The sequence below is a fragment of the Microbacterium sp. genome, assembly GCF_031179285.1.
Lineage (GTDB): Bacteria > Actinomycetota > Actinomycetes > Actinomycetales > Microbacteriaceae > Microbacterium.
In genome coordinates this window covers 56053-112554 of the sequence record NZ_JAPSHY010000010.1, presented here as the reverse complement: position 1 = coordinate 112554, position 56502 = coordinate 56053, and the positions used below count along the sequence as shown (strand labels likewise).

Sequence of the window (56502 nt, the reverse complement as noted above, 5' to 3'; positions counted from 1 at the left end):
GGCCTCGAACAACCCGCTGCTGACGACGCTGGTCGCCGCCGTGAGCGGCCAGCTCAACCCGGACGTGGACCTGGTCGACACCCTCAACGGTGACGAGTTCACCGTCTTCGCACCGGTCGATGACGCATTCGCGAAGATCGACCCGGCGACCATCGAGGCACTGAAGTCCGACAGCGCCATGCTGTCGTCCATCCTCACGTACCACGTCATCCCGGGCCAGATCGCCCCGGAGGACATCGCGGGGATGCACACCACCGTGCAGGGCGCCGACCTCGAGGTCACCGGAAGCGGAGACGAGTGGATGGTCAACGACTCCATGGTGATCTGCGGCGGGGTCCAGACGGCGAATGCCACCGTGTACCTCATCGACACGGTACTGATGCCGCCCGCACAGTAAGTGCGGGACCGCCGGGCGGGGGCCTCGGCAACACTCCCTGTGCGGGTCGGGGGACCCGCACAAGGAACCTCACGTGGTCGTCGGCGGAGCTGTGTCGCCGGCGGCCACGTCTGTGCGCCCTAGACTGTAACCACGGGCCTCTAGCTCAGTTGGCAGAGCATCGGACTTTTAATCCGCGGGTCGTGGGTTCGAGCCCCACGGGGCCCACACCGATCCGTACCCCGCGGATTCCCGTTCGAACGGGCATCGCGGGTTCGGACCCATTGAAATCAACGCTCGCCGGTGAAGCCGCGAAAGGCCCTAACCGGCGGTCGCCGCTCCTGGGTCCGGCGCATCTTCATCGCAGGGTTCCTCGCTGTCAGGTCCGGGGTCTTCGGGGTCGTGTTCGCGCGCCTCGCTTCGTGCGCACCCGACTATCCGCGTCCGGTTCTGTCGGGTCTCGGGCGAGGCGATTCTGGGACGCTGATCGCGTGGAATCCCGAACCGCGGAGGCCGAGATTGGGTGACGCGATGCGCATCTCGCGCCCGAATGCACAGTTCCAGCAGTGGGAGGCGCTGCTTCACAACCGGAGCAAGCGCCAGAGGGCGCGTGAGTTCCTCGTGCAGGGCGTGCGCCCGATCGACCTCGCCGTCCGGCACGGCTGGCGGTTTCATGCTCTGATCTACGACGCCGAGCGGTCGCTCTCGGATTGGGCGGCGGGGGTGCTGAGTCGCACGGGCGCTCAGGTCGTGGCGATGTCACCGGACCTCCTGTGCCGGTTGGGCGGGAAGGAGCAGGACGTGCCGGAGCTGGTGGCCGTGGTCGAGCTCCCCCCGGACGACCTGTCACGCATCGCTGTCACGCCCGCATTTTTGGGCATGGTCTTCGACCGTCCGTCAGTGCCCGGCAACATCGGCACGATGGCGCGCTCAGTGGATGCGTTCCGCGGCGCCGGACTGATCGTCAGTGGCCACGCCGCGGACCCGTACGACCCGAAGTCGGTGCGCGCATCGACGGGTTCCCTTCTCTCGGTTCCCGTTGTACGGGTCTCGTCGCATCGAGAGGTTCTCGCTTGGGTGCATGCCCACCGAGCCGAGGGGCTCCCGCTCTCCGTGGTCGGCACGGATGAAGACGCGGATGACGATATCGCTGACCTCGAGCTGACCGGCCCGACTCTCCTCGTCATCGGTAACGAGACATCCGGGCTGAGCTCCGCCTGGAGGCACGCATGTGACGCGATGGCACGCATCCCGATCGGGGGCTCGGCGAGTTCCCTCAACGCGGCCAGCGCCGCGACGGTCACCCTCTACGAGGCCGCTCGCCAGCGAGCCGGCCGCGCGCTGAGGTCCTGACGTGGCCTACCGCTTCGCGGTCACCCGCGAGAATCATGAGGACCTGTCGGCCGGCGGCGTGCTGTTCTCGGCACCAGGCTTTCCCGCGTTTCCCGTGCGCCTGGCCAGCGAGATGTTCCAGCGGGCCATGGCATCGCGGGCGAGCGGCGTGCCGGCGCTCGTGTGGGATCCGTGCTGTGGCAGTGCGTACCTGCTGACTGTTCTCGCGCTCCTGCACCGAGACGGGATGACCGGGGTGATGGGCACAGACCTGGACGACGCGGCACTGGAACTGGCCAGACAGAACCTGGATCTTCTCGGCCCGGGTGGCTTGTCGGCCAGGTCCGCACAGCTTCAGGAACGGGCGGCTCGGTTCGGGAAACCCTCGTATGCACGCGCCGCCGAGTCCGCGCTGCGTCTCGGCGATCGCCTGGCGGCGCTGGGCGGTCCTCTGCCTCGGGCGGTCGCTCATGCCGATGTCTTCGACCCGGAACGGCTGCGCAGGGCGCTCGATGGCCGGAGGCCTGACGTGGTGATCACCGACGTTCCGTACGGTGAACAGACGGCGTGGAGCGGCACCGACGCCGACGCCGGGCTGGCCGGCATGCTGTGTTCCGTCTCGTCGGTCCTGGACGACGACGCCGTGATCGTGATCGCGACCCGCGGCCGCAGAGTTCTCGTGGACGAAGCCCATCCCCGCATCGCGTCGTTCCGGGTCGGCACCAGAGCCGTCGCCCTGTTCCGTGCCTCGTCACGACGTGGATGAGGCTTGTCCCCCGTCTCGGAGCCTGTCGTTCAGGAACGCGATCTGGTCGGCGAGAACACGCCAGCGAACATCGGGGCGGTAGATCTCGAAGTGACTGATCGGATAGGTCAGCAGCGTGGCATCGGATGCCGCCTCGGCGATGCGCCGGGCTGAGACTTCCGGACTCTCCCGGTCGCGGGTGGCCAGGCAGGTCAGCAACGGCGCCGTCAGCCGAGCGGCGGCTCGATCCGGGTGGTACGCCATCATGTCGAACAACACCCGGGGCGCCACCTGGTTCCGCCAGGTCTCACTCTCGAGGGTCTCGATGGTGCGTGCGGCATCCGCCGACGCCATCACCGCGAGCGACCCGCTCGGACCGACGGCGGGAATGTACTTCGGCGACATCCTCAGCACACCTCGGGCTCGATCGACGAGCATCGCCCACAGCAGTCGCGCGGTGTCGCGCCCGCTGCGCCCCTCTACCCGGCGAGGAAAGCCGTTGAACGGCACCTGCGCCACGACAGCGGCGACGTCCGGAAGGTCAGCGGCGACCACGACGACGTGCCCTCCTCCCAACGACGTTCCCCACAGCGCGATCCGGTCGCGGTCGATCCTGTCGTCCGCCTGGAGGAACTCGAATGCGCCCCGGATGTCGGCGCGCTGCGCGCCCAGGTCGATGAGCTGACGGGGTTGCCCCTCGCTCACACCGAATCCGCGGTAGTCGAAGGTCAGCGCAGCGTACCCGGCCTGGGCGAACGAGGCGGCAGCCGCCCGGACCGCAGGCGTGTCCTGAGTGCCGGAGAAGCCCGCGCACAACACCACCGCAGGCGCCGACTGCGCCTCTGCGGGCACAGTGAGCGTACCGGCGCACGCACCCGAACCAGCGGCGAAACGCACGTGCTCTTCCCGTGGTGGCGGGGGTCGGTTCTGGTCGCCGTCGAACGAGTCCATACCATACAGTATGGCACGGTATGGCGCGTGAAGGGCCATGGCCTTAGAGGCGTGGCCGTACATGCGTGGCCGTACAGGCGTGGAGCGTACCCGATGGTATGGTCACCCCATGGGCGAAGCACGTGACCGTTGGCTGAATGAGGGCGTGCTCGTACTCGCCGAAGAAGGCGCCGTCGGCATCCGCATCGACCGCATTGCGGCCCGGCTGGGTCTGTCCAAGGGCTCGTTCCATCACCACTTCGACGGCGCCGGGGGATACAAGCGTGCGCTCCTGGCGCACGTCGAGCAGATCTCGACCGCCGCACTGAGCGAGGCGATCGCCGAGGCTGAGCGCGAGGACGATGCCCGAGTGATCCTCGAGCGACTGACGGAACTCGTCGGGTCGCGGGACAGCGGTCTCTACCGGCCGAAGCTCGATGTCGCCGTCCGCGCGTGGGCGAACTCGGACGCCGACGCACGCGCCGCCCAGGCGAGGATCGACGCGGCGCGGATCGGCGCGCTGCAGCGCGTGTGGCGCCCGCATGTCTCGACCGATGCGGAAGCGCGCCGTGCGGCCCTTCTCCCCTACCTCCTCGCCGTCGGCGCCTCCACGGTCACACCGCCGGTCAGCGCCGATGAACTCACCACGCTGTTCGAGATGCTTCTGCCGCTGGTGCCGTCGCAACCATAGGGAGCGACCCCGCCGGCGACAGTCCGCCGGTCACACGTCGACATTCTCCACGCGAAGAACATACCCTGCGGTATGGTACGGTGTTGTCATCCGAGATTCGAGAAAGGCCTGACGATGAGCTCCCTGCCTGATCCTGTCTGGCCGGTGGTGGTGCTGGCGTTCATCCAGATCGTCGACGGGCTGATGTGCATCAAGCCCGCGAAGTTCATCGCCGCCTGCTTCGAAGGGGTCAAATGGCCGCGGCGCTTCTGGTGGATGATGCCGCCGGTCAAGTTCGCGGCCGCAACCGGGTTGATCGCTGGCATCTGGATCCCGTACCTGGGCGCGCTCACCTGTGCCGCGCTGATCGCCTACTTCCTCGTCGCCATCTCGATGCACGTCGCTCATCGGGATTTCGGACGCAACCTGTATTTGAACGCCCTGGGCATGCTCGTGATCTGCACCGCCACCGGCGTCTTCTGCTTCCTGGTGTGATCGGGGTGCGACCAGTCGGCACAGGACATGGCGGTAAAAGCGGCTTTGGCCGCCGCGGCTTGCTGCGAGAGACCGCAGCCACGGTGCGTGAACCGTGAGCAGCGCGCGTCTTCGACTCACCGCCCTCCTCGCGGCAGCGTGGTCCGTGCCCTACATCGCCTCGAAGGTCCATCTCGCCATCATCGGGGAACTCGGGGTGTTCGGCGGTCCCGCCATCAGGGAGGCCGACGCTGCCCGCTTCGGCGGCGGGGACGTATCGATCGCTCAATGGCTGAACGCAGCGGCGGGAGTGCTGATCCTGCTCGTGTGCCTGCTCGCCCTGCTGCCGTCGTCCGAACACCGGAGCGGACGGTGGCGCATGATCGTGATCGTCATCGCGGGCTCCCTTCTGACCGTTGCCGCCCTCGGGTTCGCCTGGATGGCCGTCGGCGGGGCAGGCGGCGTCGTGTTCGCGTGTTATCTGATCGTCTGGGCCCTGTTTCTGTGGCTGCTCGCCGCACAGCTGAGACGTCGACGTGATTCTTCGGATGCCCCCTCGGCGTCCCCGGCACCCGGATCCGCACCGGGAAGAGCTTCGGATGCCGGACGCTGACCTGCGCGCGGGGCTCATCGGGATCGTGCGGGACGTGCAGAGCATCCCATACTCCTGGCCAGGCCCGCCCACCGCCGAAGCGGTCGAGCGGGACGGCAGCGGCACCTGTGCGGGAAAACACGCGCTTGCCCGCATCCGCATCCGCTCGCTCGGCCTGACCGCCAACCGTCTCATGGTGACCGGCCCGCTGGCGCCGAGAGTCTGGCCGGACCTTCACGACGCGGCGGGCGACCTCCTCGAGGTTCACGAGTGCCTGAGCGTCGAGACGCCCTGGGCCGGCCCATTGCTGGTGGACGTGACCTGGCCTCCCGCGGCCATACGCGCAGGGCTTCCGGGAACAACCGGATGGGACGGCGGCGGTGACATGGTGTGCGCGGTGGATCCCGTCGCTGCCTATGCCGTCGCCGACGAGGCGTTCCGCTCACAGAAGGAGCTGCTGCGCTCGCGGCTCTACACGGCGGACGACCGTCGACGTCGGGATCGGATCCTCGCCGAAATCGCGACACGAGCAGCGATGCTGTGACCCTCATGCGGACTCGGTGAGCCCGCAATATCATCCGATCCACCGTCCTACCACCCCCTGTCCCGACTGACCGCGCCTGCGAGAGCATCGAGTCGTCCGATTGACCTCGACGAAAGGAACAGGCGATGGCGAAGCTCACAGACAAGCGTGTGGCATTTCTTGCGACCGATGGCTACGAGGACAGCGAGCTCACGAGCCCGTGGGAGGCTCTCACCGGCGCCGGCGCGGCAGCGACCATGGTGTCACCGACGGCGGACGAGGTGACCGGCAAGAACGGTCACGTCCAGACCGTGGACCTTCCGGCGGCCGGAGCGTCGGCCGACGACTTCGACGCCCTCGTCCTCCCGGGAGGTGTCGTCAATGCCGATCATCTCCGGATGGACGAGGATGCGGTGCGGTTCGCGCGTTCGTTCTTCGAGCAGCACAAGCCCGTCGGCGTGATCTGTCACGGTGCATGGATCCTCATCGAGGCCGGCGTGGTCGAGGGACGTACGCTCACGAGCTACCCGAGTCTCGCGACAGACCTCCGCAACGCGGGGGCAGCGTGGGTCGACGAGGAGGTCGTCGTCGATCAGGGGCTGGTGTCGAGCAGGACACCCGATGACCTGCCGGCCTTCAACGCGAAGGTCATCGAGGAGGTCGCCGAAGGACGCCACGAAGGGCAGACCGCGTAGAGCGAGCGTGCGAGGGGCGGGGCGATCACGCTCCACCCCTCGCACGATGCCTCCGGACGGCGGCTCGATTGGAACAGCGCACCGAGCAATAGCGCTGGCGACCGTTGCGCGTCACGTCCACCACCACGTTCCCGCAGGGCTCCGCCGCACATCGAGCAAGCCTGCTCATCCCCCGCGTCGACAGGTGCAGGGCAGTCCCCACCGAGATCACGGCGCGCAGCACGATCGGCAGCTTCTGCACGTCGTCGCGATAGTGCAGGTGCCAGCCTTCGCCGTCATGATCGGTGAGCCGCGGGTATGCGGTGGCAGCCGCCATCTGGGCGTTCAACAGCGCCGCCCTGCGCTCGGCGACCGGTTCGTCGACGACGCGCAGCCATTCATCGATCACGACACGCGTGAGGGAGTGATCATCGGGTTCGTTCGGAAACTCCATCGTCATCCCGAAGCGCCTCGTGCGCGCTTCGATCCCGTCTCGGTCGGCGGGCCAGTCATCGGCGAGGGATGCCGCGAGCAGGACCGCGTACTCGCCGTAAGGGTTGAGATGCATAAGGCCATTACATCACGCTGGAGTCATGGCTGATCTCGACACGCGACCGGTACCGGTTCCGACCCCCCTCCGCGGACACGAGCACGCGTGGCTCACCGACTCCAGGCATCCCACCTCCGAGGGTGTCCTCGTCTATGTGCGCTGCGCCGGATGCGGCGTGCATCGCGTCGACCTGCAGGATCGGACGCAGTCTCCGCCACACGCCCTCAGCCGGGAACTGGGCGAGAAACGCGAGGATTAGGCCGTCAGCTCGGCGAGCCTGCGGGTCGTCCGAAGGTTGCGAGCGGTGCCGGCCACGCCCAGCGCGCGATCGAGGACCGCCTTGGTCAGCCTCGTGGAGTGCACACCCCCGTCGGCGTAATCGATCCACAGGTCATCCCCCACCAGGGCGATGTCCTCTCCCGGCACCAGGCGCCCACGGAGAAGATCGATCGCACCCGGGGCGGGTGACGCCTGCAGGAACATCGCGTGCAGCAGCTTCTCGACCCGGCCGGTGAACGGCTGCGCCTCGAGCGAGGCGACGAGGGCGTCGTGAGTGCGCAGGATCACCGGAGTGTCGACGCCGAACTCCTCGGCGATGAGCGCCCGCACGCGAGCGCACGCGTCCGCCGGATCGTCCGGATGCCCGCAGATGATGTTGCCGCTGGCGATATAGGTCGACACGTCGTCGACGATGGCCGCGGACGCCAGCGCCTCCCGCAACCGGGCCATCGGCACAGAATTCCTGCCGCTGACGTTGACCGCTCTGAGCAGGAGGACGCTCCGGCTCACGCCTCGGAGCTTTCGATCAGTTCCGCACCCGCATGGGTGAGCTCGGCGAGCGCCGCCTCACTCGATTCCGGGGCCACGCCGGCGACGAGGTCGGTGACGACGCGCACGTGCACCCCGTGCTCGATCGCGTGAAGTGCGGATGCCCGCACGCAGTGATCCGTGGCGATGCCGACGATGTCGGCGCTCACCACGCCGGCGGCGCTCAGCACCGCGGCCACCGTCGATCCGTCGTCGCAGACTCCCTCGAACATCGAGTACGCGGGCCTTCCCTGTCCTTTGCGTACATGGTGCGTGACGGGGTCGGTCGTCAGCAGCGGGTCATACTCCGCACCGTCTGTGCCTGCGACGCAGTGCACCGGCCAGGAATCGACGAAATCCGGCGTATCGGCGAAGTGACCGCCGTTGTCGCCGGTCTCATCGTGCCAGTCACGGGATGCGACGATCACCGTGTAGTCGTCGGCGTGTGCTGCCAGAAACACCGAGATCGCAGACGCGACGGCATCTCCACCGGAGACGGCGAGGGCACCACCCTCGGTGAAATCGTTCTGCACGTCGACGATCAGAAGTGCTCTGCTCATGCTTCGAGCGTACGCGGTGGCAACGGATGAGGCCCCGTGATGTTCGTCGCATCACGGGGCCTTCGGAGCCGCCCAAGGGAATCGAACCCTTGACCTTTTCATTACGAGTGAAATGCTCTGCCGACTGAGCTAGGGCGGCGTGCGCTGCGAGAGCGGCACGATCAACGATATTACCCTGTCGGAGCGCCAGTCGCGAACCGGCTGCGCGCGCCCCGGATGACCACTACTCGCAGCGCAGACCGTCTTCGGGAACGACGTCCTCGAGGAAGTACGCCTCGACCGCCTCATCCACGCAGATGTTGCCCTTGTTGTAGCCGGTGTGCCCCTCGCCGACCCGCGTGATCAGCACGCCCTCCTCGAGTTGGCCGGCGAGCGCCTCGGACCACTCATAGGGCGTCGCCGGGTCGTTCGTCGTGCCGACCACGACGATCGGGCCCGCGCCCGCCGCGACGATCTCGCCGCGTGTGCCGGTCGGGGGGTATGGCCACACCTCGCACGAGTCCGGGCCCTCCCAGTACGGCGCGATCGTCGGTGCGCCCTCACGGATCTCCGCCATCATCGACTCCTCGGCGGCAGGGTCGTCCTCCACCGGGTAGTCCATGCAGTTGTACGCGCGGAAGGCTTCGGTCGAGTTGTCGAGGTACGTGCCGTTCTCCCGCTGGTTGTAGAAGTCGGCGAGGGCGAAGGCAGTCGCCGGGTCTCCCTGCAGCGCCTCTGTCAGCGCCTGGGTGAGGGCGCCCCAGCTGTCCTGCGAGTAGAGCGCCGCGATGATCGCTGTCATCATCGAATCCGCACCCATCATGCGCCCGTCGCCGCCCTGCAGCGGGGTGCGATCAGCACTCTCCAGAAGGGCTCCGAGATCCGCCATCGCGTCATCCACCGAGCCGTTGAAGGGGCACTCACCCGAGTCCAGACAGTTTTTCATGTACGCCCGCAGGGCGGACTCGAAGCCGAGGGCCTGAGTGGCGCCCACCTCGAAGCCGGGGACGGAGGGATCAATCGCCCCATCGAGGACGAGGCGTCCGGCCTTGTGGGGGTACAGCTGCGCGTACGTCGCCCCGAGGAACGTGCCGTAGGAGTACCCGAGGTAGTTCAGCTGCTTGTCTCCGAGTACCGCGCGGATCAGATCCATATCGCGAGCGGCGTTGACGGTCGTGATGTACGGCAGGATCCCTCCGCTGTTCGCCTCGCAGGCATCGGCGAAGGCCTTGTGCGACTCGAGGAGCTCGATCTCCCATTCGGTGGTGCCGCGCGGAGCCTCGGGGATGCCGTACAGGTATTCGTCCATCTCGGCATCGTCGAAGCAGGTGACGGCCGTGGAGCGGCCGACGCCGCGCGGATCGAAGCCGATCACGTCGTAGTTCTCGATGAGCGCGGTGCCCACGGCATATTCGAGGCTGCCCTGGATCAGGTCGACCCCGCTCGATCCGGGTCCGCCGGGGTTCGTCAGGAGCGATCCGACCGGCGTGCCGCCTGCGCGATGGCGGACGACCGAGAGCGTGATCTCGGCATCGCCCGGGTTCTCCCAGTCCAGCGGCGCAGTGACATCCGTGCAGTCGAAGCCGGTGCCGCACGCGGTCCATTCCAGGGTCTGGCCGTAGTACGGCAGCAGGTCTTCGGAGACGCCCTCGATGTCGGGCTCGTTGACCGTGGACGGCCGTGGTGTCGCCTGCTCGGGGATCATGGCGTACAGGCAACCGGAGAGCGCGACGGAAACGACCGCGAGACCGGCGATGAGCGCGACGGCGCGGCGGATGCGGGAAGTCTTTCGTTCGGTCACGGTGTCCTCCCGCTCGTGACGGTCACGAGCAAGCTCTCGAGGGCGAGCAGCGGTGCGACGTTGCGCTCCAGCGACTGGCGCGTCTCAGCGATGTGGTCGAGTACGACAAGCGTACGGGTCTGTGGCCAGGCAGACGCGAGCGCGCCCAACTCGTCGCGCAGTTCCGCGTTGATGAGCTCGTCATCTCTGCCGAACTGCAACATCACGACATCGCGGAACAGCGACTGCAGGTCGGTCAGCACTCGGTCGATGCCGTCGCGGAGACTGCGAGTCGCCCGCTTCTTCTGGTCGTCTTCCAGCGCCGACAGCTGCGCGCGAAGGGCCGGAGGCACCGACTGGCCCTCGGCGATGCCCACCGTGCGCAGCAGCGAGGCGCGCTCGGCGGCATCGCGCTCGGCTGTCAGCGCCTTGGCATCCTCGGTGGCAGCCTGGATGATGCGCCCGGCGACCTCGACCGCGTCGCCCACGCCGCGGACCCCGAGGACCGAGCGGATCGTGTCGTCGCGTCGACGACGGGCGGCGTCATCCGTGGCGAGGCGCTGAGCCATGCCGATGTGACGCTGCGCGTGACGGGCCGCCTGCTCGGCGACCGACTCGTCGACGCCCGTGCGCAGCACGATGAGCCGGGCGACGTCCGCGACGTCGGGTTCGCGCAGGCGGAGCGAGCGGACCCGAGACCGGATCGTCGGGAGCAGGTCGGCTTCGCTGGGGGCGCAGAGGATCCACACCGTCTGCTCCGGCGGCTCTTCGAGCGCTTTGAGCAGGACGTTCGAGGTGCGCTCGACCATGCGGTCGGCGTCTTCGACCACGATCACCCGATACCGGCCGGCGGACGGCGCGAAGTAGGAGCGCTCGACCAGCGCGCGGGCCTCGGCGATGGTGATGATCACCTTGTCGGTGCGCAGCGCGGTCACATCCGGATGGGTGCCGGCGAGCACCTGACGCATCGCCGCCTCATCGCCGGGATCGTCGGCCACCAGCGCGGCAGCGAACGCGTACGCGAGCGTCGAGCGACCGGATCCGGGGGGGCCGGTGATCAGCCAGGCATGCGAGAGGGCCGAAGGATCGGATGCCGCGTCGCGCAGCGTCGCCACGGCAGCATCCTGCCCCCATACGTCCGCCCAGGGGAAGGGAGCGGCGATCGTCTGGGGCATGGACTCAGCCTAACCGGGAGGAGCGACAGAGCGGCCTCAGGGTGCGAGGCCGGCCTGCTCAACGATCGCCGGCGAGAAGGTCGGCGACGCGTCGCCGGATGCCGGTGGCGATGACATCGTGATCGCCGGCCGCGTCGATCACGAGGAACCGGTCGGGTTCTGCCGCAGCGAGGGCGAGGAAGGCTTCGCGCACCCTGCGGTGGAACTCGCCCTTCTCTGCCTCGAGGCGATCGAACGGCTTGTCTGCCGAGTCCAGCCGCGCCCGTGCCGTCTCGGGATCGAGATCCAGCAGGACGGTGAGGTCGGGAAGCGCGCCTTCCGCCGCCCAGAGCGACAGGTCGCGGATCTCGGTGGCGTCCAGCACTCGCCCAGCCCCCTGGTAGGCGACGGAGGAATCGAGGTACCGATCCTGCAGAACGACCTCACCTCGCTCGAGGGCCGGCCGGACGACGGTCGCGACGTGGTGCGCGCGGTCGGCTGCGTACAGCAGGGCCTCCGCCCTCGGGGCGATGTCGCCGCGATGGTGCAGCACGATGTCGCGGATCAGCCGGCCCACGTCGGACCCTCCCGGCTCCCTGGTGCGCAGCACGACGTGGCCCGCGTCGGTCAGCCAGGACTCGAGCAGGTCGGCCTGCGTGGTCTTCCCGGAGCCGTCGCCGCCCTCGAGGGTGATCCACGTTCCCCGCTGTGCACTCACGACTCGTTCTTCTCCGCCGCCGCCGCCGTGTTCGTCTTCGTCTTCGTCGCGACGGTCTTCTTCGCCGCCGTCTGCGAGGCGGATCGCTTGGCCGGAGCCTTCTTCGTCGCCGTGGTCTTCCCGGTCGAGGTCGTCTTCTTCGCGGACGCCGCCGCCGGAGCCTTCTTCGCGGGGGTCTTCTTCGCCGGAGCCTTCTTCGCCGCCGTCCGGGTGCCGCGTTTGGGAGCCGGTCCCTTCGCACGCTTCTCGGCGAGCATCTCCACCGCTCGTTCGAAGGTGATGTCCTCGGGCTTCTCGGCCCGCGGGATCGTGACGTTGGTCTCACCGTCGGTCACATATGGACCGAAGCGGCCGTCCCGGATGCGGATCGGCTTGCCGCTGACCGGATCAGCGTCGAACTCCACGAGTGCGCTCGAGGCGCGGCGCCCCGCGCCGTACTTCGGCTGCGCGTAGATCTCGAGCGCCTGCTCGAGCGTCACGTCGAAGATCTGCGACTCGCTCTCGAGCGAGCGGGAGTCGGTGCCCTTCTTCAGGTAAGGACCGAAACGTCCGTTCTGGGCGGTGATCGCGTCGCCCGTCTCCGGATCGGTTCCGACCACGCGCGGAAGGCTCAGCAGCTGCAGCGCGGTGTCGAGATCGATCGTCTCGACCGACATCGACCGGAACAGCGACGCGGTCCGTGGCTTGGGAGCGGCGTCCTTCTTGGCACCCCGCTTCGGCTTCGGCGCCTCCGCGACCTCGCCGGTCGCCTCATCGACGGCATCCGGATCGACCGGGTCGTTCTCCTGCACGTACGGCCCGAAACGTCCGTCCTTGACGACGACGATCTTGCCGTTGTCGGGGTTCTCACCGAGCACTCGGTCGCCGGCGACCGGCGCATCGATGAGCTCCTGAGCTTTCGCCGGGGTGAGCTCGTCGGGTGCGAGATCCTCCGGCACGTTCACGATCCGCGGCTTCGCCTCGGGGTTCGCGGGATCCACGACCTCGAGGTAGGGACCGTACTTGCCGAAGCGCAGGGTCGCCGTGTCGGTGATCGGGGTCGAGTTCAACGCTCGCGCGTCGATCTCGCCCAGGTTGTCGACGACCTGGCGGAGACCGACCTGTGAATCTGACCCGAAGTAGAAGGAGCGCAGCCACTCGACGCGCTTCTGCTCGCCGCGCGCGATCGCATCGAGGTCGTCTTCGAGAGCGGCGGTGAAGTCGTAGTCGATGAGGTCGGCGAAATGCTCTTCGAGCAGGCGGACGACGCTGAACGCGAGCCACGTGGGCACGAGCGCCTGACCGCGTTTGGTGGCGTACCCGCGGTCGATGACCGTGCCGATGATGCTCGCGAACGTCGACGGCCGGCCGATGCCGTGCTCCTCGAGTGCCTTGACCAGCGACGCCTCGGTGTAACGCGGCTTCGGGGTGGTGCGGTGCCCCTTCGCCTCGGCATCCGACATCGTCAGCTGGTCGCCCACGGCCACGGCAGGCAGGGACTGGTTCTCAGCGGCATCGGTGTCGCCGCGCTTCTCGTCTCGTCCTTCCTCGTACGCCTCGAGGAACCCCTTGAAGGTGTAGACGGTGCCGGATGCGGTGAACTCGGCGACGGTGCCTGCGGCATCGACGGCGAGAGTGACGGTGGTCGTCTCGTACTTGGCGTCGGCCATTTGACTGGCGACGGTGCGCTTCCAGATCAGGTCATACAGGCGCTGCTCTTCGCGGTCGAGCTCGGACGACAGCGATGCCGGGGTGCGGAAGGTCTCGCCGGAGGGGCGAATCGCCTCGTGCGCCTCCTGCGCGTTGCGGCTCTTCGACTTGTAGACGCGCGGCTTCAGCGGCACGGCGCTGTCACCGTACAGTGAGACCGCCTGGCTCCTGGCCGCCTGCACGGCCTGCGTGCTCAGCGCCACGGAGTCGGTACGCATATAGGTGATGTAGCCCTTCTCGTAGAGACGCTGGGCGACACTCATCGCCTGCTTCGCACTCATCGAGAGCTTGCGGCCGGCTTCCTGCTGCATCGTCGAGGTCGTGAAAGGGGCATAGGGGCTACGGGTTCCCGGCTTCGCCTCGACCTTAGTGACGGTGCCGGCGCCGGCGGCGTCGACGGCCTGGGCGAGGGCTGCGGCCGCCTTCTCGTCGAGCACGACGACGGCTTTCTTGAGTTTGCCGTCGTCGTCGAAGTCGGTACCGCGGGCGAGCTGCCCGCCGTCCACCCGGACCAGCCGGACTTTGAATCCCGTCCCGGATGCCGCGGCCATCGCGTCGACGTCCCAGTACTCCGCCGAGACGAAGGCGATCCGTTCACGTTCGCGGTCGACGATCATGCGGGTCGCGGCCGACTGCACCCGTCCCGCCGACAGGCCGGTCTTCACCTTGTACCAGAGCACCGGCGACACGTCCCACCCGTACAGGCGGTCGAGGATGCGGCGGGTCTCCTGCGCGTCGACGAGAGCGTTGTCGAGTTCGCGGGTGTTGCCGACCGCCGCCTGGATGGCGTCCTTCGTGATCTCGTGGAAGACCATCCGCTTGACGGGGACCTTCGGCTTGAGCGTCTCGAGCAGATGCCAGGCGATGGCCTCGCCCTCGCGGTCCTCATCTGTTGCGAGCAGGAGTTCGTCGGCGCTCTTCAGTGCGCGCTTCAGCTCAGCGACCGTCTTCGTCTTGCGATCCGAGACGACGTAGTAGGGCTCGAAGTCGTTGTCGACGTCGATCGAGTACTTCCCGTACGCCTCCTTGTCGGCGGCGGGGATGTCCTTCTTGTCGGCCAGGTCACGGATGTGACCGACCGAGCTGAGCACCTCGTAGTCGTCGCCGAGGTACCCCTGAATCGATCGCATCTTCGTCGGAGACTCGACGATGACGAGCTTCTTGCCTTGAGCCAAGGGGCGTCCTTTCTTCGAAGCACACCATACACACCACTGAGTGAGGCCATTCACAGTGACCGATGCACGCGCAGCCGTCAGCGTCCCTCGGGTGGCCCGGCACGGGCTCGGGAGACGGCAGCGAGTCCAGCGTACGCCGCCTCCACCTGAACGGTCGCAACGAAGCCCTCGACGGAGCATGCGACGAGACGGGCGCCGGACGCCGATGCCACCCTCCCGGCGAGCTCGCACGGCTCCTCCGCGACGGCGATCGCACCGCTGGCCGCATCCGCGGCGGCGAGCGCAGCAGCATCCGCCGCGCCCGCCGCCCGTTGCGCCGTGACCGCCGCCCCGCCGACGGCGGCGAGGCCGATCGACAGGCTGGCGGCGATCACGAGCACACCGGCGCCGACCGCTGATCCCGCCATCACAGGCCTCCGTCGAGCGCGCAGCTCGAGGCCTGGAGCGGCAGCCGGATGAACCCGCCGACCGCCACGTCGAGCTGCGCCGTGACGCACACGAGGTCTCCGCGATGCCCTGACGACATCCGTGCCCCGCCGACCGATGCCGCGACGGCCGCATCGGCGGCAGCGAGGCTTTCGCCCCGCCCGAGCAGGCGCGCCGCGTCGGCGACGGCGTCCTGCAGGGCGACCTGCCGCGAAGCCGCTCCCAGCGCGCCGGCTCCGAGCAGCAGCGTCAACGCGACGGCGGGCAGTGCGAGCGCGAGCTCTGCGGCCACGGACCCGCGGTCATCGCCGCGGATCCGCGGTTTCAGTGATCGGTGCATCACGACACCGTGAGAGCCCGCCGCACGAGATCGGTGAGGATTCCTCTGACCTCCTCGCTTCTCATGATCACGACAAGCAGGCCGGCGAATGCGACGGCTGCCATGGTCGTGATCGCGTACTCGGCGGTGGCGGCTCCGGTGTCGTCGCCGAACAGCGTCGCGGCGCGCCGCCGGTCGAGACGGGGAATGGTGTTCATCGTTTCCTTCTTTCTCTGTGAATGCCGAGCGGCATCCGTGGTCTGGTCATCGGGGCCCGCGTGTCACAGCGGGAGCGGAGTGGAGATGAGCACGCTGAGCAACAGCGGCGCCACCCCGAGTAGGAGGAAGGCGGGGAGAGTGCACACACCCAGCGGGACGAGCAGGCGGGTGGAGAGCCGAGCCGCCGCGAGCTTTCCCTGGACCCGTGCGCCGTGCCGCTCCTGCGCCGCCGACGCACGCAGGAGTTCACCCGCGGGCACGCCGGCGGCGCGCGAGAGGTCGAGCACCGCACGCGTGCGCTCCTGCTCGCCGCTGTCGCTCGCCGCGCTGTCTGCGACCAGCCGAAGCGAGCGATCGATCGATGCGCCGCCCGACAACGCGACCGCGACCAGCTCCGCCGGCATCCCGGGTGTTCCCGGCGCCGGCTGAGCGCGCCGCAGCAGACTTTTCGTCCAGGCTCGAGCGCCGAGCACGAGGCCGAGCCCCGCCACCACGCATGCCCCGCCGATGGGGTTCGTGAAGATCACCGTGATGGTGTCGAAGCCGAGCGCGAACCCCAGCAGCAATCCCGCGAGCGGCATCCACAGCAGCAGACGGGCGGTGCCGGCGGGTTCGGCGAGAGCGACACGCACGTCATCGGCGGCGGAGGCTGCGTCCTGCATACTGTCGGAGAGCATGCGCAGGACATCGGCGAGCGGCGCACCGACCGTCGTCGCGATCTCCCACGCGGCCGCCAGGTCTCTCCAGGCGTCGCCCTCCGCTTCGATGGCGGCGAGCAGTGGCATGCCGGCGTCGACGCGGTCGACGATCCGCCCCGCGTGCAGATCGCCGCTGTCGGCGAGATGACGCCAGGCGACCAGCGGTACGGCTCCCGCCTGCAGCAGCACCGCCAGCGTGCGCACGGAAGCCGCCGCATCCGCCGCCGTGGCCGCAGGCACCGCCGTCCTTCTCACCATGGCCGCACCTCCTCGATCCCGAGCCGTTCCCCCGCCAGCGTGAACTCTCCGGCATGCGCGATGCGGCGGGCGCCGCCCGGGGCGCGGGCGAGGTGCAGGACGACCGAGAATGCACTCACTGCCTGCCGCGCCAGGGCGGTCGCGTCCATGCCCGCCAGGGCACCGAGCGCCTCGAGTCGGGCGGGAACGTCTCTCAGCCCGCTCGCGTGCAGCGTGCCGGCGCCGCCGTCGTGACCGGTGTTGAGCGCGGTGAGCAGTTCTCGCACCTCCTCGCCGCGGCATTCTCCGACGACGAGGCGATCGGGCCGCATCCGAAGCGACTCGCGCACGAGCCGCGCCAGGCTGATACCACCCGCCCCTTCGAGGTTGGCCTGCCGAGATTCGAGAGCGACGTGATGCGGGTGCCGCGGTCGCAGCTCGGCCACGTCTTCGATCGTGACGATGCGCTCGCCCGGCGGGACGGCGGTGAGCAGCGCCGACAGCAGCGTCGTCTTGCCGGTGCCTGTACCCCCAGTGATCAGCACGTTGGCGCGCTCGGCGACGAGACGGTTCAGCCAGATCTGCTGACGCTCGTCGAAGGCTCCGAGAGCCGCCAGGGCGTCGAGATCTGCCGCCCGAACGCGCGGAACGCGGATCGACAGGGCGGTGCCGGACGTCGACACCGGCGAGAGCACCGCGTGCACCCGGATGCCGGAGGACAGGCGCACATCGACGCACGGTGCCTGATCGTCGAGGTGCCGACCGCCCAGCCCGACGAGCGTGACGGCGAGATCGCGCACCTCCCGCTCGGAGGCGCTCCAGTGAGCGACCCGCTCGGCCCCGCGTCCGCGGTCGACGAACAGCCCGGTGTCGCCATTGACGAAGATGTCGGTCACCTCGTCGTCGGCGCAGAACTCGGCGAGCGCACCGAACGATGGATCGACCTCGAGCAGCAGGGGCTCCGCAGGCGCCGCTCCCGCGGACGCCCCGGAGCGGCCTCGCGGCTGGATGACGAAGGAATCGGCCATGCCATGACGCTAAAGAGCGGGACCCGCTGAGCAACCGCCGATACGCGCACCCTGTGCAGAACTTCAGACAGTTCGTATCGGTGCAGAGCCCCACGATACGGACGCCGGCGCCGAGGAAAAGGAGATGGGCGGCACCTCACGGGGGGAATGAGATGCCGCCCACGACGCACCGCGTCGGGGGAAACGGGCACGCCAAGGCCGGAATGTGATTTCGGCTGTCGTCGAGTGTACGCAAGGCGATGGTCCTGACAAAACCCACCCCCCTACCGACTTTCGGAGGTATTGTGCCCCTGAGCGCGGGGCTAGATTCGCCCTGACCTGGTCATGCCTCCCCCATGACCACGCCTGCCGCAAAGGAGCGCCTGCCGATGAGCAGCCAGATCGATCACCTTCTCGACGAGAGCCGCCGTTTCCCGCCGTCCGACGAATTCGTCGCGCAGACCATCTCGTCGCCCGCTCTCTACGAGCGCGCCGCCGCCGACCGCGAGGGATTCTGGGCGGCGCAGGCCAAGGAGCTGCTGCACTGGCACAAGCCGTTCACCCGCACGCTGGACTGGTCGAACCCTCCCTTCGCGAAGTGGTTCGACGACGGAGAACTGAACGTCGCGTACAACTGCCTCGACCGGCATGTGGAAGCCGGCAACGGAGACCGGGTCGCGATCTTCTGGGAGGGTGAGCCGGGCGACGAACGACGCATCACCTATGCCGAGCTGACCGAGGAGGTCAAGCGAGCGGCGAACGTGCTCTCAGACCTGGGCATCGGCCACGGCGATCGTGTCGCCATCTATCTTCCGATGATCCCCGAAGCCATCGTCTCGATGCTCGCCGTCGCCCGTCTGGGCGCCATCCACTCCGTCGTGTTCGGTGGCTTCAGCGCCGACAGTCTCCGCTCGCGCATCGATGACGCCGGGGCGAAGGTCGTCATCACGGCGGACGGCGGTTACCGCAAGGGTCGCGTCTCGGCACTCAAGCCCGCCGTCGACCAGGCGCTCAGCGATCGCGGCGACGGGGAGCAGCAGACCGTCGAGCACGTGCTCGTCGTACAGCGCGGGGGCAATGACGTCGACTGGGTCGACGGCCGCGACGTCTGGTGGCACGAGGCCGTTCCTGCGGCATCCGCCGAGCACTCCGCGCAGCCGTTCCCCGCCGAGAACCCGCTGTACATCCTGTACACGTCGGGAACGACCGGCAAGCCCAAGGGCATCCTGCACACCTCGGGTGGGTATCTCACCCAGGCCGCGTACTCGCACAAGTACGTCTTCGACCTGCATCCCGAGACGGATGTGTACTGGTGCACCGCCGACATCGGATGGGTCACCGGACACTCCTACGTGGCCTATGGCCCTCTCGCCAACGGCGCGACCCAGGTGTTGTACGAAGGCACCCCGGACGCTCCTCACCCGGGTCGCTGGTGGGAGATCATCGAGAAGTACAAGGTGTCGATCTTCTACACCGCGCCCACCGCGATCCGCTCGTTCATGAAGATCGGCCGCAAGGTGCCCGCCCAGTTCGACCTCACGTCGCTGCGACTGCTCGGGTCCGTCGGCGAACCGATCAATCCCGAGGCGTGGATGTGGTACCGCGAGGTGATCGGCGGCGGCAGGACCCCCATCGTCGACACCTGGTGGCAGACCGAGACCGGCGCCATCATGGTCTCGCCGCTCCCTGGCGTCACCGCCACCAAACCGGGCTCGGCGCAGGTCCCGCTCCCCGGGATCACGATCGACGTCGTCGACGAGAAGGGCGAGGAGGTGGGCAACGGCAGCGGTGGACTGCTCGTCGTCACCGAGCCGTGGCCGAGCATGCTGCGCGGCATCTGGGGTGACCCGGAGCGCTTCAAGGAGACGTACTGGGAGAAGTTCGAAGACCAGGGCTACTACTTCGCGGGCGACGGCGCACGCCTCGACGAGGACGGCGACCTATGGCTCCTCGGCCGTGTCGACGACGTGATGAACGTCTCCGGCCACCGGCTCTCGACCGCCGAGATCGAATCCTCGCTCGTGGCGCACGAGGCGACGGCGGAAGCTGCGGTGGTCGGCGCCTCCGACGAGACGACGGGGCAGGCGGTCGTCGCGTTCGTCATCATCAAGGAGAGCTACCTGTCCGAGCACGACCCCGCAGGCCTCGCGCAGCAGCTTCGGCTCTGGGTGGGCGAGCAGATCGGCGCCATCGCGCGTCCGCGGGACGTCTACATCGTCGGTGAGCTGCCCAAGACCCGCTCGGGCAAGATCATGCGGCGCCTGCTTCGCGACGTCGCCGAGGGTCGCGAGGTCGGCGACACGACGACGCTGGCGGACACCGCGGTGATGAGCATCATCTCGGCGCAGGTGAAGTGACCCGAGGACCCCTTCTCGACGCCGAGACCCCCTGCCGCGAACCTCTGCGGCAGGGGGTCTCGTCGATTGGCCGGGGATCTCGGAGACGAGGCCGGCGCGACGTCAGGCGAGGATGAAGGCGACCTCGACCTCGACCGGGCTGCCCAACGGCAGCTCCGCGACGCCGACCGCGGCGCGCGCGTGCTTTCCGGCTTCACCGAAGATCTCGCCCAGCACTTCGCTCGCCCCGTTGATGACGCCGGGCTGGCCGGTGAAACCCTCGGCCGAGGCGACGAATCCGCCGAGGCGAAGCACGCCGCCGATGCGATCGACTCCGCCTGCGGCGTCCGCAGCCGCTGCGAGCGCGTTGAGCGCGCAGGTGCGTGCGTAAGCCCTCGCGTCCTCCGGAGTGATCTCGTCGCCCACCTTCCCGGTGGCGGGCAGGGAACCGGAGACGAAGGGCAGCTGGCCTGACGTCTGGACGAGGTCGCCGTGAACGACAGCGGGAACGTAGGCGGCGACCGGTGCCGCGACAGCGGGCAGCTGGATGCCGAGTTCGGCGAGGCGAGCGGAGATGCTCACGCTGCGCCCCCGTCGAACTGACGGGAGGCTTCTGCCGCCGCGGCGAGCCCCGCGTTGGCGGAACCGGCCTCCGACACCGGGCGCTTGAAGTACGCGACCAGCCCGCCCTCGGGACCCTGGATGACCTGCACGAGCTCCCACCCTTGCTTCCCCCAGTTGTTGAGGATCGCGGCGGTGTTGTGGATCAGCAGCGGCGTGGTGAGATACTCCCACGTGGTCATGGCACTCCTATCGGTTCGGCCTCGAGCCTCGCGGCGGGGCGCAGGACCCGCCGCGCGTGCGCGCGCCCGTCAAAGGCGGTATTCAGGGAACTCCCCTACGATCTAGCGTATGCCTCAAAAGAATCGCACGGTGAAGGGCGTGCTCGGCGGCCTTCTCGGGCTCGTCGGGCTCAGCGCCGTCGCTGGCCTTCTGGTCACCGCCACAGTCACCCCGGTCCTCGCGATGACCGGTCTCGCCGGCTCTCAGGCGCTGAACCTGTTCGAGGAGCTTCCGGCGAATCTGAAGCCGTCCGCACCGATGGAGCAGTCGGTCTTCTACGCGACCGGCGCCGACGGCGCGCCGTTCAAGCTGGCGACGGTGTACGAGCAGAACCGCATCCCGCTGACCTATGAGCAGGTGTCGCCGGTGCTGTTCGACGCAGTGCTCTCCAGTGAGGACAAGAGCTTCTACAGTCACGGTGGGGTCAATCTCGGCGCCACCGTCAAGGCCATCGTCGACAACGTCAGGGGTACGTCGTCGCGCGGCGCCTCGACGATCAGCCAGCAGTTCGTGAAGAACGTGCTGATCCAGGAGTGCGAGAAGGATGTCGACATCGCATCCGAGACCTACGCGGATGAGATTCAGCAGTGCTGGCTCGACGCCACCACGGCGACCGGCAGCAAGGGCATCGAGCGCAAGCTCCAGGAGATGCGCTTCGCGATCCAGATCGAGAAGGACTATTCGAAGAACGACATCCTGCTCGGCTACCTGAACATCGCCAACTTCGGCGGCACGGTCTACGGCATCGAGGCCGCGTCCAACTACTACTTCTCGACGTCGGCGGCGAACCTCACCGTCGCGCAGGCGGCGACCCTCGCCGGCATGGTGCAGAACCCGAACCTTTACCGCATCGACAAGCCGGAGGGCTCGGCGCCCGATGGCGTCAACAGCGCGGCCGATGGATATTCGCAGACTCTGGAACGCCGCCACTATGTGCTGGGGCGGATGCTCGATGACGGCAAGATCACTCAGGCGCAGTATGACGAGGCCGATGCCTCGCCCATCGTGCCGGCGATCACGCAGCCTCAGCAGGGCTGCGTGGCGGCCGGACGCAACGCGTACTTCTGCGAGTACGTGAAGTCGATCGTGCTCAACGACGACGCGTTCGGCGCCACCAAGCCCGAACGCGCCGAGCTGCTGCGCCGCGGTGGACTGGAGATCTACACGACGCTGGACCTGCGCGTGCAGGACCCGGCGGCCGAGTCGATGGCACGGATCGTGCCAGCCAACTTTGACAATCAATATTTCGGTGCGGCGGGTGTATCGATCGAGGCCGCCACTGGCCGTGTGCTCGCGATCACGCAGAACACGATGTTCAGCGAGACCATCACCACAGATCAGGCGTATAGCGCACTCGTGTTCGCCGCCGATCGCGCCCACGGCGGCTCCATCGGCGTCCACGTCGGATCGGCCTACAAACTGTTCACCCTCATCGACTGGCTCGAGAAGGGCCATTCCCTGCGAGAGTCGATCAACGGCACCAACCGGATATTCAAGATGCGCTGTGGCGACCAGCCCATTCCCCAGACGAGCAAGATCGGCAACTTCGGCGGCGGCAATGGAGGGCCAGGCACACCGCTCTCCTTCACCGCGGCCTCGCTTAACAGCGGCTACCTCGCGATGGCCGAGAAACTCGATATCTGCGATATCAACGCCGTTGCAGACAGAATGGGCGTAACACTCGGAACCGGCGGAAAGACGACCGACCAGAACGTGCCATACGACGTCCTGGGTTCCAAGAACATTTCCCCCCTCGCTATGGCCGGGGCCTATGCGACCGTGGCCAACGGCGGCACCTACTGCCCGCCCAAAGCTATCGACCGCGTCGTGCAGAACGGCAAGGACCTGCCGATCCCCGACGACCCCTGCGTTCCCGGCGTGCTGACGCCCGAGGTGGCGGCGACCGCCGCTTTCGCACTGCAGGGCGTGATGAACGGCGGCACCGGCGGACCGGCGAACACCCGTGACGGCACGCCGCTCATCGGCAAGACGGGTACCCACGAGCGTCACTCGACCATGATGATCGAGTCCAGCACGAAGGTCACCACCGCCGTCTGGGTCGGGCGCTGGGAAGGCACGGCCGACATCTACCGAGTGAGGGCGAACGGCTACAACCTCAACGAGATGCGCTACCCCCTGGCCCGCGACATGCAACGAGCGGCGAACGCCGTCTACGGGGGCGACGAGTTCCCCCGCCCCGACGACAAACTCACCCGCCAGGTGGTCACCGAGGTGCCGAACGTGGTCGGACAGACGATCGAGCAGGCGACCGCCACCCTCGACGGCGCCGGGTTCGAGGTCGTCGTCGGTCCCGCCGTCGACAGCGATCAGCCCGGCAACATCATCGTCGCCCAGGATCCGTCGGGTCAGGCGCCCAGCGGCGGCACCATCACGATCTCGCCGAGCAACGGCCAGGGGGCGACCGTGCCCGACCTGACCGGTCAGACGAAGGGCGCGGCGCAGTCCGCACTCATCGGCGCCGGCTTCACGACGATCGCCTTCGACAAGTCCTGCAATCCGCCGAATGCCGTCGTCGCCGCCACCGACCCGGCAGCGGGAACCGCGACGAACAAGAGCACGACGATCTCGGTCTCGTGCCAGTAGCCCGCAAGCGGCAGCCGCACCCGGCCCTCATCGCGCTCGGCGCGGTGGGGGCCGCTGGTGCCGCCGCAGCGATCTGGGGCATCGGCATCGAGCGCTACCTGTTCACCCTGCGCGAGGTGTCCGCCCCGGCGCTCGCACCGGGGTCCTCCCCGATCCGGGTGCTGCACATCTCCGACGCGCACATGGCCCCGTGGCAGCACCGCAAGCAGGACTGGCTCGCCTCCCTCGCCGAGCTGCAGCCGGACCTCATCGTCAACACGGGCGACAACCTGGGCCACCGCGACGGCCTCGCCGGCATCAGGCGCGCGTTCGCGCCCTTCGCCGGCATCCCCGGGGTGTTCGTCCACGGTTCCAACGACATCAACGGTCCGGCACCGCGCAACCCCCTGCTCTATTTCTCCGGCCCCTCGGCGCGACACCGGGAACCGACGCTGCTCGACACCGACGCGATGGATGCGTTCTTCGTCGAGGAACTCGGATGGAAAGACCTCAACAACGCAGCGATCAGCCTCACTCTCGCCGGCGGCCGAGTGGACTTGTTCGGAGTCAGCGACGCGCACCGGAACTGGGACCGCCTGGAGGATCTCCCGTCGGCGATCGAATCACTCGGGCCCAAGGATGCCGGCACGTCCGTGCTCGGAGTCACTCACGCCCCCTACCAGCGGGTGCTCGACGCCTTCACCGATCTCGGCGCCGATGCGATCTTCGGTGGCCATACCCACGGCGGTCAGGTCTGCCTTCCGGGGTTCGGTGCACTCGTCGCCAACTGCGACATTCCGCTCAAGCAGGCCAAGGGCCTCAGCACCTGGAGCCACGGCGGGAGCAGGATTCCGCTGAACGTCAGCGCCGGCTGCGGTCACTCCATCTACGCGCCCGTGCGCTTCGCCTGCCGCCCCGAAGCGACGCTGCTCACCCTGACCGCCAGGGACTGACCCGATTCGGCGCCGCCGGGATTTCACTGTAGACTCGGAGGGTTGCAAAACGGGGTGTGGCGCAGCTTGGTAGCGCGCTTCGTTCGGGACGAAGAGGTCGCAGGTTCAAATCCTGTCACCCCGACCAGTGACACCGGAAGGCCGCCCGCAGGGCGGCCTTCCTTGTATCACCCGGTGAGAGAGGAGAGGCGTGAGCGATCTGATGCCGCCGCCGCGCCGTCTCACGCGGACCGTCGCGCTCGCCCTCGGCGTCCCGTTCCTCGCCGGTCTCGCGATGCTGACCCTCACCCCTTCCCGTGTCGAGGAGCGTATGCCGAACCTCCTCGACCGGGCGCTCGGTGCCCTTCGTGACCTCGGCTGGAGCCGGATCGGTTTCAATGAGCTCGAGGTGCTGGCGAACATCCTCGTGTTCGCCCCGATCGGCATCCTCGCATTCCTGTTCATTCCGCGTCGCCTTTGGTTGTTGTCTTTTCTCACGGGACCGGCGATCTCCGCCGGCATCGAGGGCATGCAGCACCTCACCCTCCCCCATCGCGCCGCGACCGTGGCCGACGTCGTCGCGAACTCGACGGGGGCGACGATCGGGGTCCTGCTCGCGGTCACCTTCACCCTGCTTTTCGCGCCGCGTCGCTCGCACCATCCCTCCCCTACCCTGGAAGCATCATGACCGCGCCTACTCTCGTCGCCTTCGATCTCGACGACACCCTCGCACCGTCCAAGGGAGCGATCAGCCCCCGCATCGCCGAACTCCTGCAGACGCTGCTGCAGCGCGTCGAGGTCGCGATCATCTCCGGCGGCAATGAGCACCAGTTCCACACGCAGGTCATCGCTCAGCTCGGCGATGTCGACATCGCAGCCCTCACGCGCCTGCACCTGCTGCCCACCTGCGGCACCCGCTACATCCGTCACGACGGAACCGGCTTCGCCTCGGTGTATGCGCATGACCTCACACAGGAGGAGAAGGCCGGCGCTCTCACCGCGCTCCGTGAAGAGGCAGAGCGCCTGGGGCTCTGGGAGGCGGAGCCGTGGGGCGACATCCTTGAGGACCGAGGGTCGCAGATCACCTTCTCGGCTCTCGGACAGCAGGCGCCGCGCGAGGCGAAGCATGAGTGGGATCCGACCGGCTCCAAGCGCGCCGCCCTCCGCGATGCCGTCGCCGCCCGCCTTCCGGGCCTCGAGGTGCGCTCCGGTGGGTCGACATCGATCGACATCACCCGCGCCGGGATCGACAAGGCCTACGGCATGCAACAGCTCACCGAGCGCACCGGCATCCCGCTGTCTTCGATGCTGTTCTACGGCGACCGACTCGACGACGGCGGCAACGACTACCCCGTGCTCGCGTTGGGAGTTCCCTCGATCGCCGTCGACGGCTGGGAAGACACCGCCGACAAGCTCGACGAGCTGCTGAAGGTGCTTCAGATCGCTTCGCCGTCCGGCGATCTCACGCCGTCGCCGTCGCCGTCCGCTCCCGATTCACCGGCACGAGCCGCTGCAACTGGGTGACGTGCGCGGGCTCGAGTTCGGCGAGCGACGAGACACCGAGCAGCCGCATGGTCCGCACGATCTCTCCGCGCAGGATCTCGATCGTGCGGTCGACGCCCTCTCGCCCGCCTGCCATGAGCCCGTACAGGTACGCGCGCCCGATGAGCGTGAAATCGGCGCCCAGGGCGATGGACGCGACGATGTCGGCGCCGTTCATGATGCCGGTGTCGATCATCACGGTGAAGTCGTCACCCACGGCCGCTCGCACGGAGGGCAGCAGGTGGAACGGGATCGGCGCGCGGTCGAGCTGGCGGCCGCCGTGGTTGGACAGCACGATGCCGTCGACACCGGCGTCGCGGAGCCGCAGTGAGTCCTCGACGGTCTGGACGCCCTTGATGATGATCTTGCCGGGCCAGATGTCTCGGATGACGGCGAGGTCGGCGTAGCTGATGGTCGGATCCATCGCCGCATCCAGCAGCTCACCGACCGTCCCGCCGGTGGTGCTCAGCGAGGCGAACTCGAGCTTCGGTGTCGTGAGGAAGTCGTACCACCACCAGGGCCTCGGAAGGGCGTTGATGATGGTGCCGAGCGTGAGCTGCGGCGGGATCGAGAAGCCGTTGCGCTTGTCACGCAGCCGGGCACCTGCGACAGGTGTGTCGACGGTGAACTGGAGTGTGTCGAATCCGGCGGCTGCTGCTCTGCGCGTGAGTTCGTACGAGATCTCGCGGTCGCGCATGACGTAGAGCTGAAACCAGTTGCGTCCGTGCGGATTCACCTCTTTGACACCCTCGATCGAGGTCGTGCCGAGGGTGGAGAGGGTGAACGGGATGCCGGCCGCCGCTGCGGCTCCGGCACCTGCGACCTCTCCCTCCGTCTGCATGAGACGGGTGAATCCGGTCGGTGCGATCCCGAACGGCAGCGCACTCGGCCCGTCGAGGATGTCGACGGACGTGTCGACATCGGGGGCCGGGCGGAGGATGCCGGGGTGGAACTCGATGTCCTGGAAGGCCTGGCGCGCGCGGGTCAGGGAGAGCTCTCCCTCGGCTGCCCCGTCGGTGTAGTCGAAGGCTGGCTTGGGTGTGCGACGCTTGGCGATCAGGCGGAGGTCGTCGATCGTGAGTGCGGCGGCGAGGCGGCGCTTCCTGCCGTTCAGTTCGGGCGCTTTGAACTTCATCAGGTCGAAGATCTCGGCGGGCTTGGGCAGCTGGCGCTTGACCATGGGGGTTCCTCTCAGACGTCGGTGAACGCGGAGTCATCCCGCGTGCGGGTGACCCGGGTGAGCCCGGTCGCGGTGTAGTAGCCGGTGATGTGGTCGTGAACGAGAGAGCGAGCGGTGGCCTGCTCACCGCGAGCGATCGCCGCCACGAGGGCGCGATGCTCGGCGCGAAGGCGAGCCGACATCGCATCCCAGTCGGAGACGGCAGCCGCTCCCTGCTGCACGTAGGATTCGATCGCGGTGCGAAGGCCCGCCATCATCGCGGCGATCACGGTGTTGCCGCTCGCCTCGGCGAGTGCCAGGTGCAGCTGGGCGTCGAGTGCCAGGAACTCATCGGAGGTGAGGTGGTCGACGTCCATGGCGTCGAGCAGCCGGTGAGCGGCCGAGAGATCTCGTCTGTCCGCACCGGCAAGAGATGCGACAACGGCATCCTCGAGCACGAGCCGCGTGCGCACCACATCCTTCAACGGGAATCCCTGAGCCGCCACCTGCAGTCGCAGGAGGGTCGACAGACCCCCGGTGGGTGTCGCGATGACGATTGCTCCCGACTGGGGTCCTGACCCCGTCGCGGTGCGGATGAGGCCCATCACCTCGAGCACTCGGAGTGCCTCACGGACGCTGGAGCGGCCGACGCCGAGGTCCGACGCGAGGTCGCGTTCGGATGCGAGCCGGTCGCCGGGGCTGAGGCGACCGTCGAGCAGGTCTCGTTCGACGCTCTCGAGCACGACGCGCCATGCGCGCGGCGACACAGCGCCGTCTTCGTCTTCCGGCATCCCGCCTCCTGTGGTCTGACCACAGGGTATCCGGTGTGGTCAGACCACGCAAACAGGTGACGTCGTCACCTCGACGGTTCGCTTGCGCCGTCCGGCCAGCGCGCTCTCGCGTTCCGGGACTGCGCGGGCGTGCTCTCAGCCCAGGCGTCCGCCGGACTCTTCGAGATAGCACGCGCCGCACAGCGACTCGTAGGTGGTGACGAGCTCCGATCCGGTGCCGTCGATGGCCACCTGGTCGCCGTCGAAGACGAACCGTCCGCCCATCACGCGCCCGTTGAACACGGCCTTTCGACCGCAACGGCAGATCGTCTTCAGCTCTTCGAGTGTGTGCGCGATCGCGAGGAGGCGGGCCGAGCCCGCAAAGGCATGCGTGCGGAAGTCGTTGCGGATGCCGTAGGCCATGACCGGAATCCCGTCCTCGACCGCGATGCGGAAGAGGTCGTCGATCTGTGCTTCAGTGAGGAACTGCGCCTCGTCGATCAGCAGGCAGGCGACGTCGACCGGGACGCTCGGGACCAACGTGTCTTGCTCGGATTGCCGCGTCCGCTCGCGGTGCTCGGCGAACAGCATCCTCGCGTCGTCGCCGGGGCCGATGAGGAAGTCGACGTCGCGGGTCATGCCCAGGCGGCTCTCGATCTGCGATGCGCCCTTGGTGTCGATCGCGGGCTTTGCGAGCAGGACGCGCTGACCACGCTCTTCGTAGTTGTAGGCGGCCTGCAGGAGTGACGTGGACTTGCCCGAGTTCATCGCGCCGTAGCGGAAGTAGAGCTTCGCCACGTCGATGTCAGACGTTGATGCCGAGAGTCGCGGCCGTCGCCGCCGTGGACTTCTCCGCGAGCGCCGGGTCGTCGTTCAGTTCCTGTCCGAACGTCGGGATCAGCTCATGCAGCTTCGGCTCCCAACCGCGGTACTGCTCGGGGAAGCAGCGCTTGAGCAGCCCCAGCATGATCGGCACCGCCGTGGAGGCACCGGGGGACGCCCCGAGCAGGCCGGCGATGCTGCCGTCTGCCGAGGCGACGACCTCGGTCCCGAACTGCAGGATGCCACCCTTCTTCGGGTCCTTCTTCATCACCTGTGCGCGCTGGCCCGCGTCGATGAGGGTCCAATCCTCGTCCTTGGCGGTCGGCATGAAGGTGCGGAGGCTGTCGACCTTCTTGCGGTGGTTCTTCATCAGCTCGCCGACGAGGTACGTGATGAGGTCGGGGTTCGCGAACGCGACCCGGAGCATGGGCCACAGGTTGTGCGGGCGCACCTGGGCGACGATGTCGAGCATCGAACCCTGCTTGAGGAACTTCGGACTGAACGTCGCGAACGGCCCGAACATGAGCGACGACTCACCATCCACCACTCGGGTGTCCAGGTGCGGCACCGACATCGGGGGCGCGCCGACCGAAGCCTGCGAGTACACCTTGGCCTTGTGCTGGGAGACGATGTCGGGGTTCGTGGTCTTGAGGAACTGCCCGCCGATCGGGAAGACGCCGTAGCCCTTGATCTCGGGGATACCTGAGCGCTGCAGCAGTTTGAGCGCCCAGCCGCCCGCGCCGACGAACACGAACTTCGCCTTCAGCTCGTTCGGGGTGTGACCGATGGAGTTGCGGTACTTGACGAGCCAGGTGCCGTCCTTCTGCCTCTTCAGCGAGCGCACTTCGTGATTGGTGCGGAGCGAGACGCCGTCGGCGGTGAGGTGGTCGAAGAGCTGATGCGTCAGCGCACCGAAGTCGACGTCGGTCCCGGCCGGAACACGCGTCGCCGCGAACGGCTCTCCCTTGCGACGCTTCTGCATCAGAAGGGGCGCCCACTTGTTGATGACGCGGGAGTCTTCGCTGTACTCGATACCGGCGAACAGCGGCTGCTCCTTGAGGACCTCGTACCGTTCGCGCAGGTACGCCACGTCCTTCTCGCCGCGAACGAAGGTCATGTGGGGAGTGGCGTTGATGAAGGTCGAGGGCGCATCGAGCACGCCCTTCTCTACCAGCGTCGACCAGAACTGGCGGCTCTGCTGAAACTGCTCGTTGATGTTCACAGCCTTGGACGGGTCGAGCGGGCCGTCGGGGTTCTTCGGCATGTAGTTCAGCTCGCAGAGGGCGGCATGCCCGGTGCCCGCGTTGTTCCAGGCGTTCGAGCTCTCCTGCGCGACGTCGGAGAGTCGCTCGAAGGCGACGATCTTCCACTCCGGCTGCAATTCGTGCAGCAAGGTACCCAGGGTGGCGCTCATGATGCCACCACCGATCAGGACGACGTCGACGGTTTCAGTCACCACACCAGTCTAGTTGCCCGAAGGCGACGGCCCGATCGCGGTCGGCGCCGCTCACCCCGACCGGCGAGATTGCATCCGTGCGCCGAGACGGTGGCCTGACGCCACGATCTCGGCGGCGAACTGCAGTCTCAGCGGATGGGAGATCAGGCGGCGGGGACGCCGAGGCGCTCGGCGACGAGTTCGGCGATCTGCACGGCGTTGAGAGCCGCGCCCTTTCGCAGGTTGTCGTTGCTGATGAAGAGCACGAGACCCTTGCCCTCCGGCGCCGACTGGTCGGCACGGATGCGCCCGACGTAGCTCGGGTCCTTGCCCGCTGCGTGCAGCGGTGTCGGCACCTCGGCGAGCTCGACACCGGGTGCCTCCGCCAGCACCTCGCGCGCACGCTCTGGGGTGATCTCGCGGGCGAACTCGGCGTTGATCGACAGCGAGTGGCCGGTGAACACCGGTACCCGCACGCACGTGCCCGCGACACGGAGGTCCGGCAGCTCGAGGATCTTGCGGCTCTCGTTGCGCAGCTTCTTCTCTTCGTCGGTCTCGTTCAGCCCGTCGTCGACGATGGAACCGGCGAGCGGGATCACGTCGAACGCGATGGGTGCGGTGTACTTCTCGGGAGCCGGGAAGTCGACGGACGAGCCGTCATGCACGAGGCGGAGGGTGTCTCCCTGGGCGAGGACGCTCTCGACCTGACCGAGCAGCTCCTGCGCGCCGGCGAGGCCGGAGCCGGACACCGCCTGGTATGTGCTCACGATGAGGCGCTCGAGGCCCGCTTCGGCGTGCAGCGCCTTCAGCGCGGGCATCGCGGCCATCGTCGTGCAGTTCGGGTTGGCGATGATCCCCTTGGGGCGCTCATCGATCGCGTGCGGGTTCACCTCGCTGACCACGAGCGGGACGTCCGGGTCCATGCGCCACGCGCTCGAGTTGTCGACGACGACCGCCCCTGCCTCGGCGAAGCGGGGTGCGTGAGCACGGCTGGCCGTGGCGCCGGCGGAGAAGAGCGCGATGTCGATGCCCGAGACATCCGCCGTCTCGACGTCTTCGACCGTCACCGACGTGCCGGCGAAGTCGATCGCCGTTCCGGCCGAACGCGACGACGAGAACAGTCGCAGCGAGCGGATCGGAAATGACCGCTCGGCGAGAATCTCGCGCATCACGGTGCCCACTTGCCCGGTGGCGCCAACGATGGCGACGGAGAGTCCTGAGTCGGAGATACTGGTCATGTCGTTCCTTGGCGTCGTGCAGAGCTGCGTACGAGGCGGAAGGCGCGGTGACGGGGTGCGGATGCCGCGCCTGGCGCCGATGTCAGGGTTTCGGCGAGTCTACCGCGCTCCGAAGGGTAGGAGACGCGTGGTGCTGCGGGGGCTCCGCCGAGCACCGTCAGGCGGTGACCTGACCAGCCGGCGGCGCGACGTAGGTGACGAACGGGAGCCTCTCGGCAAGCCGGTCGTACAGTCGCTGTGCCTCGGTGTTCGTCTCGGATGTGATCCAGCGCACTTCGAGCAGGCCTTCGGATGCCGCCGTCTCCTGCAGCCGGGCCACAAGGGCGGTTCCGATACCCGCTCCGCGAGCCTCGGACGTCGTGAAAAGGTCATCGAGGAAGATCGCTGCGCCGCCGCGCGACGGGCGCACGAACCGCCGCCAGTGCGCGAGGCCGACAGGAGTTCCGTCCTTGACGGCGAGCAGGCCCTGGAGCTCGTGGCCGTCGTCGAGCAGCCAGTTCCAGACCGTGCCGATCACGCCCGGATCCGGTTCGTACCCGTAGAAGTCGCGGTACCCGCGGAACAGCGATTCCCATGCGGCGCGATCGGACGGGTCGAGCGCTCGGATGAGAACCGTCATGTCAGCGACCGGTGCCGGCGTGGACGGTGGCTTCGATCTCGCCGTCGAGGCCGTAGGCGCTGTGCACCGAGCGAGCGGCATCGGCCAGATCGTCGCCGCGGAGCACGACCGAGATGCGGATCTCGGACGTCGAGATCATCTCGATGTTGATGCCGCCGGCGGAGAGCGCCTCGAACAGCGTCGCGGAGACGCCGGAGTGCGTGCGCATTCCCGCACCGACGACCGAGAGCTTGCCGATCTGGTCGTCATGCACGAGGTTGTGGAATCCGACCTCGGTCTGCTCCCCCGCGAGGGCCTTCAGCGCCGCGGCGGCATCCGCCTTCGGAACCGTGAAGGAGATGTCCGTGCGGCCCGTGGATGCGGCCGACACGTTCTGGACGATCATGTCGACGTTCGCGCCGGACTTCGCCACGATCTTGAAGATCTCGGCGGCCTTGCCCGGAACATCGGGAACGCCGGCGACGGTGATCTTCGCCTGGCTGAAATCGGTGGCCACTCCTGCGACGATCGGCTCTTCCATGGAGGCTGCTCCCTCGGCTTCGCGAGGGTTCTTCATACCCTCGCCCAGAACGTATGTGCCCTCAGCCGACGAGAACGTCGACCGGGCGTGGATGAGCACGCCATGGCGGCGTGCGTACTCGACGGCGCGGATGTAGAGCACCTTTGCACCGTTCGCGGCGAGCTCGAGCATCTCCTCGCTGCCGATGTGGTCGAGCTTCTGTGCCCGCGGGATGACGCGGGGGTCTGCAGTGAAGATGCCGTCGACGTCGCTGTAGATCTCGCACACGTCCGCGTCGAGCGCTGCGGCCAACGCCACCGCGGTGGTGTCGGAGCCTCCGCGCCCCAGCGTCGTGATGTCGCGGGTGTCGCGGTTGAATCCCTGGAACCCGGCGACGATGACGATCGCGCCCTCATCGAGCGCCTCCCGCAGCCGGATGGGGGTGACATCGACGATGCGCGCGGCACCGTGCTGCGAGTCGGTGATCATGCCGGCCTGGCTGCCGGTGAAGGAGCGGGCTTCGAAGCCCATCGAGTGGATGGCCATCGCGAGCAGCGCCATCGAGATGCGCTCACCGCTCGAGAGCAGCATGTCCAGCTCTCGCGGTGCCGGGATCGGAGCGACCTCGGCTGCGAGCTCGAGAAGCTCGTCCGTGGTGTCGCCCATGGCGCTGACGGCGACCACCACATCGTGGCCCGCGCGCCGCGTGTCGACGATGCGCTTGGCGACGCGCTTGATGCTCTCCGCGTCGGCGACGGAGGAGCCGCCGTACTTCTGCACGATGAGGGCCACATTCACTCCCGGGGACGTCGGGCGGATCCGCCCACGCACATTCTACGTTCGTCGCATATGCCGAGACCCGCATGTGACGCATGCGCGGAGTCTCCTTCGCGCGCCCGTCGAGTGCACGAGCTCTCGCCGAGTGCACGGGTTCTCGCCGAGTGCACGGGTATTCGAGGTCAACGAGCCGTGCACTCGGCGGAAAGCCGTGCACTCGGCAGCCCGCGCGCCGAGATCAGGGAGTCGGAACGGCGGGCGGCGGCGTCCCGGCAGGAGCACGCAAGCGCCCGCCGGTGCCGGCGAACCAGCATCCGACGATGATCAGCGGGAATCCGATGAGCAGCCCGGGTGTCAGCGGCTCAGCGAGCACGAACGCGCCGAGGATGATCGCGACCACCGGGTTCACATAGGTGAAAAGGGGCGCCCGCACCGGTCCGACTTCGCGAATGAGCGCGAAGAACGCCAGGAACGCCACCGCGGTGCAGACGATTGCCAGGGCCAGAAGCGCCAGCACCGACGGCATGGTCGGGATCTCATGCTGCGTGAGCAGTCCGATCGGCAGATAGATCACGCCGATCATCAGCAGCGAAAGCGTGATCGTGCCGAGGGATGGCACCTGGGCGAGCTTGCGGGCGACGATGAACGGGGCGACTGCATACAGCACCGCGACCAGCAGCACCTCCACCGCCGCGAACAGGCTCACCTCACCGCCGAACAGGCCGGGCCCCGCCACGACGATCGCGACGCCGACGAATCCCACCAGCAGCCCGATGGCACGTGCGGGTCGCAGGACCGCGCGGTCGCCCCCGCCCAGGGCGATGATCGCGGCGAACAGCGGCACGGTGGCGACGAGCAGCCCCGTCATACCGGAAGGCAGAGTCATCTCGGCGTGTCCGAGCAACAGGAAGGGTCCGGCCATCTCGACGAGGCCGAAGGCGAGGACCCAGGGCCAGTGTCTGAGGGCGGCGCGCAGGCTGCCGTTGCGGATGGCGAAGGGAAGCAGCAGGAGCGCAGCGATGAGCGTGCGACCCGCGACGATCGCCGGCGGCGAGATCGACTCCACCGCGATGCTGATGAAGAGGTAGGGCACGCCCCACAGCAGCGCCATCGCGCCGAAGAGGAGCCAGCCGCGGCGCGTGAACCCGGGCTGTGCGCTCGTCCGACCACCGCGATCTTCGCTCCGCACCGTCGGTGCGTCGACCGAATCGCTCACAGCACGCGCCGCCCTTCGAACGCGCGCCCGAGTGTGACCTCGTCGGCGTACTCCAGATCGCCTCCGACGGGGAGTCCGGAGGCGAGGCGCGACACGGTGATCTGCATCGTGGTCAACAGGCGGCTGAGGTAGCTGGCAGTCGCCTCGCCTTCGAGGTTGGGGTTCGTAGCGAGAATGACCTCCTGCACCGTGCCGTCGGCGAGGCGCGTCATGAGCTGCGCGATGCGAAGATCGTCGGGACCGATGCCCGCGATCGGGCTGATCACCCCTCCGAGCACGTGATAGAGGCCACGGAACTCACGGGTCCGCTCGATCGCGGCGACGTCCTTGGCGTCTTCCACGACGCAGATCAGGGCGGGATTGCGGCGCGGGTCCCGGCAGATCCCGCACCGCTCCTGCTCCGCGACGTTGCCGCAGATCTCGCAGAACCGGACCCGGATGCGGATCTCGGTGAGCAGCTCCGACAGCCGAGCGACGTCGAATGTCGGGGTCTGCAGGATGTGGAACGCGATGCGCTGCGCGGACTTCGGTCCGATGCCGGGCAGCCGGCCGAACTCGTCGATGAGCTCCTGAACGATTCCGTCGTACATCAGGCGAACCTCGTCGGCGGTTCGTATGGTTCTTCGCGCAGGAAGGTGGCGCCGAGCACCTGCCGGATCACGGCCTCGCCGTAGCGCTGCACGCCGCCTGTGGCCGGGCCGCGCTCCGAGACGACGGGAGGTTGCTGGGCGCGCGGCTGCGCCTGATGATCTGCCGGAGCGCCCGCGGCGGCGTTCGGACGATCGGCTCGCGCGGCCGTGGTCGGCAGCGCCGACACCGGCGGCGCAGCCTCATTCGCTGAGCCGGTCGAGACGGCGGACGCCGTTGTCGCCTGCTGCGTCGGCATCGCCGGCTCGTATGGCGGCTCATCGAACGGGTCGGGGGCGTCGTCGTCATCCGGCAGCGGTGGCTCGTCATCGTCGACGGCACCGTCGACCGGTGGAACGGGCGCGGAGGCTGCGGCCTCGACGTCTGCCGGCTCCTCGTCAACCGGGAGGGGCGTCGGTGCGACGACCGCAGGATCAGCGGCCGGGATTGGAGCGACCGCCCATTCAGTGACCGCCGGTGCCGACGCTCCGCGTGCCTGCGACGGCGCCGATCCCGTTGCTTTCAGCGCGGCAGGCGCGGAGGCAGCGGCGGCACCGGCGGCAGCGGCGCCGGGGGCAACGGCACCGGGACCAGTGGCGCGGGAACCTGCGCTGTCCTGTGCGGCACCCGACCCGCCGCCCGCCGCCGGAGCGGGCGACCCGCCGCCGCGACGCGACGGCCCACCGGAGGGAAGCGGTGCCGGCAGATACTTCACCCGAACGCCCACCTCCTGTTCGATCGCGGTACGAAGATGATCGGACGGACCCGAGCCAGGGGTGGAGCCCTTGAACTTGGCGACATCGTGCTGGCTCGTGAATCCCAGCGTGAGCACCTCGCTCTCGGTGTCGTAGGCCAGAGGCTGCACCGCTGTGGCGAGCAGCCACGATGAGCGGCTGATGCTCTCGAGCCGGGTGAGCACCCGCGGCCACACCGACGTGAGGATCTCGAGAGTCACCGGTCCGGCGGCAACGGATGCCGCCGGCGCAGCTGCCGTCGAACGCGCACCCGCAGCAGAGTCACCGGCAGCCGTCCCGGCGGTGCCGTCGGATCTCGGATCGGAGGTGTCGGATGCCGCTGCTGCGATGGCAGCACCGGGAGCATTCGCAGCGACGGCGGCACCGTCTGCCGCGGGACCATCGGACGGCCCCGCACCGGAGGCGGTCGGCGTGAGCGACCCGCCGTCCGCGCCGCGGAGCGGGATGTCACCGGCGGTGGGCGCCGGCTGCGCGGCGGGGGATGCCGCCGGTGCCGGTGTGACCCGCGTCGGCTGCGCGGCCGGGGCCGCAACCGCACCATCCGCTCCCCCGGCGGAGGCGGCCGTCAGCACGCGGGCGACCATGAGTTCGAGGTGCAGGCGCGGTGAGGTCGCTCCGGACATGTCGTCGAGTGCTGCACTGACGATGTCTGCCGTGCGCGAAAGGCGCGCGGAACCGAAGGCGGCCGCCTGCCCGCGCATGCGCTCGAGATCGTCTTCGGCGATGCCACGAAGCACCGCTGACGCTCCGGCTCCGACGGCGGCGATGACGATGAGGTCACGCAGACGCTCGAGCAGATCGTCGACGAATCGCCGCGGATCCTGCCCGGTCTGGACCACCCGGTCGATCGCAGGGAAGGCCGTCGCCGCGTCGGCTGCGGCCAGGGCATCGACGATCTCGTCGAGCAGAGCGGCGTGGGTGTAGCCGAGCAACGCGACGGCACGGGCGTAGCCGACCGTGACGGTCTCCGACCCCGCCGGGGCGTCGGAGCCGGCGATGAGCTGGTCGAGAAGCGACAGGGTGTCTCTCGGTGACCCGCCTCCTGCGCGGACGACGAGCGGCAGCACCCCCTGCTCGACGATGACGCCCTCTTCGCCGCAGAGCTTCGCGACGTATTCGAGCATGGCTGCGGGCGGCACCAGCCGGAACGGATAGTGGTGAGTGCGGGAGCGGATCGTGCCGAGCACCTTCTCGGGCTCGGTCGTCGCGAAGATGAACTTCACATGCTCCGGCGGCTCTTCGACGAGCTTGAGCAGCGCGTTGAACCCCTGCGGGGTGACCATGTGCGCCTCATCGAGGATGAAGATCTTGTACCGGTCGCGGCTGGGGGCGAAGGTCGCCCGCTCGCGGAGGTCGCGGGCGTCGTCGACGCCGTTGTGGCTCGCAGCGTCGATCTCGACGACGTCGAGCGAGCCGCCGCCAGCGCGCGAGAGTTCGACGCAGCTCGGGCAGGTGCCGCACGGGGTGTCCGTCGGCCCCTCGGCGCAGTTCAGGCAGCGGGCGAGGATGCGCGCCGAAGTCGTCTTGCCGCATCCGCGCGGCCCGGAGAAGAGATAGGCGTGCCCGACCCGGTCGCCCCGAAGGGCGGTCATCAGCGGCTCGGTCACCTGGGCCTGCCCGATCATCTCGCCGAAGGACTCGGGCCGGTAACGGCGGTAGAGGGCTGTGGTCACCTCAACAGCCTACGGCGTGCCGCCGACACTTCGGCAGGCCCCGGACATCACGTTCCGACCCCGCGAGCGACCTCGCGCCGAGACCAACAGTTCGCGCCGAGACCCACAGCGAAAAGCGGCGATCAGTGTGGGTCGGCGTCGAGTGTGGGTCTCGGGGTCTCGCCCCGAGACCCACACGACGAGCATGCGACTCAGTCGACGGTCTCGATGATCGGGATCGCCGTGGTGATGACCGGCACGGATGCGGACAGCCGCGTGCCGTCGTCCCGACGGGCGTCGGCGAACCGCCGCAGTGTCGGACGGCCCGGGATGAGCGGCCCCTGATCGGCGAGGTGAACGACGGCATCCGCCCCGACCGCGGCCGTGTACGCCACCCCTCGCACGGCGAACTCCACCGGCTCACCGGAGCGCACCTCGACCCGCAGCTGGTCACGGAGGACGGTGACCTGCAAGGACGATCCCTGCCACTGCATCGGGAACGACAGCGACGGCCAGTCCGCCGGGAGGCGCGGGTCGAAGCTGAGCTCGCCGGCGTGATCGCGCATCCCGCCGAAGCCGGAGACGAGCGCCGTCCACACGCCGCCTGCCGACGCCACGTGCACGCCGTCTGCGGCGTTGTGGTGCAGGTCGCCGAGGTCGACATAGATCGACTGCTCGAAGTACTGCTTGGCGAGGTCCTGGTAGCCGACCTCGGCCGCGAGGATCGACTGCACGACGGCGGAGAGCGTCGAATCGCCCGTGGTCAGCGGGTCGTAGTACTCGAAGTCGGCGAGTTTCTCCTCGGGCGTGAAGTGGTTGCCCTGCAGGAACAGTGCCAGCACCACGTCGGCCTGCTTGAGCACCTGGAACCGGTAGATCACCAGCGGGTGGAAGTGCAGCAGCAGCGGGCGCTGCTCGCGGGGCGTGTGAGCCAGATCCCAGACCTCGCGCTCGAGGAAAAGCGAGTCCTGCGGGTGGATGCCGAGCCCCTCGCTGAATGGGATGAACATCGCCTCGGCGGCGCGATCCCATGCATCCGGCTCCCCGGCCGACAACCCCGTGCGGTCGGCGAGCGCCTCGTAGGCGGCGGGGTTGCGCTCCGCGATCTCGCGCACGACCCGAGCCGCATAGCGGAGGTTGTAGCGTGCCATGACGTTCGTGAAGAGGTTGTCGTTGACGACCGTGGTGTACTCGTCCGGCCCGGTGACGCCATGGATGTGGAACGTCTCAGTCCCGTCGCTCGTGCGCCAGAAGCCCAGCGTCGCCCACAGACGCGCGGTCTCCACCGCGATGTCGACGCCCTCGCGGCTGAGGAAGTCCTCGTCTCCGGTGGCGCGGACGTACTTGCCGAGCGCGAAGCTCACGTCGGCGTTGATGTGGTACTGCGCGGTTCCCGCCGCATAGTACGCCGAGGCCTCCTCGCCATTGATCGTCCGCCAGGGGAACAGGGCACCGGCCTCGTTCAGCTGGGCCGCACGCCGGCGAGCAGCCGGGAGCATCAGCACGCGGGCGCGCAGTGCGTTGCGCGCCCATTGCGGCGACGTGTACGTCAGGAAGGGGAGCACATAGATCTCGGTGTCCCAGAAATAGTGACCGCTGTAGCCCGAGCCGGACACGCCCTTCGCCGGCACGCCGGTGCCGTCGGCGCGCGCGGCCGCCTGCGCGAGCTGCAGCAGGCACCAGCGGGTCGCCTGCTGCAGGTCGTCGTGTCCGCCGATCTGCACATCGCTGCGCTCCCAGAACGCGGCGAGCCACTCGGCCTGCTTGCGGAACTGTGCTTCGACACCCTCGACGGCGGCGCGGTCGAGCGTGCGCCGGCAGCGATCGACGAGTTCGCGTGCCGGCACCCCGCGAGAGGTGTGGTAGCTGACGAGCTTGGTCAGCCGGATCGGCACGCCGGCTTTGGCCTGCACGCGGAAGACGTTCTTCGCGGTGTCGGGTTCGCAGAGCTGACGCGCGCTGTACTCGTTCTCGGTCTCGATGACGTGGTCGGCGACCACGGCCACGGTCATACCCGAGTCGACCACCTGGTACGACAGCACCGAGCGCAGTCCGTCCTGCCAGAACTCCACCGGCTCCAGCACGCGGTCGCCGATCTTCTCGGCCCGCCGCGGGTCGAAGCCGGTCTTCTGCGCCGCCGCGGGCGTCCCGGAGTACACCCCGGCGCCGTCCTGACGGTTCAGCAGCTGACAGCTGATCGTCACCGGGGCATCGGAGTTCTCCACGACGACCTCGAGCCGGAGGATCGCGAGGTGTCGTTCCTCGAAGCTGACGATGCGCTCGTCGCGGATGCGCACGCGCTTACCGGACGGCGTCTCCCACACCACGGTCCGCTCCAGCACTCCGGTGCGCATGTCGAGGACGCGCCGGTACTCGCGCACGTCCGCCTCGTCGAACGAGATCGGCTCGTCATCGACGTACACGCGCATGATCTTGGCGTCCGGGGCGTTGACGATGGTCTGGCCGACCTCCGCGAAGCCGTACGCCTGTTCGGCGTGCCGGATGGGCCAGGTCTCGTGCAGGCCGTTGATGAACGTGCCGTGCTCGTGGGCGCCGCGGCCCTCGATGTGATTGCCGCGAAGGCCGAGATAGCCATTGCCCACCGTGAACAGGGTCTCGCCGACGCCTTCTTCGGAATGGCGGGTCTCGATGAGACGCCACGGGTCGATGGGGAAACGATCGCGATCGATCATGCGGTCTCCGTCTGGTCGGTGGTCGGCAGAAGGCGGGCGAGGTCGTCGATGACGCAGGTGGCACCGGCGGCCAGCAGGGCGTCGGGGCCTGCTCCGCGGTCGACGCCGACGATGTCGCGGAAGCCGGCGGCGGCGGCGGAAGCGGCGCCCGACGTCGCATCCTCGATGGCGACGCTCGAGGCGGGGTCGACGCCAAGAGCGCGCGCGCCCTCGGCGAACATGTCGGCGGCGGGCTTGGATGCCAGGCCGTCGCGTTCGGCGACGACGCCGTCGACGACGACGGTGAAGAACTCGCGGATGCCGGCGGCGGCGAGAACCTCCTGCGCATTCTTCGAGCTGGACACGACACCGAGCGGGATGCCGCTGTCGCGCAGGTGCGCGATCAGCATGAGCGACCCGGCGTACGGCGCGATCCCCTCGCTGCGCAGCGAGGTCGAGAAAGCGGCGTTCTTCCTGTTGCCGATGCCGCAGATCGTTTCGGCTTCGGGCGGGTCGTCGACGGCACCCCACGGCACTTCGATGTTGCGGCTGTGCAGCAGGCTCGCGACGCCGTCATAGCGCTTCTTGCCGTCGACGTAGTCGAAGTAATCGGCATCCGAGTAAGGCGGCTCGATCCCCCAGCGCGCGAAGACGTCGTCGAAGACGGCCTTCCAGGCGCGCATGTGCACCTCGGCGGTGGGTGTCAGTACTCCGTCGAGGTCGAGGAGCACACCGTCCGCACGGAGCAGATCGGGCAGTTTTTCGGGCACGGGAACCTCCGGGAAGAAGGGCGAGGGGTTCGGCACTGCTCCGTGCCATCTGACAGCGTACTGCCGGCGGCGGGCAGAGGTCACCCAGCATCCGGCGTCTGGGTAGCAGATCAGTCCGATCCGTCCCTTTCACCGGAGGGATCCCGTGGGGAATATGGGCGGCACGGTGCCCGGGAACCACCGCCGAGACTATGGTCGTGATCGGGGGTGACGATGCTGCCGAACAACGACGAGGCCGCTCCGCGGGCGCGCACTGCCGCCAGGTCACGACGGACCCTGCGGACTGTGATCGCGGTCGTGATCGTCGCGCTCGCTCTGTTGTGCGCGGGGCGAATGTGGTGGATGTCTGCGATGGCGACGGAAGGCGCGGTTCCACCTGCCTCAGCGATCCCGCTCCCTGCCGGCGTCGAGATCCGCTCTGAAAGCAGCGACTGTGCAAGCGGCGGATGCTGGGCGACGCTGACTCTGCGACCACCTGCCGGACAGACACCCGAGGCTCTCGCCGAGGAGATCGGAGCAACTCCGCAGCTGGCGATCCCGGGAAACTTCTTCGATCCGCGCACCATCTGGGTGTCGGCGCGACCGGTGGGGAGCCTTCTTCTCCTCACCGCCGACTATTGGTCGCAGGAGTGGGTTCCGTAAGGGTCGAACCCGCTTGCGTCCTGCGCGTGGGCGTGCGGCGACGTCAGACGAGTTCGGCCGTCTGACGGGCGATCTGCAGCTCCTCATCAGTCGGCACCACGAGCACGACCACTCGGGACGCGTCGGTGGAGATGCGCCGGATGCCGCGCTCGCGCGCCTCGTTGCGGGAGTCGTCGATCTCGATACCGGCGAATCCGAACGTCGCCATGGACGCCGCGCGCACGCGTGCGGCGTTCTCGCCGACTCCGGCCGTGAACGAGATGACGTCGACGCCCCCGAGCTGAGCGATGTATGCGCCGGCATACGCGCGGAGGCGGTGGATGTAGACGTCGAAGGCCAGGATGGAGGCCTGCTCGCCCGCGTCCACTCCCGCCAGCACATCACGCATGTCGCTGTGCCCGGTGAGGCCCTTGAGGCCGCTTCGCGTGTTCAGCAGCGCGTCGAGATCGTCGACCGAATAACCGGCCCGACGGGAGAGGTGAAGGAGCGCCGCCGGGTCGATGTCGCCGGACCGCGTGCCCATCACCAACCCCTCCAACGGGGTGAGCCCCATCGAGGTCTCCACGGAACGCCCGCCGTCGATGGCGGAGACCGAGGCACCGTTGCCCAGGTGGAACACGATCTGACGGAGCTCTGCGAGGTCTCGTCCGAGGTACGAGGCGGCGCACTCGCTCACGTACTGATGACTCGTGCCGTGAAAGCCGTAACGGCGCACCCGGTGCTCCGAGGCCAGCTGGGCATCGATCGCGTAGGTGTACGCCGCCGGCGGGAGCGTCTGGTGGAACGCGGTGTCGAACACCGCGACGTGCGGCACATCACCGAAGGCCGCTCTGGCGGCCACGATTCCGGCGAGGTTCGCGGGATTGTGGAGAGGCGCGAGAACACTGAGCTCATCGATCTGACGCTCCACGTCGTCGGTGATCCTCGTCGGCGCGAAGAAGCGCGCTCCGCCGTGCACGACGCGATGACCGACGGCCATCGGCGGATGCTCGGTGAGCGCGGGGCCATGGGCCGCGAACTCCTCCAGCATCACCGCGAAAGCGCGGTGATGGTCGGGAACCGGTAGTTCGCTCTCGAACGTGCCGTCGAGCATCGTCGGGGCGGCTTCGCCCGGCAGCGCCGACATGCGCACGGTGTGGGTGATCGCGCTCAGATCCTGGCCGATGCGCTCCACGATCCCGGTGGCCAGCTCGACCTCGCGCGCCACATCGATGAGGCTGTATTTCAAGGACGAGGAACCGCTGTTGATGACGAGGACGACGCTCATTCGTCGGTCCCCTGAGCCTGGATCGCGGTGATCGCGACGGTGTTCACGATGTCGTCGACGAGCGCACCGCGGCTGAGGTCGTTGATCGGCTTGTTCAGTCCCTGCAGCACGGGGCCGATCGCCACGGCGCCGGCGGAGCGCTGCACTGCTTTGTAGGTGTTGTTACCCGTGTTCAGGTCGGGGAAGACGAAGACCGTCGCCCGGCCGGCGACTGCCGACCCCGGCAGCTTGGCTGCGGCGACGGCCGCATCCGCGGCGGCGTCGTACTGGATCGGTCCCTCGACCGGCAGCTCGGGCGCGCGTTCGCGCACGAGCGCCGTCGCCTCGCGGACCTTGTCGACCTCGGCGCCGGAGCCGGATTCTCCTGTCGAGTACGACAGCATCGCCACGCGCGGCTCGATGCCGAATTGGCGCGCCGTCGCGGCGGACGAGATGGCGATGTCGGCGAGCTGGGTGCTGGTGGGATCCGGGATGACCGCGCAGTCGCCGTAGACGAGCACCCGATCGGCCAGAGCCATCAGGAACACGCTCGAGACCACCTCGACTCCTGGCTTGGTCTTGATGATCTCGAACGAGGGACGGATCGTGTGCGCAGTGGTGTGCGTCGCACCCGAGACCATGCCGTCGGCGAGACCGGTGTGGACCATCATCGTGCCAAAGTACGACACATCGGTCACCGTGTCCGCCGCCTGCGAGAGGGTGATGCCCTTGTGGGCGCGCAGCCGCGCATACTCCGCTGCGAAGCGCTCGACCAGCTCGGGGTCCGTCGGACTGATCACCCGTGCCGCGGAGATGTCCACCGACAGCTCCGCCGCCCTGGCCCGGACATCCGCCTCGACCCCGAGGATCGTCAGATCGGCGACGTCGCGGGCGAGCAGCGCGGCCGCCGCTCGGAGGATCCGATCATCCTCGCCCTCCGGCAGGACGATGTGCTTGCGCTCGGCACGCGCTCGCTCGACGAGCCCGTACTCGAACATGAGCGGCGTGACGACGCGGGACTCCGCAAGGCCCAGCTGCGTGGTGAGCTCACCGGTGTCGACGTGCGCCTGGAACAGCGCCAGCGCACGATCGTAGCGGTCACGGGAGTCGGTGGAGATACGCCCTCGGGTGGCCATCACCCGGATCGCGGTGTCATACGTTCCGAGATCGGTCGCGATGATGGGCACCGTCGAGGCGAGACCTTCGAGGAGCTGCAGGATCGACTCCGGCAGCGGGAACGGGCCGTTCAGGATGATGCCCGCCACCCGCGGGAATGTTCCGGAGGCGTCGGCGAGCAGCGTGGCGAGGAGCACCTCGGTGCGATCGGCGGGGATCACGACCACCGCATCCTCGGTCAGCCGAGGCAGCACGTTCACCATCGACATCCCGGCGATGACCACGGTGAGAGCCTCGCGCGCGAGGCGCTCGGCGTCGCCTTTGACCAGGCGGCCGTCGACGGCGGAGAGGATGCCGCTCATCGACGGTGCGACCAGCGTGCGGTCCTCAGGCATCGCCCAGACAGGAGTGGCCTGCGACTGCACCGAGTGCACCGCGTCGATGATGTCATCCAGTGCCTCGGGGTCTGCCCGGTTCACGATCACGGCGAACAGCTCTGCCCGCTCGACCGCGACCTCCGCGAGGGCGAGCGATGCCATCTGGCCGACCGCGGCAGCGGTGCGCGCCGTCGTGGTCCCCAGCTGCTCGGCCTGATGCTGCTGGTCGCGCCCGCTGAGGACGAGCAGCACGGGGGCGGCGAGGTTCGCCGCGATCCTCGCGTTGAAACCGAGTTCGGCCGGGCTTGCGACATCCGTGTAATCGCTGCCGATGATCACGACCGCGTCGCACTGGGACTCGACGGCCTTGAACCGAGCGACGATCGTCGCCATTGCCTGGTCCGCATCCGCTCTGACGTCGTCGTAGGTGACGCCGATGCACTCGTCGTAGTCCAGCTGCACGCCGTCGTGTGCGAGCAGGAGTTCCAGCACGTGGTCGCGCTCGACCACCGAGCGGGTGATGGGCCGGAACACTCCGACCTTCGGTGTGGCGCGCATCAGTGCATCCAGCACGCCGAGCGCGATCGTCGACTTGCCGGTGTGTCCTTCGGCCGATGTGATGAAGATGCTCCGAGCCACGGGTTCAGCTTAGGCGGTCGCCCCGATCACGCCCCGTCGCACCCGTCGCTCTTCAGCACGGCGCCGAGAGCGCCTCGACGACAGCGCTGGCGTCGGCGTGGAACCGGGCGTAATAGTCCCGATCGGTGTTCACCTGCACGCGATGGATCGCATGCGAGGGTTCCATCTGCTGCCAGCCGTCGAGGGCGGCGAGGCGGGCGAAGAAGAGAGCGGACGCGGCCGCCGGATCCATGCGGGTTTCGACGCTGCCCCACCAGTGCTGCTGCTGGAACAGGCCGATGCTCGTCGTGCGCGTGCCGTCCGGATTGGTGAAGCCGATCGTCTCCCAGTCGCCGTAGTCGATGTTGCGCAGGCCGCTCTCGCCCATCGCGGTCATCACACCGATGATCTGGCCGTCCGCTGCGAAGCCGAGATCGGAGGCGGTCCGCATGATGGTCGCTGCGTTCTCGAGCTGTTCGCCCCGCCACCCCGCCACTCCCTCGGCGGGGAATGTGGCGGGGTCGTCCGCGCAGATCGCCACCTCGTCCCGCGCCATACTGATCGGCACGAGCACGGCGAGCACGACGGCCGCCGCGACGATGAGTGCCGAAGCGAGAACGCGTCTCAGCATCCACCGGCGTCGTGCCCGAAGCGCCGCGCGCCGTCGCGCGCCGGGCCGCCTCCTGCGCCGGCGCGGCGTCGTCGTCGTCCGCGTCGGCGTCATGCCACCCGCGCGCTCCGTCGGCCGGCGAACGCGGCCACGCCGCCGCCGACCGCTCCGAACAGGTGCGCCTGCCATGAGATGCCCTCGTTCACCCCGATGACTCCCGCGAGCATCGAGCCCCCGTACAGCGAGATGACGATCACGGCGACGACGGCGTAGAGCACGCGGTGCGCCACTCGTCCCGGCGCGAAGACGCGCATCACCACATATCCGAAGTAGCCGAACACCAGGCCCGATGCGCCGACCGTCAACGCTCCCGGAGCGTTGAAGAGCCAGGTGCCCGCGCCGCCGATGACGGCGATGATCGCCGTCGTGAGCCAGAATCGGCGGGCACCCTCGACGGCCACGAGGCTCCCGAGAACGAGAAGCGGCACGGAGTTCGCGATGAGGTGCGCCCAGTTCGCGTGCAGGAGCGGACCAAGCACGACGCCACCGAGACCTCCGAGGTCCCACGATCGAAGCCCGAAGCCCGTGAAGCTGCCGGGCAGGACGGCATCGGCGAGCTGAATGGCCCACATCGCCACGAGCAGCAGTAACGGAGCGGCGAACCGCCCGAGGGGGCTGACGCGCGAAGACGGGGCTGGGCTGGTCACGTCATGATCCTGACACGCCTGCCTGCTGGGAGGCTGAGCCCGGCGCCGGCGAAAGGAAAAGACCCTCCGCGCACCCAGCAGAGCCCGGTTACCCTTGCTGCGTTTCCGCCCTGGGGGAATTGGCCTGGATGCCGCCACGCGGAGAGCCGACAACCATCCTACCCGACCCGGCGGCACGCCTTCACGAGATCGCGCCCGGCCGGGCGGAGTCACGGGCCGATATCCGTCGTACGATCGACTCACGCGCACCGCAGCGCCGACGCGAGAGGGAACGCATGCCAGAGACCGCCCCCCTGATCCCGGGAGAGATCACCGCAGAGCAGTTCGCCGCGCAGACCTCCGCGATCCTCGCCTCCGTCGGCCGGGTGATCGACGGCAAGCCGGATGCCGTGCGCAGCGCTCTGGTCTGCCTGCTCGCCGAGGGGCACCTGCTCATCGAAGACGTCCCGGGCGTCGGCAAGACCATGCTGGCCAGGGCGCTGGCCGCCAGCGTCGACGCGACCGTCCGGCGCATCCAGTTCACCCCCGACCTCCTGCCCGGCGATGTCACCGGCGTCTCGGTGTACAACCCCGTCGATCGGGAGTTCGAGTTCAAGCGCGGCGCGATCTTCGCGCACATCGTCATCGCCGACGAGATCAATCGCTCCTCTCCCAAGACGCAGTCCGCCCTCCTGGAGGCGATGGAGGAGGGACAGGTGACCGTTGACGGTGCCACTCACCCGCTGCCCGAACCGTTCCTCGTCGTCGCCACCCAGAATCCGCTCGAGATGGAGGGCACCTACGCGCTTCCGGAGGCGCAGCGCGACCGCTTCATGATGCGCATCTCGATGGGCTACCCGGATCCGGCTGCCGAAGCTCTCATGCTGCGCCAGCGTGACGTCGTCAATCCGCTCTCCGCTGTCTCGGCGGTCGCCGACGCCTCCTCGATCTCGCAGCTCATCGGGTGGGCGCGGTCGGTGCATGTCGCCCCGCCGCTGGAGGAGTACGCGGTGGCACTTGCCCAGGCCACGCGGGTCGACCCCAGCCTGCACCTCGGAGCAAGCCCCCGGGCGACGCTGCAGCTCATCCGTGCAGCCAAGGTGTGGGCTGCTCTCGACGGCCGCGACTACGTCATCCCCGATGACATCACGGCCCTTCTCGTGCCCGTCTTCGCCCACCGCCTGCTCCCCGCTCGCGGCGCCCATCGCGCGGGGGCGCAGCCGGTCGAGGCCGCTCTCGCGCAGATCGTCGATCGGGTGCGCGTGCCGATGGCCGCCCGTTCCTAGAAGAGGCGACGATGCGACGACGGCGATCCCTCACCGGCCGAGGAGCGGCGACCATCCTCGCCGGCGTCGTCTGCGTGATCGTGGCGAACATCGTCGCCGCTCCCATCCTCGTCTACATCGGGGTGCTGCTGCTCCTGCTCACGGCGCTGTCGTTCGTCGTGGTGCGGTTGCCGCGGCGCAGCGGCTCGGTGACCCGGCAGATCTCCACGGATCTCATCACGGTGTCCGAGGCCTCCAAGGTGACCGTCCGGTTCGATCTCCGTGCGATCCGTGTGCCTCGCGGCCTGTGGCGCGATGCGCTGCCCGAAGCGGTCAGCGGCGTCGCCGGCGGCGAGTACCCGCCGCAGAGCGGCCGACTGAGCTACATCATCACGGGCGTCCGGCGCGGTGTCTGGCAGATCGGCCCGCTCATGCTGCGCACCGTCGACCCGTTCGGCCTCGCGCAGCGCGAGCAGGAGTTCGGTGAGACCCGCACGATCACCGTCGTCCCGGAGGTGTTCACTCTTTCCGCGCTCACCGTCCGCGTCGGTGCGGCCGGCGGCACCGCGCACACATCGTCGAGCAGGCTCGGCCAGGGCAGCGACAACCTCTCGCCGCGGCACTACGTCTCCGGCGACTCGATGCGGCGCATTCACTGGCGCGCCACCGCGCACCGCGGCCAGCTGATGGTGCGGCAGGAGGAGGAGGAATCCAGCCCCGACGCGCTCGTGGTGCTCGACCGTGGGGCCAGGCGCTGGAACCGCCCAGGGGATGCCGTCGACCCCGGCTTCGAGGCAGCCGTCTCGCTGTGCGCCTCCGCCGCGTTCCTGCTCGCGCAGGAGGGCTACAGCGTCGATGTCATCGACAGCGCGGGCAATGTGCTGGGCGCCCTGCGCGGCCATGAGGATGACCGCGACGGGCTGCTGGTGGCCCTGGCGATGATCGCCCCTCGCGGGGATTCGCGAGACCTCGCGAATCTCATCGGCGGGACGCCGCCAGGACCACTGGTCTACATCACGGGCCGGATCGACGAGGAGGACGCGGCGCTTCTTCGCCCCTCCGGTGCCGCGGCCGCGATGCTCTTCGCCGCGGAACCGCTTCCGGGTGCGATGGCGGCGGCTGCGGCGCACGGCTGGTCGACGTCCGAACTCGGTGAGGACATCGCCCGCGCGTGGGACGATGCCCTTCCGCAGCGACTCGGAGGCGGCGATGCCAGGGCGTGAGCAGCGCGCACGCGACGATCGCTCGTCGCGTGCGACGTCGTGGCACCGCGAGGATGAGCCGCCCACACGGCGGCTGCTGCCCGGGGCTCTCGCTGCGGCGGCGGCCTTCGTGGCACTGTGGCCCTTCACCTCGGTGATCGAGCCCGGCGCCTGGTCGCTCTCCGTCACGCTCGTCGTGGTCGCGACGGCCCTCACCGGCATCGCGGTGCGCACGGCGCTGCAGCATCGAGCGAGCTGGATGCAGGAAGCTGTGACCTTCCTCGCGCAGCTCGTCGTCGCCGCCGGCCTCGTCACGCTTATGGTCGCCGGCGACACCGCCCTGTTCGGCGTCGCGCCCACTCCCGCCACCTGGTCGATCTTCGGGTCGCTCGCTGAGAGAGCGTGGGAGGAGATCGCGTTCGGGTCGGCGCCGCTGGATGCCACGCCCGGGCTGCAGCTGGTGCTCTCCGCCGGCTTCGCCGGTGTCGCGATCGCGCTCGACCAGCTCGTCGCGCAACGCAACGCTCTCCTCGCCGTCCTCCTCACCGGGGTCATCGGCGCCGTGCCGATGATCGTCACCGTGGGTGGCGCCAACGTCGTATGGTTCGTGTTGCTGGGCGTGCTGACGCTGATGCTGTTCCAGTACACCGCGCGGCAGCATCCGCAGGCTCCCACCCGGACCTCTCCCTCGATCGCCGCGGGGATCGGCGTGGTGGCCCTGGCCGCCACCGTCATTCTCGCGCCCGGCGTGCCGATCTCCGCCAGCTGGGCGGGAGCGGGGGCCGGCGTCACGGTGAACGCATCGCTGCGGCTCGGTGACGACCTGCGCCGGCCGGCGCCGGTCGAGGTGCTGACCGTCGCCGCGGAAGGAGAGGTCGCGCCGTATCTGCGGCTGGCCACGCTCTCCCGGTTCGACGGCCGCATCTGGCATCCCGACGAGTCAGAAGTGCGACCGCAGACCGAGGGCTTCGGCGACCCGGACTGGTCGGATGCGATCGAGACCGAGGATCGGCTCACGTCGGTGCGGATCATCCGCATGTCCAGCTCGTGGCTGCCGGTGCCGTACCCCGCGACGCGGCTGCGTGGAGTGCCCTCTGCATGGCAGGTGATGCCCGACAATCGCACCGTGGTCTCCGAGAGCTCCGATGCCGTCGGCAACGACTACACGGTGTCATCGGTGGCGGTCACCCCGACGCTGGAGCAGATCAGGGCAGCGTCGGCCGCCGCGACCACGCCCGCCGGGGATGACGCCGACCTGCCGCCGGTCGTCGGCGCTCTCGCCACCGAGGTGACCGCCGCCGCCAGCAGCGACTACGACCGGCTCATCGCACTGCAGAACTGGTTCCGCAGCGACTTCACGTACTCCCTCGACACACCCGTCGAGGAGGGCTTCGACGGCACGGGCGCGGAAGCCGTGGCCGACTTCCTGGAAGAGCGCTCGGGATACTGCATCCACTTCGCCGGCGCGTTCGCCCTGATGGCGCAGGAACTCGGGATGCAGGTGCGCATCGTCGTCGGTTACCTTCCGGGCGTCCTCACCGATCAGGAACGTGGCGATGAGTCGGTCTTCTCGGTCTCCAGCGACCAGTTGCACTCCTGGCCGGAGGTGTTCTTCCAGGGCGTCGGCTGGGTGCCCTTCGAGCCGACCGCATCTCTCGGCGTGCCGACGCGTTTCCTTCCCGGCGCGAACACCGGCACCGGCACCGGCACGCCGACGGCGCCCGCCCCCACGGCCGAACCAGGGGCGGCTCCGACATCCGGACCCGAGCTCGAGCGTGGCGACGCGGAAGATGACGCCGGCGCGACGGGCCCCCTGCGGCGGCTGGACCCGACGCCGATCGCCCTCGGCGTCGCCGGCGCGGTGCTCATCGTCCTCCTGCCCGCACTCATCCGGCAAGCGCGGCGCAGCGTGCGCCTGCGCCGCGCCAGAGACGGCGACGCGATGGCTGCGTGGTCCGAGCTTCGTGACACGCTGCTCGATCTGCGGATTCCGGTGTCGGATGCAGACACTCCTCGGGTCCGCGCGGCGAACCTCACCCGAGAGCGCCGCATCGACGGCGACGCGATGAGACGCGTGACGATTGCAGTCGAGAGGGCGAATTACGCGAGGAATGCGACGGATGCCGGAGACCTCGCGGCCCCGCTCACGGAGATCCTCCGCGATCTGCACCGAAGTGTCGATGGCCGCGCACGCCTTGTCGCCGTGCTGATCCCCCGGTCGCTGATCGCCGGGCGCGGCGCTGACGCGCCGGTGCTGGCCTAGGACCGGTTCGGGCACCGGAGCTGTGCCGCCCGGGTTCTCCCTGCTGCTGCGGCGGCGGAGTCAGGCTGCGGCGTGCTGCGAGCAGGCCACGGAGCCGCATGCCTCGCAGACGACGAACTGCACCCGACACGCGAGGTCGGGGCAGTTCGCAGTGCGCTTGGTCGGCGCCGAGCATCCCGCACACTCGCCGATGACGGCCGCGTGGTCGGAGAAATCGACCGAGCCGCGTCCGTCGAAGACGTACAGCGACCCCTCCCACAGTCCGTCGTCGCCGAAGCGCTCGCCATAGCGGACGATGCCGCCCTCGAGTTGATAGACCTCGCCGAAACCCCGCGAGGTCATCAGACTGGAGAGCACCTCGCAACGGATGCCGCCGGTGCAGTAGGTCACCACGGGCTTGCCCTTGAGATCGTCGTACTCCCCCGAGTCGAGCAGACGCACGAAGTCGCGCGTCGTCTCCACGTCGGGAACGACCGCGTTGCGGAACCGGCCGATCTGCGCCTCGAGGGCATTCCTGCCGTCGAAGAACACCACGTCGTCACCGCGTTCCGCCATCAGCGCGTGCAGGGCCTCGGGGCTCAGCCGCGTACCGCCTCCGACCACCCCGTCCTCGTCCACGCGCAGCTCGCCCGGCGCCCCGAACGACACGATCTCGTCGCGGACCCTCACGCTGAGCTTGGGGAAGTCGACGCTGCGCCCGTGGACATCGAGGCCGGTGCCCTCGCTCCATTTGATGTCGGTGTCCTTGAACGGCGGATAGGACCGGAACGATCGTGCCCACTTCTTGAGGACGGGCAGGTCTCCCCCGAGCGTTCCGTTGACCCCGTCCTCGGAGATGATCAGCCGGCCGCGCAGCCCCAGCGCATCGCCGAGATCGCGCTGCCACACACGGATCGCCTCGGGGTCGGCGATCGGTGTGAACACGTAGAAGAGCACGATCTTAGGGGTGGCCACCTAGAGATCCTACGTGGCGTACCGGGGCGTGAGCCCGCGGTAGACCTTCCGAGTCTTAGCTGTTCTTGCATGTTCTTGCACGGTTCGCGTTACAGTATTTGGCATGACGACCCCACAACTCATTCTCATCGCCGGCCCCTACCGCTCCGGCACGGGTGGCGATCCGGACCTGATCGCGGCGAACCTGGAGAGGCTCGAAGCGGCCGCAGCACCCATCCACCGTCTCGGGCACATCCCGATGATCGGCGAGTGGGTCGCGCTGCCCGTTCTCCGCGGCCTCGACACTGCCGAGTCCGAGCAGACCGATGTGATGTACCAGACAGCGCACCGGCTCCTCCAGCACTGCGACGCCGTGCTTCGCCTCCCCGGAGAGTCCCAGGGCGCCGACACCGACGTGGCCATCGCCACGGAGCGCGGACTGCCCGTCTATCACTCGATCGCCGAGATCCCGGCGCACAGCTGAGACCCGCACGCCGCTTCTCGACGCGTCACTCGCGGCCGGGGCGATCGGATAGGATGGTCAGGTTGTTCCTGGTGACGTGTCCGAGCGGCCGAAGGAGCACGCTTGGAAAGCGTGTGTTGTGCAAGCAACCGCGGGTTCGAATCCCGCCGTCACCGCCAGACGACCGAACCCCCGGGAAGCGAGAGCTTCCGGGGGTTCTCTCGTCCTCGGGCTCGATGGGCAGTTCTGCCCATCGCCACATGACCGCGTCGCACCTACCTTTCAAGAGAGGGAGGTGCACGCATGGGCATGAACATTCCGAGCGAACTGGCGTGGGTGCTCGACATCCTCGGATACGAGTGGCCCGAACTCGACGAGGACGAGATCCGTCGGGCGGCCGTGATCGTGCGGCAGTTCAAGGACGATCTCGAAGGGTCGATCGCCGAGGCGAACAAGCGCGTCAACGACGATGTCACCGGCGCGCTGTCGGCACAGACGGCGGGCGCATATGCGAACGCGTGGAACGCCAATCGCGAGTCGAACATGCAGAGGCTCGTCGATCTCCTCGAGCCGGCAGCGCAGGGCATCGACCTCTTCGCCGATGCCGTCGTCGCCCTGAAAGTCAAGGTGATCGCGGAGCTGGGCATCACCGCCGCTCAGATCGCCGCGGCTGCGGCGACAGCCGTGGTCACGCTGGGAGCGAGCGCCGCGGCGAACGCGGCCATCATCGCGGCCCGCAAGGTGGCGCTCGACATCGCCACGGACGTCGCCGTGGAGCAGCTGGCCATTCAGCTGCTCGAGCTGGTCACCGAACCGCTGACGAATGTCGCTGTGTCGATCGCACGCACCATGCTCGACTCCCCGCTCGTCGAGGGTGCCCTGGGCGAGGTGTCCGAGTACAAGGCCGACCTCGAGGCGCTCGAGCAGACCGCGGGCGACCTCGAACGCACCGCCGGTGATCAGGAACGGCTCGGGCAGGACTTCATCGCGCAGATCTCTGCGCTGCAGATCTCGACGGCGGGGTGACGACATGGCCAGTCCCATGAAGAAGCTGAGCGACGATGTCATCGAAGCGCTCACGAAGGCGGGTGACGAGTTCGCGTCCGCCCTGCAACGGCAGTCGCGGCGCCAGCGCCAGAAGCTGCTGGACATCGTCGAGGAGACCCGGCGTCGCGACAGCGTGCTCGCGCAGCAGCGTCGCCCCGACCGGGACGGGCCGGGCGACGTCGACGACGTCGACACCAGCGTCGATGCCGACGGCCTCGACGTCCCGCCGGGTGGCCATCGCACGCCTGCGACGTTCGGCGATGCCAGCAGCAACAACTACCGCGACAACTTCTTCGAGGAGAATCCCGACGCCGATCCGTCGAACATCGTCCATCACGCGGTCGAGCAGGCGACAATGGACCGGTACCCCGACCTCATCACGCCGGCGCAGATGCATTCGCCGGAGAATCTCCGCGGCATCCCCGAAGGCATCAACAGCGCGGTGCACCTGAGTGCCATCCGCAAGATGTGGAACCAGTTCTACACCCACTACGGCAACCTGGGCAGGACCCCCACTCAGGCGGAGCTGCTCGATTACGCTACGCTGATCGACGATGCTTTCGGCGATCTGTTCGATCCCCCGGTGAGGTGACCGCGTGTACTACTACGTCGACGCTGAGGTCCCAGGGACCCTCGCTCCCGGGAGCTCGTTCGATCCGGCGCTGCGGGCGACTGACTCCGGCCCGCTGCACCTCGTCTTCGACGGGTGGATGGGTGACGACCTCGTCACCACCTCGCCGTTCTGGTTCGTGACCGCCCGTCTCGCCGACGCCCTCCGCGATTCCGATCTCTCCGGATTCGAGCTCGACCCGGCGACCGCATCGCAGAGCGATCAGTACGCGGCGACGACGGATCGGGCACTGGCCGACACGTGGCTCAGGCTCGTGCCCACCGGCTCCGTCGACCGAGGCGACGATCTGGCACTCGAGGGCAGGGCTGATCTGCTCGTGAGCGGCGCAGCCCTCGAGGTGCTCCGGTCCTTCGCGCTCGAGAACGCCGATATCGCACCCGCAGAGGACGGACCGCCCCCGTCGCCGGTCATGGCGAAGTTCCTCGCCCAGCAGGCGGCGAACGACGAGAAGTGAGGCCCGGCCGACCATGCCATCGATGACCATCAGCGGCGAGATCACCACTCTGATCAGCGCACTCGGCGAGCAGCCGGGCACTGCCGCGGTCGAAGCGGCGCAGGCGTTGCTCGGCCAGGTCACCGAGCAGCGCCTGACTCCCAAGGGCGGCATGGTCAAGAAGGACTGGCTGACCTACGAGTACCGGGACGAAGGCACCGCCTTGTCATTCGGTGACGACGAGCTCTGCAAGATCGTCGTCCGCGTGCGCCCGGAGAGCGGCTGGGCGGCATACCCGCGCCCCGAGAAGCTCATCGATGGCGTCGACCTCGCCACGACTCGCGAGGAACTGCTCACCCGACTGGGCGCCCCGAAGAAGACGCGCCCGGATTCGGACCTGTGGCAGATCGGTCGCCGCTTCCTGCACGTGCGCTACACCCCGGCTGCCGGCACCATCGGCCGGATCTCGGTCATGATGCGCTCCAACGGGCAATAGAGCCTCGACGTACTGGCCGCTGCGGGCGCCGGTGACCTCATCGCATCACAGCGACGGGCGGCGTCCTCGGCGCGGGAAGCGCACGCCGTAGCTCTTGCCACCGGGATCCGTGGGGAGCTCCTCCATGCCGAGGCGCTCGTAGAACGCCGCAGCGCCGGTGTTGTTCGGATCCATCCCGAGGTGAAGGCCCGCGACCCCGCGACGCGTCAATTCGTCGAACAGTGTGTCGATGAGCCGGCGTCCCAAGCCCTGACCCTGAGTCTCCGGCAGCAGATCGATGTGCAGATGCGCAGGGTACTCGGCGGCGTGCGGCTCGGTGCCTGGAGCGCGGCTGTACCCGTACTCGATCATGCGCTCCTCGCGCGTCGTGGCATCGGCGGGGCGGGGGAAGCGGTCCTGAAACCGCGGCCACCATTCGTCACGGAACCAGCGTGCAAAGGCATCCGTATCGTCGGTCGCCACGATGTACCCGATCACGCGCCCGTCCTCGGATTCGACCACCCAGGCCAGATCGGGGTGCCGCTCGACGTAGGGAACGGCGAACAGGTCGCCCCAGAGAGTGTCGTCCGACAGGATGCCGGTGGCATCGTTTCCGGCATCCGCGGTCTTGAGGCAGATCTCGTACATCGCAGGGCGATCTGCGGGCCGGTAGGGGCGGATGCGAGACACGAGCACTCCTCAGGACGATCGGGCGGTCCTTCAGCCTATCCGCGGATCAGGCGGAGACGTCCGGCCTTGGACCCAGTCGCTCAGCAGCGCGGCGATCATCAGCACGACGCCTGCGCCGACCAGGGCTCCGCCCAGGGTGTCGGTCGCCCAGTGCACGGACAACAGCGTGCGGGAATATGCCATACCGACCACCCACAGCACGCCCAGGAGCGCCGTCCACACCCCAGGGAAGATGACCCACACGACGACCGCGATGGTCGCCGCGTTCGCGACATGCCCGGACGGGAACGATCCATAGTCCGAAGCGACGAGCATGTCTTCGGGACGCGCTCGGCCGAACAGCTGCTTGAGCCCCTGCACGGCGGCCGCGCTGAGGATGAAGGCGAGCGCCGCGAACAGGGCGGAGCGCCAGCGCCGAGTCAGCAGCAGGGCGGCGATGGTGAGCAACGGCACCAGCAGGATCGCGATCCAGCCGCCCCCGATGCGGTTCATCACCTGCGCGAAGCCGACGATCAGCGGCACGCGGTGATCGGCGACGACCGTGTTCCACCAGCGGTCGATGGCGGGGGCGTCCGCGAAACCGAGCACGACGATCGCCCCCAGCAGCGTGGCACCCGTGAGGCACCCGACTCCCCACCACAGCAGTATTCGCCTGTTCATCGTCCTATTCTGGCCGATGAAGGCTGAATGGTCAGGGAGTCAGCATCCCGACGGTCCGCGGACGCACGACCAGCCACAGTGACAGCACGCCGATCGCGGCACAGCCGACCATGACCGAGGCCATCGTCGTCGCCGTGATCCCGGTGTCGTTGGACACCCAGCCGACGACCGGTGAGACGAGCCCGGCGACGCCGAAGTTGCTGGCGCCGATGATCGACGCTGCCGTGCCGGCCGCCTTCCCGTGGCGATCCAGCGCCAGCACCT

Annotated in this window: 58 protein-coding genes, 4 tRNA genes and 1 other RNA gene (2 of these 63 cut by a window edge); 26 read left to right on the top strand and 37 right to left on the bottom strand. The window is 68.5% G+C overall.

The annotated features are described in order from the left end of the window. The 4 genes from RIN18_RS08720 to RIN18_RS08705 all read left to right on the top strand — a co-directional run. Positions 1-397, top strand: partial view of a fasciclin domain-containing protein gene (locus RIN18_RS08720; protein WP_309103572.1) — the 3' portion only. The gene continues 260 nt to the left of window position 1, outside the view; the window shows 397 of its 657 coding nt (coding positions 261-657); its start codon lies beyond the left edge, outside the window; it ends in the stop codon at positions 395-397. 134 nt (positions 398-531) lie between these two features. Further along, a tRNA-Lys gene (locus RIN18_RS08715) sits at positions 532-604 on the top strand. Positions 605-907: 303 nt separating this feature from the next. Beyond that, the gene (locus RIN18_RS08710; protein ID WP_309103571.1) at positions 908-1729 is read left to right on the top strand and encodes a TrmH family RNA methyltransferase; all 822 of its coding nucleotides are present in this window, start codon (positions 908-910) and stop codon (positions 1727-1729) included. 1 nt (position 1730) lies between these two features. Then, positions 1731-2474, top strand: a complete 744-nt coding sequence (locus RIN18_RS08705; RefSeq protein ID WP_309103570.1) for a hypothetical protein — start codon at positions 1731-1733, stop codon at positions 2472-2474. Here RIN18_RS08705 and RIN18_RS08700 read toward each other — a convergent pair. Next, positions 2460-3404 (bottom strand): alpha/beta hydrolase, encoded by a 945-nt coding sequence (locus tag RIN18_RS08700; protein ID WP_309103569.1) that lies wholly within the window; start codon positions 3402-3404, stop codon positions 2460-2462. The two genes, RIN18_RS08705 and RIN18_RS08700, sit on opposite strands and share 15 nt — an antisense overlap. 109 nt (positions 3405-3513) lie before the next feature. Here RIN18_RS08700 and RIN18_RS08695 point away from each other — a divergent pair, with 109 nt between their 5' ends. The 5 genes from RIN18_RS08695 to RIN18_RS08675 all read left to right on the top strand — a co-directional run bounded on the left by RIN18_RS08695 (position 3514) and on the right by RIN18_RS08675 (position 6337). Beyond that, entirely contained in the window at positions 3514-4074 is a 561-nt protein-coding gene (locus tag RIN18_RS08695; protein WP_309103568.1) for a TetR/AcrR family transcriptional regulator, read from the top strand. A 150-nt stretch (positions 4075-4224) separates the two neighbouring features. Continuing rightward, complete coding sequence (locus RIN18_RS08690; protein WP_309103567.1) at positions 4225-4548, top strand: DoxX family protein; 324 nt, start codon at positions 4225-4227, stop codon at positions 4546-4548. Between the two features lie 94 nt (positions 4549-4642). Continuing rightward, the gene (locus RIN18_RS08685; RefSeq protein ID WP_309103566.1) at positions 4643-5140 is read left to right on the top strand and encodes a hypothetical protein; all 498 of its coding nucleotides are present in this window, start codon (positions 4643-4645) and stop codon (positions 5138-5140) included. Beyond that, positions 5127-5663, top strand: coding sequence for a hypothetical protein (locus RIN18_RS08680; protein ID WP_309103565.1), 537 nt, complete (start codon positions 5127-5129; stop codon positions 5661-5663). Before RIN18_RS08685 ends, RIN18_RS08680 begins: the two co-directional genes overlap by 14 nt. 125 nt (positions 5664-5788) lie before the next feature. Then, on the top strand, positions 5789-6337 hold the full coding sequence (locus tag RIN18_RS08675) for a type 1 glutamine amidotransferase domain-containing protein (RefSeq protein WP_309103564.1): 549 nt from the start codon (positions 5789-5791) through the stop codon (positions 6335-6337). A gap of 25 nt (positions 6338-6362) precedes the next feature. Here RIN18_RS08675 and RIN18_RS08670 read toward each other — a convergent pair whose 3' ends face one another. Next, a complete protein-coding gene (locus RIN18_RS08670) occupies positions 6363-6884 on the bottom strand; it encodes a CGNR zinc finger domain-containing protein (protein ID WP_309103563.1) in 522 nt (173 codons plus the stop codon). 25 nt (positions 6885-6909) lie between these two features. Between RIN18_RS08670 and RIN18_RS08665 the strand changes: the two genes are divergently transcribed. Next, positions 6910-7125, top strand: coding sequence for a hypothetical protein (locus RIN18_RS08665; protein WP_309103562.1), 216 nt, complete (start codon positions 6910-6912; stop codon positions 7123-7125). On the opposite strand, the gene RIN18_RS08660 is transcribed toward RIN18_RS08665, so the two are convergent. The 12 genes from RIN18_RS08660 to RIN18_RS08605 form a co-directional block, all read right to left on the bottom strand. Beyond that, positions 7122-7655: a DUF1697 domain-containing protein gene (locus tag RIN18_RS08660; protein ID WP_309103561.1), complete on the bottom strand. Its 534-nt coding sequence runs from the start codon at positions 7653-7655 to the stop codon at positions 7122-7124. The genes RIN18_RS08665 and RIN18_RS08660 overlap by 4 nt on opposite strands. Continuing rightward, positions 7652-8233, bottom strand: a complete 582-nt coding sequence (locus RIN18_RS08655; protein WP_309103560.1) for an isochorismatase family protein — start codon at positions 8231-8233, stop codon at positions 7652-7654. Before RIN18_RS08655 ends, RIN18_RS08660 begins: the two co-directional genes overlap by 4 nt. Before the next feature lie 66 nt (positions 8234-8299). Then, a tRNA-Thr gene (locus RIN18_RS08650) sits at positions 8300-8372 on the bottom strand. An 84-nt stretch (positions 8373-8456) separates the two neighbouring features. Next, positions 8457-10013: an alpha/beta hydrolase gene (locus tag RIN18_RS08645; protein ID WP_309103559.1), complete on the bottom strand. Its 1557-nt coding sequence runs from the start codon at positions 10011-10013 to the stop codon at positions 8457-8459. Next, positions 10010-11167 (bottom strand): DNA polymerase III subunit delta', encoded by a 1158-nt coding sequence (locus tag RIN18_RS08640; protein ID WP_309103558.1) that lies wholly within the window; start codon positions 11165-11167, stop codon positions 10010-10012. Before RIN18_RS08640 ends, RIN18_RS08645 begins: the two co-directional genes overlap by 4 nt. A 58-nt stretch (positions 11168-11225) precedes the next feature. After that, positions 11226-11864, bottom strand: coding sequence for a dTMP kinase (tmk, locus tag RIN18_RS08635; protein ID WP_309103557.1), 639 nt, complete (start codon positions 11862-11864; stop codon positions 11226-11228). Next, positions 11861-14728, bottom strand: a complete 2868-nt coding sequence (gene topA, locus RIN18_RS08630) for a type I DNA topoisomerase (protein ID WP_309103556.1) — start codon at positions 14726-14728, stop codon at positions 11861-11863. The genes tmk and topA overlap by 4 nt, the downstream gene beginning before the upstream one ends. Before the next feature lie 77 nt (positions 14729-14805). Then, the gene (locus RIN18_RS08625; RefSeq protein ID WP_309103555.1) at positions 14806-15135 is read right to left on the bottom strand and encodes an Rv3654c family TadE-like protein; all 330 of its coding nucleotides are present in this window, start codon (positions 15133-15135) and stop codon (positions 14806-14808) included. Next, on the bottom strand, positions 15135-15494 hold the full coding sequence (locus RIN18_RS08620; protein ID WP_309103554.1) for a TadE family type IV pilus minor pilin: 360 nt from the start codon (positions 15492-15494) through the stop codon (positions 15135-15137). The genes RIN18_RS08625 and RIN18_RS08620 overlap by 1 nt, the downstream gene beginning before the upstream one ends. Next, complete coding sequence (locus RIN18_RS08615) at positions 15494-15691, bottom strand: DUF4244 domain-containing protein (RefSeq protein WP_309103553.1); 198 nt, start codon at positions 15689-15691, stop codon at positions 15494-15496. Before RIN18_RS08615 ends, RIN18_RS08620 begins: the two co-directional genes overlap by 1 nt. A gap of 63 nt (positions 15692-15754) precedes the next feature. Then, a complete protein-coding gene (locus RIN18_RS08610) occupies positions 15755-16630 on the bottom strand; it encodes a type II secretion system F family protein (protein ID WP_309103552.1) in 876 nt (291 codons plus the stop codon). Between the two features lie 11 nt (positions 16631-16641). After that, complete coding sequence (locus RIN18_RS08605) at positions 16642-17655, bottom strand: TadA family conjugal transfer-associated ATPase (protein WP_309103551.1); 1014 nt, start codon at positions 17653-17655, stop codon at positions 16642-16644. 368 nt (positions 17656-18023) lie between these two features. Between RIN18_RS08605 and acs the strand changes: the two genes are divergently transcribed. After that, positions 18024-19991, top strand: coding sequence for an acetate--CoA ligase (acs, locus tag RIN18_RS08600; RefSeq protein WP_309103550.1), 1968 nt, complete (start codon positions 18024-18026; stop codon positions 19989-19991). A gap of 102 nt (positions 19992-20093) precedes the next feature. Here acs and RIN18_RS08595 read toward each other — a convergent pair whose 3' ends face one another. Both RIN18_RS08595 and RIN18_RS08590 read right to left on the bottom strand, forming a co-directional pair. Further along, complete coding sequence (locus RIN18_RS08595; protein ID WP_309103549.1) at positions 20094-20552, bottom strand: RidA family protein; 459 nt, start codon at positions 20550-20552, stop codon at positions 20094-20096. Continuing rightward, complete coding sequence (locus RIN18_RS08590) at positions 20549-20773, bottom strand: hypothetical protein (protein WP_309103548.1); 225 nt, start codon at positions 20771-20773, stop codon at positions 20549-20551. Before RIN18_RS08590 ends, RIN18_RS08595 begins: the two co-directional genes overlap by 4 nt. Before the next feature lie 109 nt (positions 20774-20882). Between RIN18_RS08590 and RIN18_RS08585 the strand changes: the two genes are divergently transcribed. The 5 genes from RIN18_RS08585 to RIN18_RS08565 all read left to right on the top strand — a co-directional run bounded on the left by RIN18_RS08585 (position 20883) and on the right by RIN18_RS08565 (position 25852). Then, complete coding sequence (locus RIN18_RS08585) at positions 20883-23417, top strand: transglycosylase domain-containing protein (RefSeq protein WP_309103547.1); 2535 nt, start codon at positions 20883-20885, stop codon at positions 23415-23417. After that, the gene (locus tag RIN18_RS08580; RefSeq protein WP_309103546.1) at positions 23408-24349 is read left to right on the top strand and encodes a metallophosphoesterase; all 942 of its coding nucleotides are present in this window, start codon (positions 23408-23410) and stop codon (positions 24347-24349) included. Before RIN18_RS08585 ends, RIN18_RS08580 begins: the two co-directional genes overlap by 10 nt. 50 nt (positions 24350-24399) lie before the next feature. Further along, positions 24400-24476, top strand: a tRNA-Pro gene (locus tag RIN18_RS08575). A gap of 63 nt (positions 24477-24539) precedes the next feature. Further along, a complete protein-coding gene (locus tag RIN18_RS08570; protein WP_309103545.1) occupies positions 24540-25016 on the top strand; it encodes a VanZ family protein in 477 nt (158 codons plus the stop codon). After that, positions 25013-25852 carry an HAD-IIB family hydrolase gene (locus RIN18_RS08565; RefSeq protein WP_309103544.1) on the top strand — a complete coding sequence of 280 codons (840 nt, stop codon included), beginning with the start codon at positions 25013-25015 and terminating at the stop codon, positions 25850-25852. The genes RIN18_RS08570 and RIN18_RS08565 overlap by 4 nt, the downstream gene beginning before the upstream one ends. On the opposite strand, the gene RIN18_RS08560 is transcribed toward RIN18_RS08565, so the two are convergent. The 12 genes from RIN18_RS08560 to RIN18_RS08505 form a co-directional block, all read right to left on the bottom strand. Further along, positions 25791-27050, bottom strand: coding sequence for an alpha-hydroxy acid oxidase (locus RIN18_RS08560; protein WP_309103543.1), 1260 nt, complete (start codon positions 27048-27050; stop codon positions 25791-25793). The two genes, RIN18_RS08565 and RIN18_RS08560, sit on opposite strands and share 62 nt — an antisense overlap. A gap of 11 nt (positions 27051-27061) precedes the next feature. Beyond that, on the bottom strand, positions 27062-27820 hold the full coding sequence (locus RIN18_RS08555; protein ID WP_309103542.1) for an FCD domain-containing protein: 759 nt from the start codon (positions 27818-27820) through the stop codon (positions 27062-27064). Between the two features lie 135 nt (positions 27821-27955). Beyond that, positions 27956-28597 carry a thymidine kinase gene (locus RIN18_RS08550; protein WP_309103541.1) on the bottom strand — a complete coding sequence of 214 codons (642 nt, stop codon included), beginning with the start codon at positions 28595-28597 and terminating at the stop codon, positions 27956-27958. Between the two features lie 7 nt (positions 28598-28604). Next, entirely contained in the window at positions 28605-30077 is a 1473-nt protein-coding gene (locus tag RIN18_RS08545) for a malate:quinone oxidoreductase (RefSeq protein ID WP_375163514.1), read from the bottom strand. Positions 30078-30220: 143 nt separating this feature from the next. Next, complete coding sequence (locus RIN18_RS08540) at positions 30221-31294, bottom strand: aspartate-semialdehyde dehydrogenase (protein WP_309103540.1); 1074 nt, start codon at positions 31292-31294, stop codon at positions 30221-30223. Between the two features lie 157 nt (positions 31295-31451). Continuing rightward, positions 31452-31913 (bottom strand): GNAT family N-acetyltransferase, encoded by a 462-nt coding sequence (locus RIN18_RS08535; protein WP_309103539.1) that lies wholly within the window; start codon positions 31911-31913, stop codon positions 31452-31454. Between the two features lies 1 nt (position 31914). Further along, the gene (locus RIN18_RS08530; RefSeq protein WP_309103538.1) at positions 31915-33204 is read right to left on the bottom strand and encodes an aspartate kinase; all 1290 of its coding nucleotides are present in this window, start codon (positions 33202-33204) and stop codon (positions 31915-31917) included. A 223-nt stretch (positions 33205-33427) separates the two neighbouring features. Further along, on the bottom strand, positions 33428-34405 hold the full coding sequence (locus RIN18_RS08525; protein WP_309103537.1) for an EamA family transporter: 978 nt from the start codon (positions 34403-34405) through the stop codon (positions 33428-33430). Next, positions 34402-34995, bottom strand: coding sequence for a recombination mediator RecR (gene recR / locus RIN18_RS08520; protein WP_309103536.1), 594 nt, complete (start codon positions 34993-34995; stop codon positions 34402-34404). Before recR ends, RIN18_RS08525 begins: the two co-directional genes overlap by 4 nt. Beyond that, positions 34995-37460 carry a DNA polymerase III subunit gamma and tau gene (locus RIN18_RS08515; RefSeq protein ID WP_309103535.1) on the bottom strand — a complete coding sequence of 822 codons (2466 nt, stop codon included), beginning with the start codon at positions 37458-37460 and terminating at the stop codon, positions 34995-34997. Before RIN18_RS08515 ends, recR begins: the two co-directional genes overlap by 1 nt. 191 nt (positions 37461-37651) lie before the next feature. After that, positions 37652-40132: a glycosyl hydrolase family 65 protein gene (locus RIN18_RS08510; RefSeq protein WP_309103534.1), complete on the bottom strand. Its 2481-nt coding sequence runs from the start codon at positions 40130-40132 to the stop codon at positions 37652-37654. Then, on the bottom strand, positions 40129-40881 hold the full coding sequence (locus tag RIN18_RS08505) for an HAD-IA family hydrolase (RefSeq protein ID WP_309103533.1): 753 nt from the start codon (positions 40879-40881) through the stop codon (positions 40129-40131). The genes RIN18_RS08510 and RIN18_RS08505 overlap by 4 nt, the downstream gene beginning before the upstream one ends. A 213-nt stretch (positions 40882-41094) precedes the next feature. On the opposite strand from RIN18_RS08505, the gene RIN18_RS08500 reads away from it, so the two are divergent. Next, positions 41095-41523, top strand: a complete 429-nt coding sequence (locus RIN18_RS08500; RefSeq protein ID WP_309103532.1) for a hypothetical protein — start codon at positions 41095-41097, stop codon at positions 41521-41523. A gap of 43 nt (positions 41524-41566) precedes the next feature. On the opposite strand, the gene RIN18_RS08495 is transcribed toward RIN18_RS08500, so the two are convergent. The 5 genes from RIN18_RS08495 to ffs form a co-directional block, all read right to left on the bottom strand. Continuing rightward, positions 41567-42790, bottom strand: a complete 1224-nt coding sequence (locus RIN18_RS08495; protein WP_309103531.1) for an acetate kinase — start codon at positions 42788-42790, stop codon at positions 41567-41569. Continuing rightward, on the bottom strand, positions 42787-44901 hold the full coding sequence (gene pta, locus RIN18_RS08490) for a phosphate acetyltransferase (RefSeq protein WP_309103530.1): 2115 nt from the start codon (positions 44899-44901) through the stop codon (positions 42787-42789). Before pta ends, RIN18_RS08495 begins: the two co-directional genes overlap by 4 nt. 52 nt (positions 44902-44953) lie before the next feature. Then, the gene (locus RIN18_RS08485) at positions 44954-45511 is read right to left on the bottom strand and encodes a hypothetical protein (protein WP_309103529.1); all 558 of its coding nucleotides are present in this window, start codon (positions 45509-45511) and stop codon (positions 44954-44956) included. 89 nt (positions 45512-45600) lie between these two features. Then, complete coding sequence (locus tag RIN18_RS08480) at positions 45601-46197, bottom strand: rhomboid family intramembrane serine protease (protein ID WP_309103528.1); 597 nt, start codon at positions 46195-46197, stop codon at positions 45601-45603. 54 nt (positions 46198-46251) lie between these two features. Next, an RNA gene (gene ffs / locus RIN18_RS08475) (signal recognition particle sRNA small type) lies at positions 46252-46348 on the bottom strand. 124 nt (positions 46349-46472) lie between these two features. Here ffs and RIN18_RS08470 point away from each other — a divergent pair. Genes RIN18_RS08470 through RIN18_RS08460 form a run of 3 tightly spaced genes read left to right on the top strand, consistent with a single transcriptional unit; the run spans position 46473 to position 50906 of the window. Continuing rightward, positions 46473-47462, top strand: a complete 990-nt coding sequence (locus RIN18_RS08470; RefSeq protein WP_309103527.1) for a MoxR family ATPase — start codon at positions 46473-46475, stop codon at positions 47460-47462. A gap of 11 nt (positions 47463-47473) precedes the next feature. Then, positions 47474-48664, top strand: a complete 1191-nt coding sequence (locus RIN18_RS08465) for a DUF58 domain-containing protein (RefSeq protein WP_309103526.1) — start codon at positions 47474-47476, stop codon at positions 48662-48664. Continuing rightward, positions 48621-50906, top strand: a complete 2286-nt coding sequence (locus RIN18_RS08460) for a DUF3488 and transglutaminase-like domain-containing protein (RefSeq protein ID WP_309103525.1) — start codon at positions 48621-48623, stop codon at positions 50904-50906. Before RIN18_RS08465 ends, RIN18_RS08460 begins: the two co-directional genes overlap by 44 nt. A gap of 60 nt (positions 50907-50966) precedes the next feature. On the opposite strand, the gene RIN18_RS08455 is transcribed toward RIN18_RS08460, so the two are convergent. Beyond that, positions 50967-51860, bottom strand: coding sequence for a rhodanese-related sulfurtransferase (locus RIN18_RS08455; RefSeq protein WP_309103524.1), 894 nt, complete (start codon positions 51858-51860; stop codon positions 50967-50969). A 103-nt stretch (positions 51861-51963) separates the two neighbouring features. Between RIN18_RS08455 and RIN18_RS08450 the strand changes: the two genes are divergently transcribed. From RIN18_RS08450 to RIN18_RS08425, 6 genes are all read left to right on the top strand, one after another. After that, positions 51964-52323 (top strand): DUF4406 domain-containing protein, encoded by a 360-nt coding sequence (locus RIN18_RS08450; protein ID WP_309103523.1) that lies wholly within the window; start codon positions 51964-51966, stop codon positions 52321-52323. A 70-nt stretch (positions 52324-52393) separates the two neighbouring features. Then, positions 52394-52481: transfer RNA gene (locus RIN18_RS08445), tRNA-Ser, on the top strand. 124 nt (positions 52482-52605) lie between these two features. Further along, positions 52606-53328 (top strand): hypothetical protein, encoded by a 723-nt coding sequence (locus tag RIN18_RS08440; protein WP_309103522.1) that lies wholly within the window; start codon positions 52606-52608, stop codon positions 53326-53328. 4 nt (positions 53329-53332) lie between these two features. Further along, positions 53333-53941: a hypothetical protein gene (locus RIN18_RS08435; protein ID WP_309103521.1), complete on the top strand. Its 609-nt coding sequence runs from the start codon at positions 53333-53335 to the stop codon at positions 53939-53941. Between the two features lie 4 nt (positions 53942-53945). After that, complete coding sequence (locus RIN18_RS08430; protein ID WP_309103520.1) at positions 53946-54434, top strand: hypothetical protein; 489 nt, start codon at positions 53946-53948, stop codon at positions 54432-54434. A 22-nt stretch (positions 54435-54456) separates the two neighbouring features. Beyond that, the gene (locus RIN18_RS08425) at positions 54457-54909 is read left to right on the top strand and encodes a hypothetical protein (protein ID WP_309103519.1); all 453 of its coding nucleotides are present in this window, start codon (positions 54457-54459) and stop codon (positions 54907-54909) included. Positions 54910-54954: 45 nt separating this feature from the next. On the opposite strand, the gene RIN18_RS08420 is transcribed toward RIN18_RS08425, so the two are convergent. The 3 genes in view from RIN18_RS08420 to RIN18_RS08410 are tightly spaced (at most 31 nt apart) and all read right to left on the bottom strand, a layout consistent with a single transcriptional unit that may run on beyond the window. After that, positions 54955-55578: a GNAT family N-acetyltransferase gene (locus RIN18_RS08420; RefSeq protein ID WP_309103518.1), complete on the bottom strand. Its 624-nt coding sequence runs from the start codon at positions 55576-55578 to the stop codon at positions 54955-54957. Positions 55579-55608: 30 nt separating this feature from the next. After that, positions 55609-56238 (bottom strand): phosphatase PAP2 family protein, encoded by a 630-nt coding sequence (locus tag RIN18_RS08415; protein WP_309103517.1) that lies wholly within the window; start codon positions 56236-56238, stop codon positions 55609-55611. Between the two features lie 31 nt (positions 56239-56269). Continuing rightward, positions 56270-56502, bottom strand: partial view of a multidrug effflux MFS transporter gene (locus RIN18_RS08410; protein ID WP_375163513.1) — the final stretch only. 1150 nt of this gene lie beyond the right edge of the window; the window shows 233 of its 1383 coding nt (coding positions 1151-1383); its start codon lies off the right edge, out of view; the stop codon is at positions 56270-56272.

Excerpts from the sequence above, each read along its gene's own strand:
- RIN18_RS08680 (WP_309103565.1), top strand. The coding sequence starts at position 5,127 with ATGCCGGACGCTGACCTGCGCGCGGGGCTCATCGGGATCGTGCGGGAC.
- RIN18_RS08470 (WP_309103527.1), top strand. The coding sequence starts at position 46,473 with ATGCCAGAGACCGCCCCCCTGATCCCGGGAGAGATCACCGCAGAGCAG.
- RIN18_RS08625 (WP_309103555.1), bottom strand. The coding sequence starts at position 15,135 with ATGGCGGGATCAGCGGTCGGCGCCGGTGTGCTCGTGATCGCCGCCAGC.
- RIN18_RS08695 (WP_309103568.1), top strand. The coding sequence starts at position 3,514 with ATGGGCGAAGCACGTGACCGTTGGCTGAATGAGGGCGTGCTCGTACTC.
- RIN18_RS08495 (WP_309103531.1), bottom strand. The coding sequence starts at position 42,790 with ATGAGCGTCGTCCTCGTCATCAACAGCGGTTCCTCGTCCTTGAAATAC.
- RIN18_RS08510 (WP_309103534.1), bottom strand. The coding sequence starts at position 40,132 with ATGATCGATCGCGATCGTTTCCCCATCGACCCGTGGCGTCTCATCGAG.
- RIN18_RS08435 (WP_309103521.1), top strand. The coding sequence starts at position 53,333 with ATGGCCAGTCCCATGAAGAAGCTGAGCGACGATGTCATCGAAGCGCTC.
- RIN18_RS08640 (WP_309103558.1), bottom strand. The coding sequence starts at position 11,167 with ATGCCCCAGACGATCGCCGCTCCCTTCCCCTGGGCGGACGTATGGGGG.
- RIN18_RS08535 (WP_309103539.1), bottom strand. The coding sequence starts at position 31,913 with ATGACGGTTCTCATCCGAGCGCTCGACCCGTCCGATCGCGCCGCATGG.
- RIN18_RS08565 (WP_309103544.1), top strand. The coding sequence starts at position 25,013 with ATGACCGCGCCTACTCTCGTCGCCTTCGATCTCGACGACACCCTCGCA.
- RIN18_RS08555 (WP_309103542.1), bottom strand. The coding sequence starts at position 27,820 with ATGCCGGAAGACGAAGACGGCGCTGTGTCGCCGCGCGCATGGCGCGTC.
- RIN18_RS08460 (WP_309103525.1), top strand. The coding sequence starts at position 48,621 with ATGCCCTTCCGCAGCGACTCGGAGGCGGCGATGCCAGGGCGTGAGCAG.
- RIN18_RS08675 (WP_309103564.1), top strand. The coding sequence starts at position 5,789 with ATGGCGAAGCTCACAGACAAGCGTGTGGCATTTCTTGCGACCGATGGC.
- RIN18_RS08465 (WP_309103526.1), top strand. The coding sequence starts at position 47,474 with ATGCGACGACGGCGATCCCTCACCGGCCGAGGAGCGGCGACCATCCTC.
- RIN18_RS08425 (WP_309103519.1), top strand. The coding sequence starts at position 54,457 with ATGACCATCAGCGGCGAGATCACCACTCTGATCAGCGCACTCGGCGAG.
- RIN18_RS08440 (WP_309103522.1), top strand. The coding sequence starts at position 52,606 with ATGGGCATGAACATTCCGAGCGAACTGGCGTGGGTGCTCGACATCCTC.
- RIN18_RS08605 (WP_309103551.1), bottom strand. The coding sequence starts at position 17,655 with ATGGCCGATTCCTTCGTCATCCAGCCGCGAGGCCGCTCCGGGGCGTCC.
- RIN18_RS08700 (WP_309103569.1), bottom strand. The coding sequence starts at position 3,404 with ATGGACTCGTTCGACGGCGACCAGAACCGACCCCCGCCACCACGGGAA.
- RIN18_RS08620 (WP_309103554.1), bottom strand. The coding sequence starts at position 15,494 with ATGCACCGATCACTGAAACCGCGGATCCGCGGCGATGACCGCGGGTCC.
- RIN18_RS08665 (WP_309103562.1), top strand. The coding sequence starts at position 6,910 with ATGGCTGATCTCGACACGCGACCGGTACCGGTTCCGACCCCCCTCCGC.
- RIN18_RS08590 (WP_309103548.1), bottom strand. The coding sequence starts at position 20,773 with ATGACCACGTGGGAGTATCTCACCACGCCGCTGCTGATCCACAACACC.
- recR (WP_309103536.1), bottom strand. The coding sequence starts at position 34,995 with ATGTACGACGGAATCGTTCAGGAGCTCATCGACGAGTTCGGCCGGCTG.
- RIN18_RS08615 (WP_309103553.1), bottom strand. The coding sequence starts at position 15,691 with ATGAACACCATTCCCCGTCTCGACCGGCGGCGCGCCGCGACGCTGTTC.
- RIN18_RS08450 (WP_309103523.1), top strand. The coding sequence starts at position 51,964 with ATGACGACCCCACAACTCATTCTCATCGCCGGCCCCTACCGCTCCGGC.
- RIN18_RS08655 (WP_309103560.1), bottom strand. The coding sequence starts at position 8,233 with ATGAGCAGAGCACTTCTGATCGTCGACGTGCAGAACGATTTCACCGAG.
- RIN18_RS08560 (WP_309103543.1), bottom strand. The coding sequence starts at position 27,050 with ATGGTCAAGCGCCAGCTGCCCAAGCCCGCCGAGATCTTCGACCTGATG.
- RIN18_RS08710 (WP_309103571.1), top strand. The coding sequence starts at position 908 with ATGCGCATCTCGCGCCCGAATGCACAGTTCCAGCAGTGGGAGGCGCTG.
- RIN18_RS08540 (WP_309103540.1), bottom strand. The coding sequence starts at position 31,294 with ATGACCAGTATCTCCGACTCAGGACTCTCCGTCGCCATCGTTGGCGCC.
- RIN18_RS08415 (WP_309103517.1), bottom strand. The coding sequence starts at position 56,238 with ATGAACAGGCGAATACTGCTGTGGTGGGGAGTCGGGTGCCTCACGGGT.
- acs (WP_309103550.1), top strand. The coding sequence starts at position 18,024 with ATGAGCAGCCAGATCGATCACCTTCTCGACGAGAGCCGCCGTTTCCCG.
- RIN18_RS08670 (WP_309103563.1), bottom strand. The coding sequence starts at position 6,884 with ATGCATCTCAACCCTTACGGCGAGTACGCGGTCCTGCTCGCGGCATCC.
- RIN18_RS08585 (WP_309103547.1), top strand. The coding sequence starts at position 20,883 with ATGCCTCAAAAGAATCGCACGGTGAAGGGCGTGCTCGGCGGCCTTCTC.
- RIN18_RS08485 (WP_309103529.1), bottom strand. The coding sequence starts at position 45,511 with ATGCTGAGACGCGTTCTCGCTTCGGCACTCATCGTCGCGGCGGCCGTC.
- RIN18_RS08500 (WP_309103532.1), top strand. The coding sequence starts at position 41,095 with ATGCTGCCGAACAACGACGAGGCCGCTCCGCGGGCGCGCACTGCCGCC.